Source organism: Propionivibrio sp. (assembly GCF_016790145.1).
GTDB lineage: Bacteria > Pseudomonadota > Gammaproteobacteria > Burkholderiales > Rhodocyclaceae > Propionivibrio.
In genome coordinates this window covers 1-55732 of record NZ_JAEUOI010000175.1, presented here as the reverse complement: position 1 = coordinate 55732, position 55732 = coordinate 1, and the positions used below count along the sequence as shown (strand labels likewise).

The window sequence follows — 55732 nt, the reverse complement described above, 5'->3', positions numbered from 1 at the left end:
CGGCACGCGCGATGAACGCGAGCTCGACTTTGCCGAGTTGAGGGAACTCACGCATCGATTTCTCGAAGTTTATGCGCAAGCGTCAGGCCACCCGTTCCCGCAAGATTGCGGACAGCAGCTTGCGGGGGCGATCGAGGCCGTCTTTGCCTCCTGGCAGTCCGCCAAGGCCTGCGAGTATCGACGCCTGAACAGCATACCCGACATGATCGGGACGGCCGTCACCGTGCAGAGCATGGTATTCGGCAATTCGGGCGGGCAATCCGGCGCCGGCGTCGGTTTCACCCGCAACCCGGCCACCGGTGAGCCAGCCTTGTGGGTGGATTTTCTCTTCAATGCGCAGGGCGAAGACGTGGTGTCGGGGCGGCGCAGTGCCCATGGGCATGACGAACTGGCTGTTGTCCTGCCGGAAGTCTGGCTGGCGTTGCAGGATGCTGCCCGGCGACTCGAAAACACCTTTGCCGACATGCAGGATTTCGAGTTCACCGTCCAGGACGCCCGGCTGTACATGCTCCAGACCCGCGCCGGCAAACGCACGCCCTACGCCGCCGCGCGCATGGCATTTGACATGCTCGACGCAGGCCTGATCGAGGCTGATCTCGCGCGCGAGCGCACTGCCGGGCTGGGCCGGGACGCGCTGGCGCTGCCCCGCATCGTCGCCCGGAATGGTGCGCTACTGGCGCCGCTCGCGCGGGCCGTCAGTGCCAGCAGCGGGGTGGCCTGCGGCGAAGTAGCGCTCGACGAAGCACGTGCCCTCGCTCGCCACGGTGCCGGCGTGCCGGTCATTCTGGTTCGTCGTGACGCCGAGACCAGCGATCTCGGCGCTCTCGAATCGGCCACCGGTCTGCTCACCCAGCGCGGCGCGCGTACCTCCCATGCCGCCGACGTGGCGCGTCAGTTGGGCAAGGTCTGTCTCGTCGGCTGCGCGGAACTGCAAATCGACGAGGACGCACGCACCATCACGCTAGGAGATACGAGGCTGCATGAGGGCGAACTGCTGACGCTCGACGGCAACGAGGGTGCTCTCTACGCAGGAGCCGTACACACCGAAATCGAATACCCGAGTGAACTTCTGGCACGGCTGGAGCTGCTCAGGCTGTGAGTCTGAGGAACTGTACCTAGCAGCGGCTTTTTGCAGATACGAATCAATGTCCGCTGCGCAGCTGATCGAGTCAGAACCAGGCTACCATCCCGTAATCTGACGATTGTTCTTGTCCGCATTGGTATCCTTTATGAGCACCAAAGTCCGGGGCCTGTAAAATTTTCCGCTTCAGCCGGCGGCACTATTGATCTAGTCTGGGTTTCATGGCGCTACTATATTTTGTAGAATGGAAAAACTCGGCCAGGACTACGTTACGAGTGAATCCTTAACCGCCTTGTTTCTCACAACTGAATACACGGTTCTGCATTCCCTTTCCTGTGTCGTAACGGTCGATCATCCTTAACTATGCGAGATCAATGAAAATATACTTTTAAATTCATTGTGCAACGCTCAGGTGAGGGCAACTCATTCGCCAATAGCACTGCTCTTGAAAAAGAAAACGGCCCTCCGATCGGCGGGCCGGTTTAGCGTTCGACAGCCGGTTTAGCGTCTGACGTGGCTGTCGCGACGGCGCACGATGGCGCCGATAAGGCCGAGACCGGCCAGAAAAAGGGCGAAATTTTCGGGTTCTGGAACCGGGGTGATTTCAGCGTAACCGCTCATCGTAGCGACATCGTTACCACCGCTGAGCTTGAACTTGGTTTCGATTTCCCAATAGTTGTAACTGCCGCTGCCGCTGTTATTTGCCGCAAAGGGGCCGTAGGTGTAAGACCCCTTTGCGGTGCCATTGGTCGCCGCAATGCCGACATCGACGCCGGCATTGACGAAAGTAGTGCCGTTGTCGGTGGACAGACGCAGTGTCTGCAACTTGGCATTGACCGGAGTGATCTGGACGTTGGAGCCGGCGACGCCGTTGGTCAGGCTGCCGGCGATATCGGCGTAGACCGTATAGGCACCGGAAATCGTCGGTACGATGGCTTCGCCGATGGCAAAGGTATAGGTCTGGGTGAAGGCCGTGTTGTTCTTTGCTGAAAAGCCGTACGTCATGATTGGATCAACGTTGCCACCGACGGCGTCGAGCATGAACGTCGAGCGCCAAGGGTTGCCTGCGTTTTCGATTGTGTTCTTTGTACCGTCCTGGTGATCCCAGGAGTTCCAGCGCCAGCCTTCCTTGGTGGCGATAATCTTTCCGTCGCCAGGGTTGATGATATTCTGCGTCTTCCAGGCCCAGCCGCCGGAATCGTTGTTCAGATTGACACCATTGTATGTTTTGTCGACGACGCCGATTGCTCCGGTTGTGGAATTGAAGGTCAGCAAGGGGGATAAATCGACGGACCAGTTGAAGGAAGATTTGTCGCCAGTTTCGGTGATAAAGGCACTGGCTTTGAGATTGGGTGTGAGAGTAGTCCCGGCAACTGCCGGAACAGAAGCAAATGCCACAGCCAGGGCCGCAGCAGCACATTTCAGGATTTTCATGGTCGTTTCTCGCTCGTGTTGATGAGTAAATGGTCGGGGCTGCCTACGAACCAGAGTGTCCATCGGGCAACGTGCTTATCATCCTATGGCTTTGTTACACGGTGACGTTCGGCACTGCCATTTATCATGATCCATTCAGATCATTTCCTCCTTTTATTGAGCGTGACTTCAGAAGCCACAATCTGACGAGAGTGGTTCTCTGTCTTCTTAACTTTCATACCATCGGTTTAGCCAATGGCAAAAGATCTTGGCATGGGGGTCCAGATTGTTGCAATACTTTCAAGAGCAACGTTTATTCTTTCCGCGACATCGTTCCCGTATGGGTTACTGACCTTGCAAGCATGCTCCTTCGATGCCGCCAGCAAAGCCGGTTATGAGGAAGCATTCAACGTACCTGCAGGCATGACTTATGCGTACTTCTTTATAATTGGTCGCTGCTATTCGAAGCAAATCCCAAACGTCAATGCAGCCGGGCTGCGTTCTGCGGAGAAGCCATGGCCGGATATGCCCAGATCGGTGCGGCGTCAGCTACAAGCAGTATTGGTGCAGGTGATCGAGCATGTGGAAATACCTGATTACCTGGATTGTGATGTTGGCGGTCTCGCTGGAAATGCTGCCATTCGCCAGTTCGCTTTTGGCAAATACATCGATGAATCTGGCTCCCACCTGATCTATTATACCATTGGCATCTTATGATTGGGCATCGTCATTGGGGTTATATGCGGCGTTATCCGCCAGATTCAGTTCAGAGCGCTTTGCATCGGACTGTTTTTTAATGGCGCTTACTGTTGCCTTCGCGTTTCTATTTTTTCATTATGTTGGCGGCCGTTCATGGTCCAAGCTGCTCGCCAACTACAATCTGCTCGAATGACGTTTCTGGGTTGCCGTGCTGGCCTGGGTCGCCATCGCACCGTATGTGTTCATTCCATTCAGGTATTAGCCGATGAATTTTGACAAGCGATACTTCACTCCTTGATCCACCAACAGGGTGATTGGCACTGATTCGCTACATGCATTGCTGCATGATGCTTTCAGCCTGCCCGAAAGTTTCAGTTCAGTATCATCGAACATGATAATTCATAATCGGCAGTCTGGTCATTGGGCAATTTTTCCGGTCCATGAGATGGAAAACGCGACCTGGACAAAGAGCGCCGGCAAACAGGAAATCCCTCATCATTTACAGGGGCGACTAGTCCATTCGGATCATGATTCTTGCAATGCACGAGGTAATGATTGTCACTTTACCCTCCTAAGCTCGGAATCAGCCTCGCAATTGAAATGCGAGTAGCCAAGGTCCACCATACAACTTAGCCTGGGGAAAACCATGATCCGAAAAACTCTGCTTGCTGTCCTGCTCGCCGCCTCCGGCGTCAGCGCCCACGCTGCACTCAATACCGGCGACATCGCCTTCACTTCTTTCAATGCGGACGAGGATGGTCTGTCTTTCGTTGCTCTCACCAACATCGCAGCCAATACCAACATTTACTTCTCCGACAACGAGTTTGTCAGCGGCGCATTTAATACCGGTGAAAGTTTTAACCAATGGAACAGCGGTTCCAGCGCAATCGCAGCCGGCTCCGTCGTACGCTTCAGTGCGTACGACAAAACCACGCTCAGTTCTTCCGTAGGCACCCTTAGTCGCGTTACCGTGTCCGGAAGCTCCAACTGGGGCATCGCCAACTCCAACGAAACGATTTACGCCTACCTTGGAACTGCTGCAACCACTCCGACTACCTTCCTCTCCGCCATTACCAACGGCAGCTTTACTTCCAATGGTCCACTGGATGGCACCGGCCTGACCGAGGGTGACAACGCAATACGTCTGAATACCTATGCTACCTCAGCCACTCCGGATTACGCCGAGTACAACGGCAGCCGAAACGGTGAGACCAGCTTCGTTAACTACAGGGCTCTGGTGAATAACGCGGCCAACTGGACGGTCGATACCACCGATGGAAGCTATGCGACAAGCGTTCCGAATACCACCGCCTTCACCATAACGGCCGTCCCGGAACCCGAAAGCTACGCCCTTTTCCTGGCCGGTCTTGGGCTGATTGGCGCAATCGCCCGCCGTCGCGTGGTTCGTTAAGTCCTCGCCACTGCCAACGCCTCCGCCCGAACAGCGGGGGCGTTCTTTATTCGCCGGCCTGCGCCTCCGTGTGCGCGGGCCGAATACAACGGAGAATTCCCATGAATAACACCCGGTTTCCCGACGCGCCCGTACCAAGGCGGATTTTCGCTGCCCTTGTGGCTGCCGGCCTGTTCACTTCCTCAGTCGCTTTCGCCGGCCCGGTGGTCATCAGCCAGATTTACGGCGCCGGCGGTAATAGCGGAGCGACGTACAGGAACGATTACGTCGAATTGTTCAACGCCGGCAACAGCACGGTCAGCCTGAACGGCTGGTCCGTGCAGTACGCCAGCGCTACCGGTACTGGCAACTTTGCCGCCAATGCGGTGGTTGCCTTGCCCAGCACTTCGCTGCTGCCTGGGCAGTATTTCCTTGTCCAGCAGGCCAGTGGTGGTACCAACGGCATCGCCCTGATCAGCGCCGACGCCAGTGGTACGCAAAACATGTCGGGAACGGCCGGCAAGGTCGTTCTGGTCAGCTCCGCCACCGGCCTCGGCTGCAACGGCGGCTCCACGCCGTGCTCAACAGCCCAACTCGCCCAGATCGTCGATCTGGTCGGTTTCGGCAACGCCAATTTCGCGGAGGGTTCTGCCGCCACCGCCCCGTCCGCCGCTACGGCTATTTTCCGCAAGGCCGGCGGCTGCATCGACAGCAACACCAACAGCGCTGATTTCGAAACCGGTGCTCCGGCGCCGCGCAACAGCGCCAGCCCCTTGTCCGCTTGTGGTGGAGTCGCAATCAACCAGCCCATCGTCGCTTCCTGCCCCGCCCTTGTCGCAGATCAGGGCATAGGCGGCAGCGTAGCCATCAGCGCCAGCGATGCCGACAGCACGGTCAATGGCATTGTCGCCAACGGCAGCCTGCCGCCCGGTATTACGCTTGATTCGATCACCCCTGCCGCCGGTGAAGGCGGCAGCGCCACAGCCAGCGTCTCGGTCGCCGCCAGTGTGGCGACCGGCAACTACAGCGTGCCGGTGCTGTTTAACAACGACGAGGCGCAGAGCGCCACGTGCACCGTCGCCGTCACGGTCCAGCCGGCCGCGGCCGTCACCCGCATCTACGACATCCAGGGTGACGGTAGCGCCAGCCCGCTCGTTAACCAGACCGTGACCACCGAAGGCATCGTTTCTGCCGTCTTCCCCAATCTGGGCGGCTACTACCTGCAGGATGAAAGCGGCGACGGCAACGTCACCACCTCCGACGGCATCTTCGTCTATGCCCCGGGCAACAGCGTGACGGTCGGCCAGAAACTACGCCTTACCGCGACAGTGGCGGAGTTCAGCACCGTTACCGAACTGACCGGCCCGACCAATGTGCAGGTGCTGGGCAGCAGTTTCACCGTGGCGCCGACCGACATCGTGCTGCCGGAAACCGTCGAAGGCGAGCTGGAACGCTACGAGGGCATGCTGGTGCGCATCGTCACCCCACTGACCGTCTCGCAGAACTATTTCCTGGGCCGCTACGGCCAGGTCACCCTTGCCGCCGATGGCCGCATGGAAATTCCGACCAACCACTTCGCACCCGGCTCGCCGGAAGCCTTCGCCCAGGCCGACGGGAATGCGCGCCGCCGCATCGTCCTCGACGATGGTTCAAGCGCCCAGAACCCCAACCCGATTCCCTACATCGGTGCCGACAACACGCTGCGCGCCGGTGACACGGTGCACGACCTGACCGGCATAATCGACCATGGCCTGATCACCTCCAGCGGCACCGGCCAGCGCGACTACAAACTGCATCCTACGGCGATCCCGGTGTTCAGCCGTGACAATACGCGCACGGCGGCTCCCGCCAGCGTCGGCGGCAGCATCAAGGTGGCCAGCTTCAACGTACTAAACTATTTCACCACCTTTACCGACGGCAAGACGAGCGATGGCCAGAGCGGCCAGGGGTGTACCCTCGGCGGCGCAACGTCAGCCGCCAATTGCCGCGGCGCCGACAATGCTTCCGAGTTCGCCCGCCAGCAAGCCAAGATCGTCGCCGCGATAAAAGCCGTCAATGCCGACGTCGTCGGTCTGATGGAAATCCAGAACAACGGGGTCGTCGCCGTGCAGAATCTGGCCAACGCACTGAATGCGGCCTATGGCAGCAACATCTATGCGGCCATTACGAACCTCAGCGGCAGCACCGGCAGTGATGCCATCCGCGTCGCCATGATCTAAAAGCTGGCAGCGCTCACCCCGGTCGGCCAGGCGTTTTCCGACAACGATCCGATCCACAATCGCCCGCCGTTGGCTCAGACCTTCCAGGCGGGCAACGGCGAGAAGTTCACGTTGATCGTAAACCATTTCAAGTCCAAGGGCTGTGACGGCGCCAGCGGCTCCGACACCGACCAGGGTGACGGCCAGAGCTGCTTCAACGCCCGCCGGGTGCAGCAGGCCAGCGAGCTTCTCACTTTCATCGAGACGGTCAAGAGCCAGTCCGGCGATGGCGACGTGCTGGTGATCGGCGATCTCAACGCCTACGGCATGGAAAATCCGATCACCACGCTGACTGGCGGCGGCCTCACCAATCTCATCGCCCGCTACATTGCCGATCCTTACTCCTACACCTTCGACGGTGAGAGTGGCTATCTCGATCACGCCCTGGCCAGCGCCAGCCTGACCGACCAGGTTACCGGCATCGGCGAATGGCACATCAATGCCGACGAACCATCGGTCATCGACTACAACACCGAGTTCAAGCTACAGGACCTGTATTCGGCGACGCCGTATCGCGCTTCCGATCACGACCCGGTCATCGTCGGCCTGCACTTGATGAAGCGTATCGACGGCAGCGGAAATCGCGACGTGCTGAAAGGAACCACGGCTGACGAGATCATCTACGGCGGCCTGGGTGGCGATGTACTCAGCGGCGGCGCCGGCAAGGACGTGTTCGTCTATCGCAGTCTCAACGAGGGCATCGATACGATCACCGACTTCGCCCCCGGCCAGGATCGTATCGATCTGCGCAGCCTGCTCGCCAGTATCGGTTACCGGGGCAGCAACCCCTTCGCCGACGGTTGGGTACGCGCCATCGCCAGCAATAGCGGTGTTAGCGTTCAGGTCGATGGCGATGGCCCGAATGGCCCGGCGGTTTTCACGCCACTGGTGACCTTGCGCGGCCTGACACCGTCGCAGATCGACGTAAGCCGTGATTTCAGCTACTGATTGATCAAGCACCCGGTAACAACAAAAGGCCTGGAGCTATTCAGTTCCGGGCCTTTTGTTGTCAACCCTGTACAAGGAATTATTGCCACATCAATCGCAGTTCCACGAACCAACGGATCAGCCAAGGCCTGTCATCAGGCTGTAACAGAAAACTGTGAAACTTGTCATTCAATTTCAACAGGGTAATCATGTTAAAACGTGAAGCTGGCCTGGACCATGCCCACGGCAATTCGCCGAGTCCTTTGCCGTACGAAAATTTATCAAAACCGAGTGTTGCCAGGAATGCTTATCTTGATTTCAAGGATATGCAGGTGGCGCCTTCGGTCAGGCAATTGCATCGGATGCTGCCACCCGTTACCCGCTCGGCGCTGTGCTGCGATGTCCTGAATCTGTTCATGCAGGACGCCAGTATTTATGCGATCCCGGTGATCGATGAGGCGAGCGTGCCGCGCGCCCTGATTGAGCGGCACGCCTACATTGAGTACTTCAGTCGCACCTATTCGATTGAGGTTTTCGGCAGGAAGCCCCTCTCGCAAATTGTCGATATTGCGCCGGCGATCAACAACAGGCCGATTGTGGTTGACGCGGCCACCAGCATCGACGACGTGGCGGCGATCATCATCGACGCCGGAATGCAACACATGGTCAGCGGCTTCATCGTCACCGACGAAAAAAAGTATCTTGGTATTGCCAACGGTCATAGTCTGCTCAACAGCATCACCCAGCGCAAACAGGATGAACTCTACTACCTGGCCCACTACGACCAGTTGACCCGGATACCCAATCGCATGCTGATGAACGACCGTCTGCACATGGCCTGTCGTGAAGCAAAACGGAACGGTACGCAGGTCGGCCTGATGTTTGTCGATCTGGATCGATTCAAGCAGATCAACGACACCATGGGGCACGGTTTTGGCGATCTCCTGCTGCAAGCAGTGGCCGAGCGGCTGGAGTCCTGCATCCGCTGCAACGATACGGTGGCTCGACTCGGAGGAGACGAGTTTGCCGTCCTTTTGGTGAATTTGCCCGATGCCCGCGAGGCGGAAATCACTGCCCGACGAATCGTCGATTATTTCCGTTTGCCCTTCAGTATACTCGAGCGAGAAATATTCATTACCGCCAGTCTGGGCATTGCAATATATCCGGTCGACGAGACGGAGAGCAGCAGCCTGCTGGCCAAAGCCGACGCCGCAATGTACGAGGCCAAACAAAGCGGTCGCAATGCATTCCGTTGTTACGCACCGGGGTTGGCCATGGGACTGATGGATCATTCGTCGCTTGAGTCGGACCTCAGACATGCAATTGCCCGCAACGAACTGGTGCTGCACTACCAGCCTCAGGTCAGCGTGGCGAGCGGCAAGACCATCGGTGTCGAGGCCCTGATCCGCTGGCAGCACCCGCAACGAGGCCTGCTCTCGCCTGCAGCCTTCATCAGGATTGCCGAAGAGAGCGGGTTGATCATCGACATCGGCAACTGGGTATTGCGCGAAGCCTGTCGTCAGCAACGGGCCTGGGCCTTGTGCCACAACCCGCCGCTACGCATGGCAATCAATATTTCGGCGGTGCAGTTCCGGCGCAGGAACTTCACCGAAAATGTGCGCCGGATCATTCAGGAAACCGGGATCGATCCGTGCCATATCGAGCTTGAACTGACCGAAAACAATGCCATGCATCATGCCGACGATGTGCTGAACACGCTGCGCGAGCTCAAGCGCATTGGCGTCAAGCTGGCCATTGACGATTTCGGCACCGGCTTCTCCAATCTCAGCTACCTGCAGCGTTTTCCGATCGATCGTCTGAAGATTGACCAGTCATTCATTCGCGGTATCGAAAACGTTCCGGCCAACGAGTCCATTGTCCAGGCCATAGTCTCCCTGGCCAGGAGTCTTTCGCTGGAGACGGTAGCCGAAGGCGTTGAAACGGCAGCCGAATATGAACTGACCAGCGCCTCGGCCTGCGACGAAATTCAGGGCTATTACCACGCCCGGCCGATGCCGGCCGAAGACCTGCTGAACTGGCTGTCCAGCAACCAATAGGGCAGTTTGGCGAAAAAATCATGCTCTTGGCGAATAGTCTGATCGGACTATGCGAAAAGCAATCGGGATACATCAAAGCTTCATTTCAGCGGGCTATGATGCCTTTCATTCTTGCACGAGGCACCCTCCACGGAGCGTGTTTCTCTGGCAAGCACAATTTTTCAGACAAGGAGTTGCAATTGAACCAATCATCAGCTACACGCAGGCATCTGAAACGCTTCATGATCCTGGCCTCGAGCTATCTGGCGATCGCCGCAAACGTCCAGGCCCATGGCATGCAGCCCAATGAAGCAGATAAAGCCGTCAGCGAAGTCCCGGCGGCAATCAGCGCAATTAAAGATGCCGGCCCCGCGCCGGAGGGAATGACCGACCTGAAATTCCGCGAATTCTTCCGCCTGCCGGTCGGCCCGCGCGGCCTCGAACCCACCGAGAAACTGATCTCGCTTGACGGTAAACGTGTGCGCATCGTCGGCTTCATGGCGCACCATGAAACACCCATGGCCGACGCCTTTATCCTGTCGCCCGTGCCCGTCACGCTCGGCGACGAAGACGAAAGCCTGGCCGACGATCTTCCGGCCAGTGTCATATTCGTACATGCCGCTCAACCGGAAGGCCGAACGATTCCATTTTTCCCCGGTCTGTTGCGCTTGACCGGAACCTTGAGTGTCGGCCCGCATGAAGAGGCCGACGGCCACGTCTCGGCAGTACGCATGCAGCTCGACCCGGATCTGACCCGACTGATGCTTGCCGGCCAGCCGCAAAAATAATCCCGCAACGTTTCCCCGCCGCCCCAACCTCACATTTGTCTAGGAGCCGTCAATATGAACACGCCCGCATTTACACGCAACTGCATGCATCTCATGATCAGCGCCGCACTCGCCTCAATGGCCAGCGCGGCCTTTTCCGCCTCCCCCTCCACGCTGACCATCTCCCGCCTGACGCCGCCGTCCAACCCCATCGTTAGCGGCGCCAGCACGCTGGCGCGCTTCCTGCCCGGCCAGCGCTTTGACCTGCAAGCGACGGTGCAGCCGATTGCCGGCCAGGCTATCTCGTCGGTCGAATTCAAGGTTGATGGTGTGAGCGTCGGCACCGTTACTGCCGGTGCGACCTGCAGCGACAAGGTCGCATCAGGCAACAAGGGGATGCTGCCCGCTACGGCCATCACGGCGAGCGTACCGTGTGCCGTTGCTGCCTCGATTCGTGCTTACTCCAACTCCGCTGCCGGAATGCACACCCTGACCGCCAAAGCCACGCAGAGTGACGGCGCTGTCGTCGAGCGCAGCGGCAACTTCGAAGTCGTCGGCATCATTCCCAACAACGGCCGCACGGCCAAGAACATCATCATCATGCTCGGCGACGGCATGGGCGCCGCCCACCGCACAGCCGCCCGCATCATGGTCAAGGGCTATGCCCAGGGCAAGGCCCAGGGACGTTTGGCGATGGACACCTTCCCCGTCACCGGCATGGTGATGACCTCTTCGCTCGACTCCATCGTCACCGACTCGGCGCCCGGCATGGCCAACTACGTCAACGGCAACAAGGCGGCCAACAATCAGGAGGGCGTTTTTCCGGATGACACCAGCGATGCTTTCGATAACCCGCGCGTCGAGTACCTTTCCGAATTCCTGCATCGCACCAAGGGGACTACGCTGGGTATCGTGACCACCGCCGACGTGTTCGATGCCACGCCGGCGGCCAACGCCGTGCACACCTCGAACCGTGGCAACGGTACCGGCATCGTCGACCAGTACCTTGACGACCGCAATCTGACCGGCCTGACCGTTCTCATGGGCGGCGGTCGCAAGTGGTTCCTGAGCAACCCCTCCAACACCACCAGTCCGCAGCCGGTCAATGGTTCGCAGCGCAAAAACTCTTCCGACTACGTTTTGCCAGGTGACATCGTTGCCGGCTGGGGCGCCGCAGCCGGAGCGCTTGACGCGTCACGCGATCTGATCGCCAGTTTCCAGAGCGCAGGTTACACCTATGCCGCCGACAAGACCGCGATGGACTCCGCCGGCGTTCCCGACAAGCTGCTCGGTCTCTTCAGCTTCTCCAACATGAACGTGGCCTTCGACAAAATCAACGCTCGTCGCGGTGCCTCCAGCATCGTGAACGACTACGGCTTCCCCGACCAGCCGATGCTCGACGAGATGACCGACAAGGCACTGCAGGTACTCAACAAGAACAACGCCAACGGCTTCGTGTTGATGGTTGAAGCGGCTTCGATCGACAAGCAGGCCCACCTGATGGACAGTGACCGCTGGATTCTTGAAACCATCGAATTCGACCGGGCCATAAAGAAGGCCCAGGACTTCGCCAGCACCAATCCCGACACCATCGTCATCGTCACCGCCGACCATGAATGTGCCGGAGCAGCCATCATCGGCGCCTACAGCGGTGGCGGTGCGGCGAAGACCAGCGTTCTGACTTATCAGGACGCCAAGTTCCCGAAATACACGATCAACGCCGACGGCTATCCGGCCAGCACCGACGTGAGCGGCAAGATGCTGATCGGTTACGGTGCCAACGCCGACCGTTACGAAACCTGGCAGTCCAACCCGCAGCCAACCCAGGATTCGCAGCAGCCCTTTGTCGGTAGTGCACCGCTGAACACCTATCCGGCCAATCCGAATGTGCGCAATTCAGGCACCGGCTATCTGGTGTCCGGTCAGGTGTCTGGCGAGCAGGCGGTGCATACCGCGACCGATATCCCGCTGTCGGCCTACGGTCGCGGTGCATCGTTATTCACCGGCGTGTTCGACAACACCGACGTGTTCTTCAAGCTTGGCCAGATCGCCGTCGGCGGCGCCAAGTAATCCAACCTGACAAAGGATTTTCTCCATGCGCAAGAATCTTTTCAGTCTGCGTGCCACGATGCTGGCGGCGGCCCTTGTGGTCACCTCGGCAACGGCGTCCGCTGCCAATTTCTCGGCCTCCTTCAACTTCGACAATGTCGCCTCCGGCAGTGTCGCCGATACGGCCCTGGGCTCATACGCCTCACTTATCCATTTCGGCAATGCAGGCACGGTGGACGACGTCGATGCCTGGGGCGATCTGACAGGCACATTCCACTGGATCGACGCGACGACCACTTACGGCAACGTGCTGGCCAAGAACGACGGCAGCGCAGTTTCGCTACCCAATGTGCTGTGGAACGACAACCAACCCATCCTCGTAATGTTCTCCGCACCACAGACCATCGCGTCGTTCTCCATTCAGCAGGACATGTCGAAATTTGGCTATCCGGGCAGCAGTTACATGGCCTTCCTCGACAGCACCGGCCACGAAATCGCCGGAGCGCAGTTTTCGTACACCCAGTACGAAAATCCGGGACTGCTGATCCAGAGTACCGGTACCTGGACGAATGTCAGTGCCGTACTGCTGGCCGGTGGCAAGAGCTATGACAATATGTCGGTCTCTGCCGTACCCGAACCCGATGCCTACGCGCTGATGCTCGCTGGCCTCGGCCTGTTCGGCTTCATGCCCCGTCGCCGCCGTTCGCACTGAAACCTCCTCCCTGCTGTACTTTAACCAGCGCCTGAACTTCACGGCGCTGGGTTTTTTTATGATTCCAATCATGCCACCGACCTTGCCCCGCCGATTCACAACAGCCTGCCTTCTGTTCGCCCTGATTTCGTCTGCCGCTGTCGCCGAGAAACTTCCCGAGAACGAGATTTATGTCTCACAGGACGAAAATGGTATCGAGATTTTCAGCAATATTGCACCGCCGCCGATGCCCCAGGAAAAAAACAAACTGGCGGCTAGGACAAGATCGACCGTCATCGCGCCGGCAGAGTTGGGCGGCAGGTCAAGGATCGGGCAGGAAAATGCCGGCCAACAAGCTGCCGGCCCCGGTGAAATCAGTGATAGCTCCGCTCAGGAAGTTGCCGCACTTTCTGTTGACAACGTCATCCAGGCGCTGCAAGTTGCTGAAGAACCGCAGGACCACTGAGCTCTGTGCGGCAGACAAGGGCTAAGTGTCGCCAAGGCTGATGGATTGCAAATTCACCAATCAAACGGGCAATGCTTGCAATGGCATTGCCCAATCTTCTACTATAGCAAAATGAGATGACGCGTCGTCCCGGCGCACCACAAGGGTATTTGAGCCCTTGGCCCTGACACCTTCGGGGCAATAGCTGTGACCCAGTAACGGGGTACCATTCTGGATACCGGCCTCCGCCGGTGTGACGTGCTCTGAATAATAGCCGGTCGATGTCATTGGTTTGAGATCGCGCCATTAAACTATGCTGGCAAAAATTCGAGCCAGACCGGAAGTGCGGCGGGCGCAACAATGAAAGCCACTCGTCGAACCGGAGGACGAAGAACAACTCCCCGGCGCCCCGCTAGCGAAAGGATGAAAGGGGCAAAGTAGCCCCGCATGCCGGGCTAGTCGTTCAGATAGTGAAGCTGACTATTCGAGCCCAGATGGCCGGCGAGCCGGAGGAACTCGTGACCTTCCTCGCGCTCGTCAGAGTCGCACTCGCCCGCTTCGTCACCCGTCTTGTCTGAATCGATGCCACGCCCTTTCAATTCCCGGCGTAGCTCATCATCCGACCACTTTGCGAACCCGGCAAATCCGTTTTCCAGAATGCCCTGCAACCAGAAGACCTGGCGCAAGTCCACCATTCGCTCTACCGTATCGTTGACCAATACAGCAATCATTTCACTCCTTGACATGGAAACTTCCTTTCAGAAATGCGGAATCAGTATCCGCGGTGCCTGCATCATTCCAGCTAATTCTTTCCGGGTGATGACAGCGAAATGATTCTTTCAGCACTATCGAGCGAATAAAGGCCTGGATTGAGTCCGGCGCCAGCCAGCCTGGTTCCGCGCCACTTGCCGCCTACCAGAAATGCCACTGTCCGGTACGCACCACCCAGACCCCGAGCAGGAGATTGGTCAGGCTGTGAGCCACAATCGGTGGCCACAGGCTGCTGCTGCGCCGGTAGAGCCAGCCGTAGGCCAGCCCGGCGAAGATCCCCGCCAGCCATAGGCCGTGCTCGAAACCGAATACCAGCGAAGTCAGCAGCAGGGCACGCAGGCTGCCTGCAGCCGGCGCCAGCGCCAGAAAATCCTTTTGATCGATCCAGCGCTGCACAAATGAACGCCAGAAAAGCTCCTCCATCACCGGCACCACGGCGGCTGCACCAAAAATGCGGACAAGGACCAGCGGCCAGTCAATTTTGCCAGCATCGTTTGTCGGTACGAAGCCTGACCTGGCCTCGCCGAGCGTCATCCAGCCGCTGTCGAGATTGATCCACATCACAAAAACACCTGCCCCGAGCAACAGGGACAAGCACCAGTCGGCGAAACGCACCGACTTGGGCACCTCCAGCTCAAGGTAGTCGCGACGAAAAATCACCAGTATGCCGAGGACGAGCGTAATCTGCATGGCATAGAGCCAGCGCAGATCGATTGGCAATCCGGACGCCAGCTCACTTTCGGTTTGCAACGTAGGCAGCGATGAAGCCACGACCAGAAAAACAATGTAGCAGGCGAAGGGCAGGCCGCGCGCCAGCACCGGTCGCAAAGGTGGCCGCATTGAAGTGCGGGTCATGACAGGCTTTCGCCAGCGCGTCGCTTCGCCCCGCTGTTGACAGGCGCCAACAGAAGCAAGTGGGTCATTTCCCTCAAGAACAGCTCCTTTCGCACCAGACTTTGGCGCCATGCTCGACGACAAAAGACAAATGCATCATTTTGCCGAACAGGCACTCGACAAGTCCTTCAGCGCGCTGGCGCGGCATTTCGGCTTGTGGCTGACGCAGGTGTTCGTTTTGCGGCCTTGGTCTGTCTGAATCATTTTGCTTCGTTTTTTTCATGGTCATTCCCCTGAGCGTTTTTACCATGACCGGCTTCATCCGCTAAGGGTGCGGATTCAGGCCGAGCCGTTGTAACCGACGATGAGCCTCATCGCCGTGGCTTTGGAAACAGCCTGGGCGCGATTGCGTACCTTGAGCTTGCGCAGGATCTTCTGCACGTGGTTCTTGACGGTGAGCGGGCTGATGTTAAGGAAAGTTGCGATCTCCTGGTTGCTCTTGCCCTCCTGCACCCAGACGAGGATTTCCAGTTCGCGCTCGGTCACTGTCTTGCCCAGGTCGTAAAAACACATGCTGTCGTCAACTCCGAGCGCCACGCGCTCGCTCCGTCCGAGCGTGCGCAGGAAGGCCATGTGAATGTTCGGCATCAGCAATTCGATGAAATAGGCGTGGCGCAGCGTGAGATTGTTAGGCATTTGCGCGAAAAAGAAAAAACTGCTGTTGATACCGCTGCCATCGACGGGCGCACTGCCATGCCCGGCAGCGCTGCCGAAATTGATACCTTCGAGCCGGTGACCAAATCGCTCATAGAGTGCCAGCGGCAAGTGTTTTCCAGGTGCCATCAGGATGGGCGATTCGCCAGCTTCACGCCAGGCGCTCATGGCCTGCATTACCAGTCCATCATCCTTATCACAGACCTCCTCGAAGGTCTGCTCGCTGACGATACATGAGTTGAAGCGATCCATCGCCATCACCTCCTTGCCGTCACGGGTAAACAGGCTGATCAGAATTTTGTGCGGAATGAAGGCCTGCAAGGGGCCTTGCGTCCACAGGTAGAACTGATGGCGCCGCCTGACCTGCAGTGAGGTCTCGATGGCGCGCAGCAGGTTTTCCTGCTCCTCGTCCGTTAGTATGTAAAATGCTGCGTTCATGAATCCCCAAATCGCAAGGTCGAGCGTGCTCCGCTACAGCGGAGATTCTTATGTGTTGTGAGGCAACGATCATGACAGCCCTGTATTTCAATCAGATTTTGTTTTTGTTGCGAGAGACGATTTGATGCTAGCTTTTGCAGGATGTCGCTCGGACGGGACAGCCCGCCAGTTTTTCTTAAGTCGGGTTAGACTGGCAAGAGCACAGGACGAACCCGAACTGCAAAAATGATCGCCTATCAATATCTGTAGTTCACACATCTGTAACGCTCTGTTCATAACATGCTAAGCTTTTGCGATGGATACTGACAATGTTGCACGGATTTAAAGCCTGCCTGAGACGGTGCTCGATTTACCTGCTGCTGGCCATCGTGCTGGCAGGCTGCGCCAACCCCTTTTACAAGCAAGGGCTTGATTCCATGGCCGCCGGCAACCGGGAACAGGGCATCGCCGCGTTGGAAAAAGCGGTTCAGGACGAGCCACGCAATGCGGAAATCAAGGCCGCGCTGATTCGTAACAAGGGCCAGACCATCGATTCCTATCTGAGCGACGCCGAACGCCTGCGCGCCTCCGGACAGCCGGAGGCCGCCGAAGAGGCCTACCGGCGGGTGCTGACGATAGAAGCGAACAATGTCCGGGCCATGCAGGCCATGGAACAGATCGCGGTCGACCGGCGCAACCTCGCGCAGTTACGGCAGGCCGAACAGATGCTCAACAAGGGCGACGTGATGGGGGCCGAACGCATCGTGCGTACCGTTCGCGGGCAGGATCCGCTCAACCCGCTGGCGCGGCGCCTGCAAGAGCAGATCGACCAGAAGCGCGAAAAGGAAAACAGCCCGGCATCAAATCCGGCGGTCAAGGCGGCACTGGCCAAACCGGTCGCGCTGGAGTTTCGCGATGCCACCCTGAAATCGGTCTTTGAGGTTTTGTCCCGCTCGTCCGGGCTTAACTTTGTCTTCGACAAGGACGTCAAGGGCGACAGCAAAGTCACCTTCTTCGTCCGCAACAGCCCGCTCGAGGACATCATCCGGCTGATCCTGACCACCAACCAGCTGGAAAAAAGGCTACTCAACGAAAACAGCTTCCTGATCTACCCGAATACGCCAGCCAAGGCCAAGGAGTATCAGGAACTGGTGGTGCGCAGCTTTTACCTGGCCAATACCGACGTCAAGCAGGCACAGAATCTGATCAAGACGGTAGCCAAAAGCAAGGACGTTTTTGCCGATGAAAAGCTCAACCTGATCATCGTCAAGGATACACCTGATGCCATTCGCCTGATCGAACGCCTGATCGACTCTCTCGATCTGGCCGAACCGGAAGTGATGCTTGAAGTTGAGGTGATGGAAGTCTCGCGCAGCCGTCTCAACGAGCTGGGCGTGAAATGGCCGGATTCGGTAGGCTATGGCTTGCTGCAGGCGCCGCAGACGACGACGGTGCTGGTCAATGGCGTGCCGCAGAGTATCAGCACAACGCCCGGCGGTACGCTGGCGCCTGGCTATATCAACCTGAACAACGCATTTCCGCTGACCAGTTTTGTTGCCAACCCCGCCCTCATGCTCAATATCAAGGGCAATAACGCCGACACCAATCTGCTCGCCAACCCGCGCATCCGCGTCAAGAACCGCGAAAAAGCCAAGATCCACATCGGCGAAAAGCTGCCGGTATTTACTACCACCTCGACCGCCAACGTCGGTGTTTCCGCCTCGGTTAGCTATCTCGACGTTGGCCTCAAGCTCGACGTCGAATGCAATGTCACGCTCGACGACGAGGTGTCGATCAAGGTCGGGCTGGACGTCAGCAACATCGTCAAGGAAGTGCCCGGACCCTCCGGATCGCTTGCCTATCAGTTGGGCACGCGCAGTGCAACGACCGTGCTGCGTCTCAGGAATGGCGAAACCCAGGTACTCGCCGGCCTGATCAGCGACCAGGACAGAAAAAGTACCGCCCACCTGCCCGGTCTTGGCGAGATGCCGATCCTCGGTCGTTTGTTTGGCACCCAGCGCGACGAAAACATCAAGAGCGAGATCATCCTGCTCATCACGCCACGCGTCCTGCGCAATATACATCGCCCGGATTTCGGGCAGCCGGCGCTGCCCTCGGGCACCGAATCGGCCATTGGCTCGGCACCGTTGAAAATCAAGACGCCAGGAGCCAGGTCGCTGGAAATGAGCTCAGGGGGGGCGGGCGGGAGAACCACGCCGATCGCGCAAGATATGGCCGTTCCAGTCGTGGAGCCGATCGCGGCGCCAATCTCGGCACCAGTCGCAGCGCCAGTTGCGACACCATTCGCAGCGCCCGACAACATCGAGCCGCCAACGGCTGCTTTTGGTCAGCAACCCGGTTCCCCGGACGGAGCCGCTCCTGGCAGAGAAAACAATCCCGAAGCGTTTGGCGCTCCGCCGGCAAGCCGGGAGCCCATGCCCGCAGCACAGCCGCATGTGCTGAAACCCAATTAGCCATGATCGGCAAGTCTGGCCGGGGGTTTACCCTGATCGAACTGGTCGTCACCGTGGCCATTGTCGGCATCCTGGCACTGGTTGCCATGCCCATGCTGGAGATGAACGTCAAGCGGCAGAAGGAAACCGAGTTACGCGCCGCGCTGCGCGAGATACGCGGCGGCATCGACGCCTATCGGCGTGCGTTGGACGAGGGAAAACTGGAAAAAAAAGTCGCTGAAAGCGGCTACCCGCATCGACTCGAAGAACTGTACCAGGGGGTCGAGAATATTCAGGATCCGAACAAGCCGAAAATCTTCTTCCTGCGCCGCCTGCCGCGCGACCCGTTCAACACCGATCCCTCGCAGACGGCTGTGCAGACCTGGGGTAAGCGCAGCTATGGCAGCCCGCCCGATGCGCCAACCGAAGGCGCCGATGTCTTCGACGTCTATTCGCTGTCCAGCGGAGTGGGTCTCAACGGTATCCCCTACCGGGAGTGGTGAAACATGAGGTATGCAAGAAAAGGCTTCACGTTGATCGAACTGCTGGTCGTCATGTCGGTAATCGCCACGTTGCTGACGATTGCCGTTCCGCGCTACTTCCAGCATCTCGACCGGGCGCGTGAAGCGGCGCTGCGTGAGTCGCTGGCGGTAATGCGTGACGCCGTTGACAAGTATCACGGTGACACCGGCCGCTACCCTGAAACACTGGAGGATCTGGTCACCCGGCGCTATCTGCGCAAGGTGCCGCCGGACCCGATCACCGAGAGTACGGAAACCTGGGTCATCGTGCCGCCGCCGGACGAGCCAGGCCAGAAAAAGGTCTGGGACATCCGCAGTGGTGCCGAAGGGCAGGGGTTGAACGGTAGCGCCTACAGCTCATGGTGATTCCCACCCATCGACAGCCCGGTCACGGCCTGGATGCGCTTCACCGGCAGGCTGGCATCACCTTCCTCGTCGTGCTGTTTGCAATGGCCATCGCCGGCATCGCGCTGGCCGGTACCGGCGTTCTCTGGCAACTGGAAAGCCGGCGCGAAAAGGAGAAGGAACTGCTTTTCATCGGCGAGGAATACCGCCGCGCCATCGACCGCTACTACGACAAAACACCGGGTGCGGCCAAACAGTACCCGGAGAAACTCGAAGACCTGCTCCAGGACAAACGCTTTCCGGTGCCCGTCCACCACCTGCGACGCCTCTACCGCGATCCGATGACACCTGATGGCGAGTGGGAACTCATCAAGCAGCAGGGACGCATCACCGGCGTCGCCAGCAAGTCGCGTGAAGAACCGATCAAGATCGCTGGCTTCGCCACCGGGCAAGAGGATTTCGAGGGCGCCGAGAGCTATGCCAAATGGCGCTTCATCAGCAACGGCAACAGCCTTCCAAGTGCTCCTGTAGCGGCACCGGGGTAGCTTTAAAGTACGGCCCGAACCGGATATCGCTTTTTCCTCGGCCGGGATGACTTTCAGATGGCCCTCTGTGCTGTAGTCGAGATGCAGGCCATCCGCCGTGACCAGTGCCGCGCCGAGATGGCGTGCCGTAGCGGCAATGATTCGCTCTGCCGGGTCGGGATGAATATTTCCAGGGAGGCGAGTGCCGGCAACAGCGATCTCGGGCGACAGCGCTTCGAGGCGCAGGCCAGGGAGGGGCAGTGCGGCCTGTATCCATTCGCCCACATCCTGTTCCAGGACCCGCCGATCCTTGCTGACCAGGGCGGCAATTTCCCCTGCCGAGATTGCCGACAGATAGAGCGAGTCGGCGTTGGCCGCATCCTGTATCGCTGTACGGGCCTTGACGCCCTGACGCTCGTTGCCGCCCAATAACCAGATTGGCGACTCGGAATCTGTAAATTCTGTAGGTCGGGTTAGGCTGCAAGGACGTAACCCGACGTAATGAAGCTCAGTTTCCTGAAGCGTCGGGTCACCAACGTAAAACAAGTGCAAGCATGGCCGGCACACTTCTTCAGCCCGGCAACGCCACCATCAGTCAACTCACTCCAAGATTTGCTACCCCCACGAGGCACTGAATCCAGTGCCGATTTCAACCTGACATAATTCCGCAACAGCCCTGTAACCAAAAAAGTTTAGATTCCTGCTTTCAGTCGGCTCAATCCGCAACCCACCCTCCCGATGAACCTCAAAACCCTTTGCGCCCTGCTGCTGTTCAGCTCGGGCAGCAGCATAATACATTCGGCATATGCCTTTGAGGAGTCCCCGGCGTTGCCGGAGCGCTCAAGTCCCGGCGGCCAGGGTCGCCAGCGAGCCTTGCCCGAGCATTTCAAAGCCATTTCCGCACCGGCATGGGCCTTTGGCGTAGGCGTTACGCCTGACAGTTCCAGCGAACTGATCGCCGCCAGTCAGGTCGGTCAGATCGATATGGTCAAGGCCCTGCTGGCCGGCGGCGCGCTGCCCAACGCGGCCGATGATCTCGGACAACGCCCCTTGCTGGTGGCTGTCGCCGCCGGCCATGCCGAAATCGTCCGCCTGCTGCTGCAGTCTGGCGCCAGCCCCAATGTCAAAGGCCCGCAGGGGCGCACGCCGCTTGGGCTGGCCTCCGCCGCCGGCAATCCCGGCATCGTCCGTCTGCTGTTGCGCGCCGGCGCCGATGTTGACGCGCGCAGCGACAACCGGGCCACGGCGTTGCACGAAGCGGTGCGTTTCGATCACCCCGAGATCGTCCGCATCCTGATCGCTGCCGCACCGGACTCCGAACGCTATGACCGCGAAGGCCTGCATCCGCTCGCCCTGGCGGCGGCCCAGGGCCGTCTGGCCTGCCTGCAAGCCCTTCTCGATTCCGGCATCGCCCCCGATCTGCCTGACCGCACCGGTCTCACCGCGCTTTACTGGGCGCGCCGCTACAACCAGGATCTGGCAGAGAGTCTGCTCATCGCGCAAGGCGCCAGCCGCGAAGCCTGGCCGATCCCGGAAAGGTAATCAAAGCCGCCCATGGAAACGCCGGACACGCTGGTCACCCTGAGCACCGTTGAAATGGAACGGCTGCTGATCACCCTCGAATCGGCGCAGCAGGTACAGCGGCGCCATCAGTTTTTTCTGTGGTCGCAAGGCGCCTTGCAGAGCTTTCTGCCGCATGAGGTGCTGATTTTCGGGCATGGTGAATACGGCGGCCCCGGTTTCAGTTGCGAGGTGCTGGCGCGTGCCAACACCTGGCAGGATCAGGCGCTGCACAGGGAACTTGACAGCCTGGTCGAACTGATGGTCGATCACTGGCGGCACAAGGGTTCTTTTCCCCGGCTCTACCCGAACGCTGGTGAAGAGGATAGCGCCAGCGTCTGTGCCATCAGCCGGACACTGCGCCGCCTTGACCTTGGCCACGCGCTGGCGCATGGCGCCAAGGAGTTTCCCGGCGAAAGTTCCGGCTTCTTCGTCTTTCTGCGCATGCCAGTAGCGCCGGACGCTCGCCATGTCTACTTCGCCGACATGCTGATGCCCTATCTGCATACCAGCCTGCACCGCATGCTGGTCGCCGAGAAAAATTTCCCGGAGCGTCGCCGCAGCCACGGCATCAAGCTCAGCAGACGCGAAACCGAAGTCATCACCATGGTGCGCGACGGCAAAACCAACCAGCAGATCGCCGAGAACCTCGAACTCAGCCCGCATACCGTCAAGAACCACATCCAGCACATCCTGCGCAAGCTGAAGGTGGGCAACCGCGCCGAAGCCGTCGGCAAAGCCGTCAAAAGCCGTCTGATCGGCTACGAGGCGAATAGCTGAACCTCTTCCGGCGGGTTGTGGGGTGTTCACGTGGCAGATTGCCGTGGATAACCGGCATGATCGCCATGACGGGTGATTTTCTGATTAGCCGCTGGGCACAAAACATGAGTCGAACGGACTATTGGAATGGTCTGTTCGGCGGATAAAAAAAACACTTCAGTCCCATCACCCCGTCATCTCCCTTCCTTAAAGTGCCCTCACGACATGGCAGTGCCGGTTTGTTGTCGGGTGAGAAGGAAGACTTCCGAGGTTTTTGTGAGCGGACACCCGGATACAGTCAGCCGGACGGGCATGTCGGAACTTCGTCACCTACCTGCTTCGACGATCACTTACGCATTTCTTGAAAGGACTTATCCAATGAAATTTTCTCTCAAAACCCTCGCTGCGGCTGTCGCCATGGCTTCGGCTGCTGGCGGCGCCAGTGCCGCTATCGATAACGGTGCCGGCGGCAATGGCGAACTGTTTTTCAACATCTGGGACGCCAACGGCTCCTACAGCCGCGACCTTAACATTTCGATCGACAGCTTTGAGTCTCTCATTGCCGCTCCAGGTGATTTCCATCTGACCTTTAACGCTGACACCTTGCTGGGCAACTTTTTCACTGGCTCATCCGCAGCCGGCACTCGTACCGGTGCATTCAAGTTCAACCTTGTTGCCAACGACAACTCCGGCGCCCGTCGCTTGCTCAGCAGCTTTACTGAACCGGCGCCCCTGACGACAAATACAAGCACCACTATTCGCACAGGAACAAGTGCCACATCAACGCACATTGGGTTCATCAACAGTGCAATGGGCGCGAACGATTCAGTTGCAGTCAATAATTCCAGTAGTGCCTGGACTGGCAAGGCAGCCTTCAAGGATACCGTCGGTGGCGCCATCAATTTCAGCAACGCTGGTGGCGTAACCAACAACACTTTTGCCAGCGGTCTCAGCTTCATGCGTATCGACGCTGCCTCAACAGGCTCCTCGGCTTCGATCTACAACCAGTACCTCGACATCGGTGCCTTCGGCAACTCGGAAGTTCACGTCTACTTCGACGCCAACAAGGCCCTTCACATCCAGTCGATTGCTGTCGTTCCGGAACCCGAGTCCTACGCCATGCTGCTCGCCGGTCTCGGCATGCTCGGCTTCATGGCCCGTCGCCGTCTCAACAACCGCGTCTGAGCCTGTACCTGTATTTGCATAAGCCCCCGGATACTCCGGGGGGCTATTTAATCTGAAAAGGAAACCATCATGCACCTCAAGAAAATTGCAGCGCTCGTCGCTGTCGCCTGCGCCGGTCTCTCGGGGCAGGCCAGTGCCGCACTCAGTGATTCCGCTGCCAATACGGCGGTGATCTCTTCTGCCGTTACCGGCGGACGGGTCTTCTTCATCTCCGGCGCCTCGGCCACGCAAAAGGGCCTCGCCGGTATCGCCACCACGCTGTTCAGTTCCTCGTTCCGCCTGGCCAACACCTCTGCGTCATCGCGGGACTTCGAGGCCGTCGCCGGCACCATGCAGGTCGGCCCGTGGTCCGGCCAGACGGCGATCATCATCGATCGCGTCAAGGGCGGTTCGGTCTTCGGTGTCAATTCGGTTGCGCGCGACACCAACGGTGATGGCATTTCGCCGAACGAAGGCGAAGCGATCGAGAGTCTGTCGGTCAATACAACCGACTGTACTACGGGTAGCGGCACCGTTGCCGATCCCTACATCTGTCTGACGACCAACGGTGGCACGCGTCCGCACAGGATTCCCGATGCCGGCATCTCCGACGTCGCGCCGGACAAGTTTGTCAGCCCGGTCAACACCGAGGGCGAGACCGCCGCCCCCACGCTGAGTGAACAGGAACTCGCCGACCTCACCGTCCAACCGATTTACACGCTGGCCTTTGGTGTTCCGGTCACCAACAACGTCAACCCGAAGCTGACGCGCGCCACCGTTGCCGGCGTCATGACCGGCAACATCACCAACTGGAATGAGGTCGATCCGGCCGAGCCATCAGCCGACATCATCATCTGCCGCCGCGTCCAGGGTTCGGGCTCGCAGGCCGTCGATAACCTGTACTTCGGCAACTATCCGTGCAGCGCCAACCTGGTCAATGAGCCGGCCAATCGTGAGTCGACCACGGCCTGGAACAACGCTGCGAATACCTACACGATCAATGCCGCCAGCGGCTTCCAGGTCATCGAGAACTCGACTTCGGGCGACGTTCGCAACTGCCTGACCAACGCCGCCGCAGCGACGACTACCGACAAGTCCTACGCGACCAAGGACAGAGACGGAGCCCCAGTCACCGTGACCTTCAAAGCCAAAGCCGGAGGCCACAAGGCGATCGGCGTTCTGTCGATGGACAGCATCGCGTCGTCGAATGCCGCCACCGCACCGCTCGGCTGGTCCTTCCGCTCGCTTGGCGGCAAGGGCACGGTCTCGTGCACCGGCACCTGCCCGGCGACGACCGCACCGGTCGAGGCCGGCACCGGCATCTTCCCGAACGAGGCCAACCTCGCCGACGGGACGTGGGACTTGCAGGGCTGGGTGAGCTGGAACGTTCCGGCACGCACCGTCGCCGACGCAACCAAGCTCGGCGTCGCCGATGCCTTCCGTGATGCCGCGCAGGATCCGGCAGTGCTCAACGGCGTACCGGATACCAACTGGGTCGCGCTGGCGCTGCCGGCACCGTACAGCAGCTACTCGGGCGCTGGCGTGCAGAAAGTCCAGTACGTCCTTGGTAACCAGTGCGGTCCGCTGTATCGCTAGACGCAATACCCTGAACGCCTGCTGGTCGCGCTTCGGCGCGGTCGGCGGCCTCAACGCGGCGAGCGGGCAACCGTCTGCCGCGTTTTTTATACGCCGGCCTGATCAGCCGCCAGGGTCAGTTAACCCGTGTTTCTGACGATTGAAAGTCCTGAAACTCCGCATACCCTTTCTACCGGCCGGGCTATTCACGATAGTCCGTTCGGACTATTTTTCCTGCTCGTGGCGTACACGTTTTGTAACGCAAACTGCCGATAATCGACCGGTTATGCCAATGCTCAAATACCTCCTTGCCGCCGGTCTGCTGGTCACCGCCTCTCTGTCGGCTGTCGCGCAGGCCAACGCCGCTTTCGACGTGTTCGAATACACCGTCGAAGGCAATACCGTTCTCGCCGAGATCGAGATCGAGCGCGCCGTCTATCCGTGGCTGGGGCCGGGCAAGAGCGTCGAGGATGTAGAAAAGGCGCGCGCCGCGCTCGAAGCGGCGTATCAACAGAGTGGCTATCTTTCGGTCTCAGTAGCGCTGCCCGAGCAGTCAGTGGCCGATGGCGTCATCCGCCTGCAGGTCATCGAGGGCCAGATCGAGCGCCTCAAGGTCAGCGGCAACCGTTATACCTCGCGCAACGAACTGCGCGCCGAAGTGCCCGAACTGACACCGGGTAAAGTTCCGCATTTCCCGAGCATGCAGGCCGAACTGGCGCAGGCCGGCCGCTCGCCCGACCGCCGCGTGACGCCGCTGCTGCGCCCCGGCGCCCGCCCCGGAACCATGGAAGTGGAACTCGCCGTCGAGGACCAACTGCCGCTGCACGGCAACATCGAACTGAATAACCGGCAAAGCCCGGATACCTCGCCGCTGCGCCTGGAGGCCGGCATCCGCTACGCCAACCTGTTCCAGAAACAGCACACCATCGGCCTCAATTACGTGGTCTCGCCGCAGGAACCGAGCGAAGTCGGCGTGCTCGCCGGTTTTTACAACGCGCCGCTCAACGCGACGCAGTCGCTGTCGGCCTTTTTCCAGTATTCGAACAGCAACATCGTCTCGGCGCTGGGCAGCAATGTGCTGGGCAAGGGCAGCACCCTTGGCCTGCGCTTTTCGCAGACCCTGCCGTCACCGCCGGGCATCGCCAATTATTTCCATTCGCTTTCGATCGGGGTCGATTTCAAGGATCTGCAACAGACCCAGCGCGCGCTCGGCTCGGACCTCAAGCAAACGCCCCTGCTCTACATGCCTCTGGTGGCGCAGTACACCTTCAGCCACTTTGGCGACTACGGCGAGCTTGGCGGCAACGTCGGGCTGGCAGTCAATCTGGGTACGAAGTACCGGACGGTCGATTGCCAGGGGATCGAAATCGACCAGTTCGAGTGTGCGCGTTTCGGTGCGCGCCCCGGATTTTCCATCCTGCGCGGCGATCTGGCCTATTCAAAACGGCTGCTCGGCTGGGAAGCGCTGGCCAGACTGAATTTCCAGTTCAGTGGGCAGCCGCTGGTTTCGTCGGAGCAGTTTCTGGCCGGCGGCATGGATAGCGTGCGCGCCTACTACGAGGGCGAGGTGGCGGGAGATTACGGCTGGCGTCTGGGCGCCCAGGTCAATACGCCGAGCCTGCTCGAAGTGGGCGGTGCCGGTTTGCGCGCGCTGGGTTTTGTCGAGGGCGCGCAAGCCTGGCTGAACAGCCCGCTGCCCCGCCAGATCAGTGAATTCACGCTGGCCAGTGTCGGCGTCGGCCTGCTAATGAAAGACAGCACCGGCGGGCCGCTGCTTGCCGCCTATCTCGGTCGTGCGCTGAAGTCCGGACCGACGACCGAGCGCGGAGACTACCGCGTGAATTTCCGCCTCGGTTATGAATTCTGAGATGAGCGAGCAATGATCTACATTTCGGCGGTTTCGGGCTTGATTTTAAACCCCCCCAGCCCCCCTTGTCAGGGGGGAGCCCGGTGGCGCGGAGCGGTCTGCTCCTCACCTGAAAAGGGGAGGCCGGGAGGGGTTTCACAGCGGAATATTCCAGCAACGGAGCTGGAGCACTGCGCCACTCCCCTGAGTTCGAACAGAGAACACTCATGAACCGCAACTGCTATCGACTGGTCTTCAACCGTCAACGCAATGCCTGGCTTGCCGTCGCCGAGACGGTGCGCGGCAGCAGCAAGAGAAATGCCCGCCGTTCGTCAGCACCAGCCGCCGCCGTGGTGCTCGGGTTGGTCATGGCGCTGGCGGGTAGCGCGCTGGCCGGGCCGACGATACCGCCGGCCAATGCCCTGCCGGTGCCCTCAAGTGGTGCCCGGCCTTTCGTATTCGCCGGCAGCGTCAATGGCGGTCAGCCTTCGGTGACCGGCAGTGCGATGACGATCACGACGCCGAGCCGCGCCCTTGGCCTCAACTGGGCCAGCTTCAATATCGGCAGCGACGCCTCGCTGACTTTCAATCAGCCCGACGCCACGTCGCGCGTGTTGAACCGCATCTGGAGTGCGGACCCGAGCGTGATCATGGGGCGCCTGAATGCCAACGGCGAAGTCTATCTGATCAACCAGAACGGCATCCTGTTCGGCAACGGCGCGCAGGTGAATGTCGGCGGGCTGATCGCTTCTGCTTTGAATCTGTCCGACAGCATGGTCAGCCAGTTGCTCAACAGCGGCTTGCCCTCGGTCAAGGGCGATCGCCTCGAATTCGCCTGGGACGGCAGCGCCGCCGGGTTCAATGCCGGCTTCATTACGCTCGATACCGGGGCGAGGATCAGTACGCCGTCCGGCGGCCGAGTACTGCTGATCGCACCGAAGACTGTAGAGAACCTGGGCCTGATCGAGGGCGGCGGCGGTGCCGAAGCCATCCTCGGCGCCGGTGGCAAGGTAATCCTGACGGCGCCGGACGACCCCAACCTGCGCGGTCTCCTGGTCGAGACGAAATCCTTCACTGGCAAGGACAGCCTCGGCAACAATGTCAGCCTGGACGGCAGCGTAACTAATAAAGGAACGATTGACAGCGGCAGCGGCGGGGTGGTGACGCTGGCGGCACTGGCGGTCAACCAGAAGGGCATCGTCAACGCGTCCAAAGCAGTCAACCTCAACGGCACGACGATGCTGGTTTCCGGGTCGACCGAAACAAACCGCCTGACCGTCAACCAGCGTGGCGACAGGGCCGAGATCGACTGGGTCAGCGGTTTCAACGTCGGTGCCGGCAAGAGGGTCGAGTTCGTCCAGCCAGCGAGCGGTGCGGTGGTCTACAACCATGTTTACGATCCAGACCGGACGGCAGCCGACGGCTCGGTGCTAAATGTCGCCGGGCGCTCCAGTATCGACGGCACGCTCAAGGCCAACGGCCAGTTGCTGCTGATCAACGAAAAGGGCATAGACTTCGGCGCCGACGCGCGCGTGTCGGCAAGCAATTTCGTCGCCTCGGCGCTGGGCATCAACCCGGATGTGGCCGCCAGCGGCCTGCTGCTGCAGGACGGCGTCAGCGCCCGTGCCTTTTACCTGAACAAGACCCCCAGCGCCGACAGTCCGGTGGCACGACTGGCGGCGCTCGAAGCTTTCCGCCAGTCGACGGTCGAGGTCAAGGCTGGCGCCAGCATCGAAAGCGCCAGCAACGGTTACGTGATTCTGGCTGGCGGCAAGGTGAAGCAGGACGGAACGATCACTACCCCGCAGGGCCAGACACTGCTCGCCGCCGGCGCCGATCTGTACCTGAAGCCGGCTTATGCCCAGGCGGTGCGCGGTTTCAGCGCCGAAGTCAACCCGCTCTATGTGATCGGTGCCGATACAGCCGGCATCGTCAATCCCTGGATCGCGCTGTCGCGAGGGAGCGATGCCAATGCGGTGAGCAATAGCGGCCGCATCACGGCGGCTCTCGGCAACATCAGCCTGGCAGGTCACGAAATCACGCAGGCCGGAACGCTGCTCGCCAGCACTTCGGTAACGACCAACGGTTCGATCAACCTGCTCGCCCGCGACCAGGTGAACGACCGCGGAGCGGGCGCGCCGATCGCCATCAAAAGCCAGCGCAAACTGGACGGCAACGGCATCGCTGCCGTTCAGACCAACGAAACCTACAACAGCAGTGACAAGGCCAACGAGCCGGAATTTACCAGCGGCAAGGTCGGCGGTACACTGACCCTGGCCGCCGGCAGCTCGACAAAAGTTGTGCTCGACGGCAGCGACGGCAAGACCCTGGGCTCCGACCAGCCCTTTATTTCCTCATTGATCGATAGCGCAGCGAAACAGATCGTCGTGGCAGACGCGAGCGGCACGGCGGCCGGCGCCCTGGTCGAAGCGAAGGGCGGTCGCATCGGCTTGCGTTCCAGCGAGTCCTTCGATCCCTCCTTCTCGGCCTTCGCTGTCGATCCGGTGAGCGTCGATCAGGCGAGCAGCGCAATGGGCGGGGTAGGTATCTTTATCGGTACGGGCTCCCGCATCGATGCTTCGGGTGTCGTTGCGCAGAAGTCGGTTGCCGACCTGTTCATCAAGGTAGAACTGCGCGGCGACGAGTTTGCCGGCAACCCGGTGCAGCGCAACGGCACGCTGCGCGGCAAAACGGCCTGGGTCGATATTCGCGATGATGTCAAGATTGCCGATCTCTCGGGCTGGTTCGCCAGGGTCGGGCAAAGTCTCGAGGAAAAAGCCACGAGCGGCGGCAGCATCTCGCTGCGCAGTGCCGGCAGCGTCATCGTCAAGCCGGATGCCGAGCTCGATGTTTCTGGCGGCGGCATCGCCTATGCGGGCGGCAGGGTGACCGAGAGCCGTGTGCTTTCGGTTGGCGGCAAGGCATTTCGCCTCAACGATGCGCCGACGTCGGCCAAGTATTACGGCATGCGGGAGCGCAATAGAACTCTGGCTGACTACTACGAGGGGCGAAGCGCGGGGACGCTGGAATTGATTGCTCACAGTCTGGCCGTCGACGGAAAATTGCTTGCCAATACCACGCGTGGACCCAGGCAGCGCAACGTTGGCGGTTCGGCAAACATTCATTACGCGGTGCCACTGGGCGGCAAGCTGATCATTCGCGACGCCGGCCATCATTTTCCGGTAGCGGACCGCTATGCTGCCGATGAAGAAGAGAAAATGCGGGAGTATACCGAGGCCCAGATCGCTTTCGTCAAGGGTGCGGCCAATGCCTCGGCGGGTCTGCAGGTCGGGGATTCGGCGGGGCGCCGACTGGAACTGTCGCAGACCCTGGTCGATGCCGGTTTCTCTCGCTTTGACATCAGGAGCGACGGGCGCATCGACGTTGGCGCCGATGTAGCCCTGAAACTGGCGCCCGGCGGCGAGATTACTCTGGCAGGCCGCCAGGTATATGTCGCCGGCGATATCGGCGCCCCCAATGGCAAGATCAGCCTGACATCGAGGGACATGAGCACGGCTGCGGGTTTGTTCCCGACCGAGAGCGATGCGAAGTATTCGACGCTGGTCGTCGACCAGGGTGCTTTGCTGTCCACCGCCGGCCAGTGGGTTAACGACTACCTCGATCGCCAGGAAAGCAGCCGCAAGCCGAAGGCGATCAGCGGTGGCAGTATCAGCCTTGTCTCGGCCCATGACATCGATCTGCGCGCCGGTAGCCAGCTCAACGTTTCCGGAGGCGCGCTGGTCAATAGCAAAGGCAAGCTGGAGGCTGGCAATGCCGGAAGCATCGTCCTGACCAGTGGCGGCGTGGGCAAGAGCAGCGGTGCGGGCTACAATTTCCTGAGCGATGGAGATCGCCGTGATGCCAGCCTTTTCCTTGACGGCACGCTGGCGGCTTATGCCCTGGGCAGTGGCGGTACGCTCGAGCTCAACACCTCCGCGGTGCAGCTTGGCGACCGTTTTGTTGCTGACAGTCGGGATTGGTCGCGTAGCAAACGTCTGAGCGAAAACCAGGTGGGTGTGGCGCTGACCCCGGATTTCTTCAATGCCAGCGGTTTTTATGACTTCAAGCTCGTCGGGCGCGACGGCGTGACGGTGCAGGACGGAACGCGTATCGCCGCCCAGCCGCTAAACTGGTCGCTGGCGGGCTTGCCGGGTTATCGGCGCAAGTCGAGCGGCAGCGATCTGGGCAGTTTCGCCGCTTCGCTCGTTCTGCATCCTGACCTGCGCAGTTCGGCGACCGATCTGACGCTGGCGACGCGCAGCCTGAATTTTGGCGATCTGCTCGTCGGCGACGACGCCTATCTCGAGGTGGCGCCTAAAGGCAGCATCAATCTTGAGTCGCGCGGCCAGTTGAGCGTTCTCGGCACACTCGAAGCGCCTGCCGGCAACATCAAACTGAGCCGTCCGGCCAACCGCACCAGCGATCCCTACAACGTTGAACTGATCGCCTACTCGGAGGCCAAGCAATCCGAATCGATTTACCTCGGTGCGGACAGCCGTCTGCTGGCCGCCGGTACCAGCGTGCTCGGCGCGCCAACTCGACTGGCGCTCGAGGCGGGGGTGTCGGCCGACGCGTTACGTGCACTGCGCCGCTACAAGGGGGAAATATTGCCCGGCGGCACAGTCGATATCGATGCCGGGCTGGGTTACCTGATCGCCCGCAGCGGATCGCTGATCGACGTCCAGGGCGCTAGCGGAACGCTGAACAGCGCAACCTCCCTGACCAGGGGCATCAGCTACCTGGAGCAAACCCTGGGCAGCGCCGGCGGTAGCATCAGTCTTGCCGCACGCGACGGACTGTTCCTTGATGGCAGTTACCGTGCTGCCGGCGGCCGCAATGCCCTTGGCGGTACCTTCTCGCTGCGCCATGCCGACGCACAAGGCAAGTCCGATCCCTGGGATGCAACACCGCCAGCGCAAACCCCGGTTTCTCCTGAGGTGGTTGCCGTTCTCGGCAAACGCGAACTGGCGCTTTACCAATCAGGCGGCCTGCATAACGCTTTGTGGCCGTCGGCAATCGCAACTTCCGACTATCTTGCCGGCAGTGCGACGCTCGATCCGGTGCAATTCAACGGCAAGGCTGCACTTGACCTGGCACTGCTGCAGTCGGCCGGCTTCGGTTCGTGGTATCTCGCCAGCCAGGACGCGATGCGCTTTTCGGGCAGCATTGCGGCGACGGTGAATAACCAGTTGCGGCTCGACGCGCCCCGCCTGTCCGCAAGTAACGACGCCAGTCGCCTCGCACTTAAAGCGACCGCCGTGCAGATCGGCACTTACACCAGCAGTGGCACACCTGCTGTCGCAACAATTGGCAACGCGCAGGCGAGCATCGAAGCCCTGGATATCGGCCTGGTCGGCGCCTTCACCTGGGACGGATTCGGCAGCACTCGCCTGGTCAGCCACGGCGAGATCCATTTTGACAGCGTCAATCAGTCTGCACCACTGCGCAGTGGCGCTCGTCTCTTCGCCGGCCAGATCAACACGACGGGCAATCTCGAGTTGTCTGCCGCCCGCCTGAGCCCGTCGACGTACAGCGACTTCCGCGTCGACCTGCTGTCCGACCCAGCAGGTCGCATCGCCATCACCCGGCCTGCCGGTGCGAGTGCCGATGTTTCTCTTTCGCCAGCCGGGCGTCTGGAGTTTGCGGCCGCCAGTATCGATCACCAGGGGACGGTGACGGCGCCTCTCGGCGAAATCGTATTCAATGCGCCCGCTGGCTCGGTGACGCTCGGTGCCAGCAGCCTGACCTCGGTTGCTGCAGATCGAGATCTGCTGCTCGGCAACACCATCGAGTCCGGCAGCAAATGGAATTATCAGGGGGTGAGCTGGCAGCCCAACGGCAGTATCCCCGTCGCCGGATCAAGTCAGGACAACATACGTGCGCCAGGGAAATCCATTCGCATCGATGCCGCGCAAAGCACGATTGCCAGCGGCGCCAGGCTCGACCTCTCCGCCGGCGGCGATGCCGTGGCCTGGGAATTCACCGCCGGGCCGGGCGGCAAAACGGATATTCTGCGGGGGTCGCCCACCGAGTTTGCCATCGTGCCGAACTGGAACGGCTTCTCGGCAACCGACAGCCAGTTGCAGCAATTCTACAATGTCAGTGCCACCGGAAGTTCATCCGGTTCCACCTATTCGCAGGTGCCTTCGTTGAAGGCCGGCGACCGCATCGCCCTGGCGACCAACCCGGCCGGCATCAGCGGACCGTACGTCCTGCTACCAGCACGCTACGCCCTGTTGCCCGGCGCCTACCTGGTGACGGTCAAGACGACCAGCGACGATGTACTGCGCGCTACGAAGACACAGGCCGACGGATCCTGGCTGGTTGCCGGCACACGTCTTGCCGTCAATGCCGATGGCAGCGCAACACCCTATTCCCAGCGCGCTTTGACACTGGAACTGGCGAGCAGTAGCGTGACGGCCAAACGTGCCAGGTACCTCACCACCACCGCCAGTGAATTTTTCTATGACCAGGCCGGCGCCAGGCTGCCGGGCGATGCCGGACAACTGACGGTCATTGGCCGCAGCAGCCTGGCTTTCGATCCGTCCATCGTAGCCATGCGCCAGGCTGAAATCAGCGCCGCCGACGGCCGCAAGCGCGCCGGGCAGGGCCTTGAAGTCGACCTCGCCGCACCCAGACTGCTGATTACGGATGCCGGCACTGCGCCTGATGCGTCATGGTCATTAATCGATCAGAACAAACTGAATGCCCTCGGTGCGGCCAGCCTGCTGCTCGGCGGCGTGCGCACCATTGACGGTGCCACGACCCGCATCGAGACCATCGCCAGTCAGGTGCACGTGCACAACAACGGTGTCGCCAATGCGCAACAGGCACTGCGCGGGCCGGAATTGATGCTGTCCGCGACCAATGAAGTAAAGCTTGCTGCGGGTAGCCGTATCGAGGCCAGTGGCGATGCCATTGAGCGCAGCGTAACGCTTGATGGTGATGGCGCTTTCCTGCGCGCCGCTGCCGGCAACCAGGCCATGGTGACCCGCGCAGGTACCGTGAGCAGGACCCAGGGCAATCTGCTGCTGACCAGTGGTGCATCCGTCGCCGGCCGCTCGCTGGTTTTCGACGCGACGAACAGCACTATTCTTTCCGGAACCGTGGCCCTCGGTACCCTGCAGGCCGATTCCAGCCGCAGCGGTGGCTATCTCGCTCTCGGCGCCGGGCGCATCAATATTGTCGGCGACTCGACCATACCCGCCGACGGCCTCAGCCTCGACAGCACCGCTCTGGTCCGGTTCGCGCTGGCCGATCAGTTGCGCCTGACCAGTTATACCACGCTTGACCTCTATGGCAATGCATTGCTGGGTACGGCTGAGCTCAAGGAACTGGTGATCGGCGCGGCGGGCATTGCCGGCCACGGGAGTGGTACAGCAAAAATCGCAGCGCAGAACGTCGTCTTCGATAACCCGAATCCAGGCGCGTCGATCTTTAGCGCAGGCGCTCCGCTGGGCAGCGGCGCGCTGCAGGTCGTGGCGGAAACCATCCGTTTCGGCAGCAACGCCACGGCGCCAATGCGTGGCGCCGAAACCAGCGGCTTTGACCTGCGCGGTTTTGCTGCGGTTAATCTGGCCGCTGCCGGTGACCTGCTTTTCTCAGGCCGCGGCGTCTCTGCCGTCAACAACATTGGCGGCAGCGGCGCAGCCGCCGCGCTGGCTGTCTCGGCCGCACGCATCGCCACGATCGACACCGCCGACCACCTGCTGGTGGCCAGCGGCAATGCCAGCGTCACCGCCAGTGGCCGCAGCAGCACTGAGCCCACGGGTCTTGGCGGTGTGCTGGAATTACGGGCCAGAGCCATCGACGTTTCGGGCCGCATCGAAACCCCGGCGGGCAAACTCACGCTGGCCGCCGCCGGCACTGCGGCTGCCGACAACGTGAGCATTCAAAATGGGGCTGTGCTTGCTGCTGACGGAGTCAAAGTGGCGTTCGCCGACACTGCCGCCTATGCGCCGGGCGGGCAGATCGTACTGCGCGCCGCCAGGGGTAATGTCGATGTACGGAACGGCGCCGTGGTTTCGGTTTCTGCTGCGCCGGAAGGCGGCGATGCCGGCCGGCTCAGGCTCGAAGCGAAGGACGGAACGGTCTCGGCGGCTGCCGGTTCGCTGCGGGCGTCCGCCAATAGCGCGGACAGCGCAACGCGGGGGGGGGAATTGACGGTCGATGCCAATGCCGTGGCTCTCGATACGCTCACCGCCGCGGTAGAGCAAACCACGGCGGACGGCCCGGTGACGCACTTCACCGGCGCCTGGGATGTTCGTCGTCGCAACGGCGATTTGAACTTGTCGCGGAGCATCAAGTCCGCCGACGTGACGATTGCCGCCGACAATGGCAGCGTAAGCGTGGGAGCCAGCGGCAAGATCGACGCCTCCGGCGCCAAGGGCGGGAACATCCAGCTTTTCTCACGCAACGGCGATGTCCATCTGGCAGGCCAATTGCTGGCCAGGGCGACGGACAGGATCGACAACGCGTCGAACGCCGGTACGCGCGGTCAGGGCGGTTCGGTTCTGCTCGCCGCCGACGGTAGCGGCAAGGTGTTCACCGCAACCGGCAGCGGCATCGACGTCGGCGTTGCGGATGGCAGCCTGGCGAGCGGCGGCAAGGTGAACTTGCGCGCCGGCGCATCGGCCTCAATCGTCAACGCTGCGGATCTCAATGTCCAACTGGCCGGTACGATCAATGGTGCCAGTGATGTCGGTGCGGAGATTGTCAGCAAATATATCGGAAGCTCGTTGATCGCAGGTACCACCAGCGGCACGACGCTCGGCCTGACATCGATCAGGTCCGCGCTGAACAGCCTGTACTCGGCAGGCAACATGGCCACCCTGCGCGGCCATCTGGGTTTCGGCTCACCGCTCTACCACGTTCGCGCCGGCGTCGACATCGGCAGCGCGACGACGGCCGATTTCAACCTCGGCGCCAGCGCCGCCGATCTCGACTTCAGCAGCCTGCGCTTTGCCGGTGAGGCCGGGGTACTGACCGTTCGTGCACAGGGCAATCTGAACATCAATGGCACGCTCAGCGACGGCTTCGCCAATGCCACGCGCGACGCTGCGCTGACCACCAGCGGCCCGTCCTGGTCCTATCGCCTGGTGGCGGGCGCCGATCCCGCCGCTGCCTCACCGCTGGCAACGAAAGCGACAGCTCCAACGGGCAGCATTGTGCTGGCGACCAACAAACTGGTACGTACCGGCACGGGCACCATCGATCTGGCCGCGCGCCGCGATATCAAACTGCTGGACCGCGCTGCGATATACACCGCCGGCGTCGCCGCCAGCACCCACCCAACGGGTTTTACACCCTCCACCGCGACCACGGCCGGCACCCTTGCGCTGTTTCCGGACGGCGGCGGCGACCTTAGCCTGACAGCGGGCGAACGTATCGTGATGACCAAAGCCACGACGGCAGTCGCCGCGGAAACCGCACCTGATCCGCGCCACATCAACCAATGGCTGCTGCGCACCGACCCGACTTCCGATCTGCAATGGTGGCCGCGCATCCCATCCTTCCAGCAGGGAGTCGCCGCCTTCGGTGGCGGTGATATCGCGCTTGCGGCCGGCACCGAGATCAGGAACTTCACGACGGTCATCCCCAGCAACGCTCGTGTGCCGACCATCGGCGGCGAGCGCCAGCCCGACCTCGCGGTAGTGCAGGGCGGCGGCGATCTGACAGTCGGTGCTGACGGGATGGTGACCGGCGGCCTGTTCTATGCCGAAACCGGCCGCCTGCGGATCGATGCCGCCGCGCTGGCATCGAACGTCAACATTGCGTTGGGCAACACGTCGGCGCGGGTGGTTGCGGCTGGCAATGTGGCGCTGGGCGGCATTTTCAATCCCATGTGGGCGCCACAGCGAGCCGTCGCCAGTTCCGGCAGCTTTGCAAGCGGGAAAAACACGCTCCTTGGCATGCGTATTGGCACTTACGGGCCGGAGTCCTCGTTCAATGTCGTATCGGTGGCGGGAAACCTTGCGCTCAACGGCGGTAACACCGTCCTTAACGTCACGGATAAAACCCATTCCCTGGCGCCATCACAGTTCAAGGCGGTCGCCTTAAACGGGAACATCACGGGCGGCGTTATCCAGGCACCGGGCGCGAAGGGCCAGCTCGACCTGTTGGCGGCTGGTTCGATCAACTTCAACAACCAGGTCGCCAAGCAACTCGACGTTCCCGCCGCCGCGCTGCCCAGCGTGCGCAATCCGATCGAGGCGCTGAATTTCGACCTGGCGGGGGTCCTGGACTTCACCGGCGGCACACCGATCGAAAAACACAGTTCAACTGGTTGGCATGCCGACGACAGCGAACCCAGCCGACTTGTCGCACTGCGCGGCGACATCAGCGGCGATCCCTCTGCCAGGTTGAGCTTCGCCGATTTCAACGAAGCGGTGCGCATCGAAGCCAGGGGCACTATTTCCAACCTGAGAGTAGTCGCGCAGCATAACCACAGCAAAGACGTCAGCGTGGTGGCGGCAGGTGGTGGCATCAGCTACAAGGTCGATGGAGGCTCGTTGCCGCCTCCGGCCATCGAACTCAGCGGTCCCGGTCGCCTCGAGGTCAGCGCCGGCGGCAGCATCGAACTCAGCGACACCACGGGCATCGTCACGCGTGGCAACCTGAACAACCCGTATCTCCCCGAAAGCGGCGCCAGCATTTTTGCCCTGGCTGGAGGTACGCCGGATTACAGCGCATTCCGCGATTACCTTAAGGTTGGCAGCGAAGTCAGCGAAGCGGATCTGCGCCAGCGCTTTTACGTCTTGTTGCGCGATTTTGGCCGCGCGGCCGAAGCGGGGGGCGGTGAGGCCAGCTACGAGAAAGGCCGGGTTGCGATCCGCGCCCTGTTCCCGCAAAAGAACATCAATGGCGGTGACATCAACCTGTTTGCCAGCCAGATCAAGACCGAACAGGGTGGCGGCATTGACTTGCTGGCCCCCGGCGGCAGCGTCGTGGTCGGTGTTGCCGATCCTTCCATCAAGAAGCGATCTGCGTTACAGGGCTTGTTCACCTTGCGCGACGGCGACATCCGAGCTTACGTGAAGAACAACTTCCTGGTGAACCAGTCGCGGGTGTTCACACTGGACGGCGGCAACATCCTGGTCTGGGCCGATACCGGCAGCATTGATGCCGGTAGCGGGGCAAAGACCGTCAGCTCGACGCCGCCGCCGGCATTGGTCATCCGCAACGGACAGATCGTCCTCGATACGTCCAACTCGGTTTCCGGATCCGGCATCGGCGCTCTGGCCTCGCGTGACGATACGCCGGCCAGCGACATAGACCTGTTCGCACCGAAAGGCGCCATCGATGCCGGCGATGCCGGGCTGCGCAGTACCGGCAACATCACCCTGGGCGCACAAACGATCCTCAACGCCAGCAATATCCAGGCCGCCGGTACCGTCAGCGGTGCCCCGGCGCCTGCGGCCAGCGCGGTGCCGGTCGCCATTCCCGCTTCACCGGCAACTACCGAAAAGGGCGATGCGCAGGCGGCCAGTGCGCTGGCCAGTAATCGTGAGTCGCCACTGGGTATTCTCACCGTTGAAGTGCTTGAGAGCGGCGAGGCCGCCGCAGAGCCCGCATCGGAGAAAGACGAGGAGAAGAAAAAGAAGCGCTGATTCCTTGTTCTGGCGGCATCGGTTTAGCACGCCTGTAACAAAAGAATTCGATAATCGATCAACCCAACAACAATCTGGACATGATGAGAAACCTTGCACACCGGATGCTTGCGCTGGCAAGCCTGCTGGCCCTGGCCGCCCACGCGGCGGATGGCTTCAATGCCGATGACTGGAAGCACAAGCAGAAAACGCTGATCGATACCACCGCCGAGGGCGTTGAACTCAAGCAGGGTGCCAGCCAGTTGCCGCTCGCGCTGCGCCTGCACACCGGTAACTTTCCCTTTGCCGAGGCGAAGCCTGATGGAAGCGATCTGCGCGTGACGGCCGCAGACGGCAAGACGCCCTTGCGTTTCCATATCGAAAAATACGATTCGGCAAACGAGCTGGGCGTGGTCTGGGTGCAACAACCCAAACTGTCGCCTGCGGCGAAGACCGATGCGCTCAACCTGCTGTGGGGTAATGAAAAGGCGAGCGCAGCCAGCGATGCCAGGGGCAGCTACGATACGCCGCAGAACCTGGTGCTGCATTTCTCCGAAAATGGCCCGCTGCGCGATTCGACAGGCAACGGCAACCACCCGCGCGAGATCAGTGTGAAGGTCGTGCCCGGGCCGCTGGGCGACGCGGCCAGCCTCGATGGCAGCACGGTGCTGACCATACCGGCCTCGTCCTCCTTGAAGCTGGTTGCCGCCAACGGGCTGACCTTTACTGCCTGGATCAAGCCGGCGGTCAATTTGAGCGCGACGTTGTTTCAGCAAAGCGAAAAAGGCCAGGGGCTGGCGCTGGCGCTCAAGGGCGGCAAGCTGGTGGCCGTGGTTAACGGCAAGGAAATTGCCTCGAAGGCTAGCGTGCTGGCCGACATCTGGCAGCATGTGGCTCTGACCGTCATCGGTGGCAAGCTGACCTTCTATCATGAAGGTGCCGAGGCCGGTACGGCCGAGGTAGCGATTGCCGACAGCGGCGGCGACATCGCGATCGGCGCTGGTTTTCGCGGCGAACTCGATGAAGTGACGCTCGCCGCAGCGGCACGTTCGGCTGACTATATCAAAGCGCTGCATGGCAGTCAGCAGCCGGATAGCCCGATGTTCTCCGCCGAGGAAGAATCGGCTGGTGAGAGTGCGTCGTATATCGGCATCCTGCTTGGTGCGCTAACGGTCGACGGCTGGGTTGTTATTGCCATCCTGGCCGTCATGGGTGTCGTCAGTGTTGCCGTGATGATCGGCAAGACGCTGTTTCTCGGACGCGCCAACAAGGCCAACGATACCTTCATCAACCATTTCCGCGACAACTCGCGCAAGCTGCTGCGACCGGATTCGCTGGACACCAAGGCGATAACTGCTGACGCTGCATTGCGTCATTCGACCATTTTCCGTCTCTACAGGATCGGTATCGAGGAGATGCGACACCGTTTTGAGGCGCAAAGCGCAAGCGGGAAGGAGAACAGCCTGTCGGGGGCGGCGCTAAATGCTATCCGGGCGTCCATGGACGCGGCGATGGTGCGTGAAAATCAGCGCCTGAACAGTCAGATCGTTCTGCTGACAATTGCCATCTCGGGCGGCCCCTTCCTTGGTCTGCTCGGCACGGTGGTCGGCGTGATGATCACCTTCGCAGCGATCGCCGCCGCCGGCGACGTCAATGTGAATTCGATCGCACCGGGAATCGCAGCGGCGCTGGTGGCCACCGTAGCGGGCCTGGCGGTGGCGATTCCGGCGTTGTTTGGATACAACTGGCTGGCGATCCAGATCAAGAACGTTTCTGCCGACACACAGGTGTTCGCCGATCAGTTTCTGACCGAAGCGGCCGAGCTGTACTCGACCTGATGCAGAAGCGCTGACCATGCACGTTCAGCAAGACAACCAGCCCTATGACGAGATCAATGTCACGCCGATGCTCGACCTCGCCTACGTATTGCTGGTCATCTTCATCATCATGACCACGGCTTCGGTGCAGGGGGTCAAGGTCGACCTGCCGAAAACCCAGGCCACCGCCAGCCTGGCAAAGCCCGGGACCAAGGCGGTAACCATCAACCAGCGCGGCGACGTGTTTCTCGACGCCTATCCGGTGACCATGGAGCAACTCGACCTTCGTCTGGCACAGTACCGCTCGGCAAACCCGGCGCTGTCGATCGTCATCAAGGGCGATGCGCATGTCCAGTACGCCAGGGTCATGGAGGTGATGGAGTTGCTCAAACGCAACGAAATTACCAGCCTCGGTCTGGCCACGACGCGCGCCGCGCCGAGGTAAGACCATGCAGGTTCAGGCCGAAACCAAACCCTACGACAGTATCAATGTGACGCCGATGCTCGATCTTGCCTACGTGCTGCTGGTTATCTTCATCCTGATGACTACGGCATCGGTGCAGGGGCTGTCGATCAACCTGCCGAAGCCGTCGACCAAGCCGAGCACCGAAAAGCACGAGATCAGGATCATCCAGATCCGGCCGGACGGCTCATTGCACCTGAATGGCGTTGGCGTCAGCGTGCGCGAACTCGAGGTACAGCTCAAGGCCACACTGGCGCGCGACCCGCAGGCCTCGGTCGTGCTCAAGGGCGATCCGGCCGTCAATTTCGCGCGGGTGGTTGAAGTACTCGACCTCACCGGTGCCATGGGCATCGGTTCGGTGGGTCTGATCACGTCGAAAATTGGAAACTAGGCGCCATGGAGACCGCCAATCCGCCACCTCGCCGCTGGCTGAAAAACCTTGTCATTGCGCTCGCTGGCCTGGCCTTGCTCGGCCTGATCGGCCTCGGCGTCAAGAGCCTGATGGGCAGCAAAACGGGCAAGCCGCGCAAGCCGCCGACGGTGACGCTGATGCCGGACAAGCCGCCACCGCCACCGCCCAAGGAGGAAAAGAAACCGGAGCCGCCGAAGGAAGACAAGAAGGAAGTCAAAGTCGTCCAGCCCACCGAGCAGGCGCCTCAACCCGCGCAAAACGAGCCGCTGAAGATGGAGGGCGTGGCCGGCGAGGGTGGCGGGCCCTTCGGTGCCGGCACGGTCGGGCGCGAATACAGCGGCGGGTCGATCGGCGGCATCGGTGGTGCAGGTACCTTTGCCGGTCGCCTGCAACGGCATTTTCAGGAGCAACTGAGCCGCACGCGAAAGCTGCGTGAGTCGGACTATACGGTCACCGTGAAAATCTGGCTGCGCCGCGACGGCTCGATCGAAAGGGCGGAACTGGCCGGTACGACAGGTTTTGAAAAGCTGGATCAGTTGCTGCGTGAATCCTTGCAGCAGATTCCGCCGATGCGTGAGGCGATGCCCGAGAAACTGGTGCAACCGATCAGGATTCGCGTCACCAACCGGGGTGCGGTCTGATCAGAGAAAACGTAGCGAAGGATATTTGCAGGTCGGGCAAACCCAGAGGGCGTAACCCGACAGAGGCGGTTGCGGACGTTGAAAAGGACGTTCGGGTTGCGCCATCTGGGCTTACCGACCTACTGGACTGAGCTTTTCAGGATGAAACAAACTGAGAGAACGAGATGAAATCCAATTCAAAACACGCCTGTCGGGTAATCGTCGGGTTGCTATTCACTTCGCTGGTCATCGGACAACCGGTACGTGCGGATGATCGCGAGTCTCTTGAGGCGCTACGCGAAACGACGCTGAACCTGATCGACGCACTCGTCGAGCAGAAGGTATTCAGCCGCGAACAGGCCGAAGCAATGGTCAAGGCCGCTCAGGTCAAGGCAGCAAAAACTGTGGCGGCAGAGAAACCCAAGGCCGGTGCGCCGGTTCGTGTGCAATACGTTCCGGAAACGGTAAAGAACGAAATTCGCGACCAGCTCAAGCAGGAAGTTTTGGCGCAGGCCAAAGCCGAGCGCTGGGCCGAACCCAATGCCGTTCCCTCTTGGCTCGACCGAATCATGTGGGAGGGCGATCTTCGCTTGCGCTATCAGATGAACCAGTTCGACCCGAACAACGCGCCGCCCATCGACTATATTTTTGCTGCGGATAGTGGTACCACCCGTGCAGCCAATTTCCTGACAGGTACCTTGCAGACAGGGCCGACCGCCAATACCACCAATGACCAGGATCTCTATCGCCTGCGCGCGCGCCTTGGCATGCTGGCCAGGATTTCCGACGACTGGAGCGCGGGTGTCCGTCTGACGACTGGCAATGATACCGATCGAGTGTCGACCAACCAGACCCTCGGTACGAATTTCAACAAGTACACCCTTTACGTGGATCGTGCCTACATCAGGTACCAGCCTGCCGATTGGCTAACGATCATCGGCGGGCGAATTCCGAATCCCTTCTTCTCCACCGACCTGGTGTGGGATGAGGATCTGAATTTCGATGGTATCGCGGCGACCTTCAAACCGGCAATTGGCGATGGTAGCATTAAGCCATTCCTGACCATCGGCGCCTTCCCGATTACAGCCGACAATCCACCCAATTCAAGTACCCGCTGGTTGAGTGCGGTGCAGGCGGGCGCCAAGTGGGACATGACGCACAAGTCCAGCCTGACCGTCGGTGCCGCCTTGTACGACTACAACAATATGGGAGGTCAACCGGACGGTGACCCAGGAATCGATCTGGTCCCGGGTTTCGGTCAATATGGATATGGAAATAGTTTGCGGCAGAAAGGCAACACGCTGTTTCTCACGGATTTTGATCGCACCGATGGAGAGGCACCCCAGTATTGGGGTCTGGCTTCAAAGTTCCGTCCGCTCAATCTGACGGCCATGGTCGACCTGGCTCATTTTGATCCGGTGCACGTTATCCTGACCGCCGATTACGTCAAGAACACGGCATACAGCCGCAGCGAAATCAAGCGCCGTACCGGAATCGCGCTGACCGACGGCAAGGATTACGGCTATCTTTACAAGGTAGCCGTCGGCATGCCGAAGCTGGAGAAGCGTCATGACTGGCAGGCGACTTTTTCTTACCGCTTCCTCGGATCCGATGCGACGATCGACGGCTTTACGGATTCCGATTTCGGTCTGGGCGGCACCAACATGAAAGGTTATACGCTGGGTCTGAGCTACGCTGTCGACCAGAATGCCTGGCTGAACCTGCGCTGGTTGTCGGCGGAGTCGATTGATTCCTTCTCGCTTGTTCCATCACAGCGTTATGCGGTGGATGTCCTCCAGGCGGATGTCAATGTACGCTTCTAAGACATCGGTCGCAGCGCTGCTACTGCTGATGTCGGCATTGGCCGTTTCACCGGCGTTGGCCGCTGATAAAAAAGCCGACCCGAACAAGGAGCAGGTGCGTCGAATGCAGCAGGCGCAGCGCAAGCTGGAGCAGGAAAAAGCCCAGTTGGCGGCGCAGAAGGCCGCCGTGGAGAGCGAACTTGACGAGGAAAAAAAGAGGGCAGAAAGCGAGGCGCTTCGCGCCAGCGCGCTGAAGCGCGATGTGAACGGCCTGCGCTCGGCGCGCGACGCGGTGGCGGCCAAACTGGCCGAAACCGAGGCCGAACTGCGCAAGACCCAGGAGGCCCAGCGTGCGGCCGAAGCTGAGGGCAAGCGCTTGCAGTCGGCACTGTCTGCAGAAAGGCAGCAGCATGCCACCTGCGTCGAACGTGGCAACGAACTGCGCAAGGTCAGTGGCGAGGTGCTGGAACTCTACGAGAAAAAAACGTGCCTCGACAGCGCGCTGCAGAGCGAACCGTTCACCGGCCTGAAGCGGGTCGAGATCGAGAACGCCGTCGAGGACCTGCGCGACAAGCTCGATGGCCTGCGATCGGGATCGTGAATGGAGACTTCGGGTGCAGTCTGGCGACCTGAACCGACCTGCATTTTCTGACTAAATCACCTGAACGAAAACATGCGTATCATATTTTCGTAATCTGGCTGGGTTATCTTCCAGTGAATTCCGTGTTTCATCCTGAGATATAAAATGCCTGCAAGAATTCTTGTGGTTGAAGATGATCCTGCAATAACAGCGCTAATCGCGACGACTTTGGCCCATGCCGGATACTCCGTTGAAAAATCAGTGGACGCCGAGTCGGCCTGGAAAAGGCTTGTTTCGTCTTCTCCTGATGCTGTTCTCCTTGACTGGATGCTTCCGGGTATGTCCGGTTTTCAATTACTGCGCCGTTTGCGTGCCGATATGCGTATGCGCGATCTGCCCGTTGTCATGCTTACGGCACGGGTGGACGAGGTAGATAAAATCGCTGCGCTTGAAGCAGGGGTCGATGATTATGTGACCAAACCCTTTTCTCCCCGTGAGCTGGTGGCACGTGTCAAGGCGGTCTTGCGTCGGCATGAAATGCAAACGGATGAAGATATCGTCGAGTCTGGAGAGATATGCCTGAGTTCAGTCGCTCGAAAAGCCACGGTTCGTGGCATTGGGGTGGAACTTGGGCCAGTGGAATTCCGCTTGTTGCATTTTTTGATGAGCCACTCCGAACGGGTGTATAGCCGCCGTCAGTTGATTGTCAGTGTCTGGGGAGAGTGTTCCAGCGTCGAGGAGCGAACCATTGATGTACATATCAGGCGATTGCGCTCAGCGCTTGAGCCACATGACTGCGATTCGATGGTGCAAACGGTGCGCGGTTCAGGCTATCGCTTTTCCAAGCTGGTTGCGGGTGATTCGCTTCAATTCGGCAATCTCGGTTTCAGATCATTGGGTGGTTAGCGGTATTCCTCGTTATCAGACATTTCCTGCATCGCAGGAACCATTTCGGGCTTCGCCATACAGCACGTACCCTTGTGCGGCCTGATGGCCTGACCCGACTGGCACATTGCAAACGTGACAGGATTAAGCCGAGTGACTTAATCGTACTTCGCACGTCACGTTCCTGTAACGCTCGAAGCCTAGTATCATCGTTGTTCTCAACCAAACTTTGGCGATCCCATGCTCGGCAATCTGCTTCCTTTCCTCCCCGGCAGCATTTCCAGGGTCTCCTTGCTGCGTCAGCAGGGCTTCACCCTGCTCGAACTGCTCGTCGTCATGGTCATTATCGGCCTGCTCGCCGGCTATGTCGGACCGAAGTATTTCGCACAGATCGGCAAATCCGAAATCAAGGCGACGCGCGCCCAGATCGACGCGCTGGAGAAGGCGCTCGATCAGTATCGTCTCGATGTCGGCCATTATCCGAGCACCGAGCAGGGGCTGAGCGCGCTGATGAAGCAACCGGCCGGCGAAGCCCGCTGGCAGGGGCCGTATCTCAGGAAGGATGTTCCGCTCGACCCCTGGGGCACGGCCTACCAGTACCGCCAGCCTGGCGAACACGGCGAGTTCGACCTTTTCTCCTTCGGCAAGGACGGCAAGGCCGGGGGTGATGGCGAGGCGGCCGACATCACCAACTGGTGAGCGTCGGAGCGATCATGGATTACGAGGTGATGGCCGTGTTTCCTGGCAGGGGTGTATCCCGGTTGCGCGTCGTGGCCGAATCGCCCGATCTGGCGGCGGTCGCCCCGGCCTTGCAGGGCGGCGTCGTTGTATCGCTACGCCCACTCGGGCAAAACAAGTCGCGTGCTCGTCGCGGCAAGTTTCCGCTGCCGCTGTTCACACGTCAGATGCTTTCGCTGCTCAAGGCCGGGCTGACCGTGGTCGAAGGGCTCGAAACATTGTCTGCGCAGGATCAGGGTTCGCTCACCGCCGACGTGCTGGGCAGCCTGCTCGCCCACCTGCGTGAGGGCCAGTCGCTGTCGGCAGCACTGCAGCTCCATCCCGAGGCCTTTCCCGATCTTTACGTGGCGACGGTGAAGGCCAGCGAGCGCACCGGTGATATGCCCGAGGCATTGCAGCGCTATATCGTTTTCCACGAAAAGCTGGCCGACCTGAAAAAGAAGATTGTCAGTGCCGCCATCTACCCGGTATTGCTGATGTCGGTCGGCGCGCTGGTCACGCTCTTTCTGCTCGGCTTCGTCGTGCCACGCTTCAGCCTCGTCTTTGCCGACAGCGGACGTGACCCGCAAGGACTCTCCAGCCTGCTCTTTGCCTGGGGCGGCTTCATCAACAATCACGCTGGCGCGCTGGCGATTGGCGCTTTGTTTGCCGTCGCCGGACTGGCCGGACTGTTTTCATTGCCTGCTGTCCGTGCCGCCCTGGCACATTCCGCATGGCGCGTTCCGGCGCTGGGCGAGCGCATTCGCCTCGTCTATCTGGCCCGTTTCTACCGCACCACCGGCATGCTGTTGCGCGCCGGCATCCCGCTCAAGACTACGCTCGCGATGGTCGCCGACATCCTTCCAGTGGCCTTGCGCGCAGGTTTGCAGCAGGCAGTGGCCGACATCGAGCAAGGGCAGCCGTTTTCAAAAGCGGCCGAGCGTGGTGGCCTGTCGACTCCGGTCGCCTTGCGCATGATTGCCGTCGGCGAGCGCAGTGGCCAGCTCGGTGACATGATGGAAGCGGTCGCCACCTTTTACGACGAGGAGATCAACGATCTGGTGGATACCTTCACCCGTCTGTTCGAACCTTTGTTGATGACCGTCATCGGCGGTGTCATCGGCGGCATCGTGCTGTTGTTGTACATGCCGATTTTCGAGTTGGCCGGTAATTTTCAGTAGGTGCGGCGATGAATTCATCTGCGGAAGATCGCCTGCTGATCAACAGCCTGGATAGGGAGGCGTTGCTCGCCGAGGCGCGGAAACTGGCAGCGGCCGGCGGTGGCCTGCCGGCGGTGATGGCCGGCTTGCAGACTGAATTTGGCCAGAGCGAAGAAGCGGCTGGTGAGCTGGCGGCGGCGGCCTTCGGTCTTTCCGCGATCAGCCTGACCGCACTCAGCGAACACTCGCTGGCGCTGACGCTGGCCCCCTTTGCCGAATTCATCCGCCGTCAGGTGCTGGTTCTGGAGGTGGGCGAGGGGTATCTGGTTGCGACGCCCAACCCCTTCGACGTGGCCCTGCGCGACTGGCTCGAAGGGTTGGTACCCCTGGGCAAACCGCTGCACTGGCGGCTGGCGCCGGCCGCGGTGCTGAGCGCCTATCTGGCCCGTGAAGAGTCGCGGGTGCGTGCGCTCGATGGTAGCCTGAGCGGAGATGTCGGGCAGATCGCCATTGGTGCGGTCGCTGAAGACCTTTCATTGCAACGTATTTCGGAAGACGGCAGCACCGTCGTCCGCCTGCTGCGTTCTACCCTGCATGACGGTCTGAAAGCCGGTGCCAGCGACATCCACATCGAGGCCAATAATCGCGGCCTGGCGATCAAGTACCGCATCGACGGTGTGCTCAACTACGCCGGTTCGCTTGACGGCAGCGAAACCGCCGAGCAGATGGTTTCACGCATCAAGGTACTTTCCGAGCTCGATATTTCCGAGCGCCGGGTTCCGCAGGACGGTCGCTTCAAGGTCAGTTGGCAGGGCCGCGAAATCGACATCCGCGTCTCGATCATGCCCAGCATCTGGGGCGAGGATGCGGTGTTGCGCGTGCTCGACAAGCAGGCGCTTACTGACCACCTGCAGGGCTTGCGCCTCGACGCCATGGGTTTCGATGTCGATATCATTGCGCACATTCGCCGTCTTTCCAGCGAACCCTACGGCATGGTGCTGGTCACCGGCCCGACCGGCAGCGGCAAGACCACTACCCTGTATGCCGCGCTCAGCGAGATCAACCGCGGCGAAGACAAGATCGTCACCATCGAGGATCCTGTCGAGTACCAGCTCTCCGGCGTGCTGCAGATTCCGGTCAATGAGAAAAAAGGCCTGACTTTCGCTCGTGGCCTGCGCTCCATCCTGCGCCACGATCCGGACAAGATCATGGTCGGCGAGATCCGCGACGCCGAAACCGCACAGATCGCCGTCCAGGCCGCGCTTACCGGCCACCTGGTTTTTACCACGGTGCACGCCAACAACGTGTTCGACGTCATCGGCCGCTTCCTGCACATGGAGGTGGATCCTTACAACCTGGTTTCAGCGCTCAACGGCGTTGTTGCCCAGCGCTTGATACGCACGCTGTGCCCGGCCTGTACGAAGCCGGTGACGCCTTCGGAGGACGAATTGTCCAGTGCCGACATTGACCCGATCGCCAGTACCGGCTGGACCTTTCGTCAGGCCGTCGGGTGTGGTGCCTGCCGGGGTACCGGCTATCGTGGGCGGCGGGCCATTGCCGAACTACTGGTACTCAACGATGAAATCCGCGAACTGATCATTGCTCGCGCACCGATCCGCCAGCTCAAGGAAGCGGCCCGCCGTGGCGGGACACGTTCGCTTCGCGAAAGCGCCGTCGATCTGGTGCGTGATGGTACTACCAGCCTGGAGGAAGCCAACCGTGTTACTTTCGTGGCTTGATCGTCTGACCCTCTTCGTACACCCGCACCGGGTACTCCTTGATCGGCAGCCCTGGCGGGGAACGGCCAGCCGACAACAGGCCGACGTCGACCTGCCGGCGGCTGGCGAATCCGACTGGCAGCCGGCGCTTACTGCCGCCGGAGCACTGCTCAAAGCCCACGGCCGGCGGGGCGCTGCGCTGCGTATCGTCATCGCCGATCATTTTGTGCGTTATGCGTTGCTGCCGTGGAGCGAAGACATTATCGGCAACAAGGCACGGCTGGCGCTGGCGCTGGCGTTGCTGAAAAATTCAATGGGCGACAGGGTCAAGGCGCTGGAAATAGCGCTCGACCGGCCGGCCTTCGGAAAGAACGGCATCGCAGCCGGCGTTGATCGCCAGTTGCTGGCCGGTCTGCGTGCCAGTGCTCAGGAGCATCGACTGCGACTGGACAGCTTGCAAGTGCGCTTGATTGCCGAACTGGCGGCCAGGCACAAGCAAATGGAAGATGGCTGGTTTGCCTGTATCGACCGCGAATGGCTGACACTTGTTGGACTGCGCCGCGGCGAAATCGGCTGCCTGCACAACCACCGCGCCAGTACCGGCGACGCGGCCCTGCTGGTCGTCGAACTGGCCGGGCTGCTAGCCGCTGAAAGGGCGGCGGTCGAGGGCAGGAATCTGTTCATTTCAAGCCGCGATGTCGCCATCCCGTCGCTCGTCGGCGACTGGGAGACGACACGCTGGCCGGCCTCCGTCGGCGCCGACCTCCATGCGTGAAATCATGCTTGACTTTCAGCCTCGCCGACCGGGCTTGCTGGCGCTCGTACTGTTGTTCGCCGGTGTGCTGCTGTGTGCCGATGCCTGGCTGGAAGACACGACGCTGCGCGAACGGCTGAACGACGTTGAATCCCGTCTTGCCCAGGCCCGGCAACGCGCCGACCGGCTCGCGGCCGGTCGCCGTGACAGCCGCCCGGAGAACGTTTTCTCGGCAGAAGAAAACAGTGCTCTGCGCCAGGCCATTGGGGCCATCCGGATTGACTGGGATAAGCTCTACCGGAGCATCGACAGGGCGGTCAGCGAGGAGGTCAGCCTGCTTGCCATTCGCCCCAATGCTGCCGGCAAATCGCTGCAGATTTCCGGTGAGGCGCGCGACATGGCGGCAGCGCTGGCCTTTGTCGAAGCGCTGCGCCGCGAACCGCTGGCCCACGTCGCGCTGCTCTCGCACCAGATCAAGCAGAACGACCCGCAACACCCAATCGTTTTCGAGATTTCCGCGACATGGCTGAGCGGTTCCTGAGCGCCTCGCTGGCCCGCCTGCGCTTTGCGCTCGCCAACCTGCAGGTGCTGCCGCTGATCGCCTTGCTGCTGGTCGTTGCCGCCGCGCTGACCCAGCTTTTCCTGCTGCCCGCCCGCGAAGCCGCCATTGAGGAGGCCGAGCATCGCCTGGCCAGCCTGGAACGCAGCACACGCCACGCCCTGATCGAACGCCGGAGTGATCGCGTTTCGCCTGAAGCTACCCGCCAGCGGCTGCTCGACCGCTTTCCGAGCGAAGACCAGCTCAACTCGGAGCTTGGTCGCCTGATCGAGTTGGCCACCCAGCAGGGCTTGCAGGTGCCGAGCGGCGATTATCGGCTGATACCAGGCAAAGATGGGCTTTTTGATCGTTATGTGCTCAATCTGCCGGTCAAGGGCAGCTACCAGGCGATTCGTCGCTTTGTGACGGCAGTACGCAGCGAGTTTCCCGACCTGGCGGTCGAGGACATCACACTGCGTCGCGAAAACATTGGCAGCGCCGAGGTCGAAGCGCAGTTTCGCTTCGTCCTCTTTGGCCGCAGGAAGAACGCATGAAGCCGAAGCAACGCTGGATGCTCATCGGCGGCCTGCTGCTGGCCACGCTTGTTGCCGGATATCTGGTAGACGACGAACCGGTAGCTGAAAAGAGCCCACGCAGGAAGGCTGCTTCGGCCAGCACGGTGGCGGCGAGCGGCGCCACCAAGGAGAATCGCCGTACCAGCATCAACGATAAAATGCCCGAAACCAACGCCGCACCACTCAGCTTTCCCGAGCCGGCGGATGCTGGAGAAAGTGAGCCGGAGGGCGAGAAGGAAGAAGAGAAGGAGATCATCGATCCCTTCCGCAACAAGAGCTGGTACGTTGCCCCGCCGCCACTGCCACCACCCAAACCAGTCGCCCCGCCGCTGCCTTTCCAGTACCTCGGCAAACTCAGCGAAGACGGCCAGATCAGCGTATTCCTGAACCACCAGGGCAGGTACCTGATCGCCAGGAAAGGCGACGTGATTGACGGTATCTACCGAGTAGAGGAAATCGCCGGCAGCCGGATGACCTTGCTCTATCAGCCGCTGAAGGAAAGACAGGTGCTCTCGATCGGCAGCGAGAAGTAACAAAGCCGGCAAGGTGCACGACCGGGTGCATTAATCGTAGCGCATTGCAGCATCGGTGATTGGCACAATTCGTGCGTTCCATGATCTCTGGCAAATCAGCTCTTTGGTGACGGGTTACGGCCTTAAAGGCTAGCCTGAGATGCCAGATGCTTAACCCGTATCCTGTGAATTCACGCCTTTGTCACAGACTTAGGTTAGGCTACACACCTTCCACCGAGGTCTAGAACATGTTTGCTAACCTACAACGACAACAGAAACTGATGAGTGCGAAGATCTCATTGCTGTCGCTGGGCAATGCATTCCTCGATCCGCTGTTGATCATTTTTTCCCTGCTGGTGGCGGTCGCCTGGGCCGATGAAAGCTTCGATCGCAGCTATGTCATCCTTTCACTTATCGCGTTTTCGATTTCATTCCCCGGCGAGTCGAGGCATGACAAATCATTGCGTGCTGCTACGCTGGATATCGCCATCGGCTGGGCGGGAATCGTGGCCCTCCTGGTTATCTTTGGCTATGCCAGCGACTATCTGAAAACCTTTCCGCGCGACATGCTCCTGGTCTGGGTGGCGCTGACCCCCTTGATGATGTTTCTCGGTCAGCTTGTGCTCAGGCTTTCGATGCGCCAGTCATTGCTTGCCGGCATTAACCGCAAGAAATCCGTCATCATCGGCATGGGGGAACTCGGTATCCGGCTGGCACGCGAGATCCAGGCCAGCCCCTATCTCGGGATCGATGTTCACGGCTTTTTTGATGACCGAAATCCTGTCCGACTGGGCAGCCTCGATGCGCCTTTGCTGCTGCTCGGAAGAATCGACAGCCTGACAGGCTATGCCAGCGAAACAGGGGTCGATATCATCTACATCACACTGCCGATGACGACCCAGCCGCGCATCCTCAAACTGCTTGACGATTTGCGCGATACCACGGTTTCGATCAACTTCGTTCCGGATATTTTCATCACCGATCTGATTCAGGGGCACGTCGACAGCATCAATGGCATTCCCCTTGTCGGTGTCTGCGATACGCCGTTCCATGGCGTAAACGGCATTGTCAAGCGAGGCAGCGACATTGTGTTGTCGATCCTCATCCTGCTGCTGATTTCGCCACTCATGCTGGCTATCGCACTGTGCATAAAACTGAGTTCGCCCGGTCCGGTGCTTTTCGTGCAACGCCGATATGGACTTGACGGAAAGGATATTCTGGTCTACAAGTTCCGTTCGATGACCGTCTGTGAGGATGGCGAACAAATCAGGCAGGCGACGCGCAACGATGAAAGGATTACCCGGCTCGGTGCTTTCCTGCGCAAGACTTCGCTGGATGAATTGCCACAGTTTATCAACGTTCTGCAGGGGCGCATGAGCATCGTCGGGCCACGACCGCACGCGGTCGCCCACAACGAGACTTACCGCAAGCTGATTAAGGGTTACATGGTTCGGCACAAGGTCAAACCGGGGATTACCGGCTGGGCTCAGGTGAATGGACATCGCGGTGAAACCGAACAACTGGAAAAAATGGAGGCCCGCATTGAATTCGACCTGGACTATCTGCGCAATTGGTCACTCAAACTCGACCTGGCGATTATCGCCAGAACCGTTCTCGTGGTTGTGAACGACAAACAGGCTTATTGAGAAGGCTATGCGAAACTGTTTGCGCTATCTGCTCGTTGCCGCTGGCCTGCTGGCCAGTCCTGCGTTGTTGGCCGCAGCGGAAGGCAATGTCTGGTCCTATGAAGACAGTGACGGCGTTACACATTTCTCCAATGTTCCGGACAATGCGCGGTATCGCCTGTATCTCAAAACCCCTGGAAGTTACCGCCTGAAACCCGAGTTCAATTCAGGTGTTGCCGCTTCCCGGACCAGCCCATCGCGAGCTTTGACCATCGGCCAGGACAAACTCCCGTTTGCCGCCATGGTCGCTGCCGCAGCCACCGAACAGCAACTTGACCCGGCGCTGTTGCACGCCATCATTCACGTCGAGTCACGGCACAATCCGGAGGCCGTCTCGCCGAAAGGGGCGATCGGCCTGATGCAGGTCCTGCCGGAAACGGCCCGGCGGATGGGCGTCGATAGCATCAGCACCCCGGCAGCCAACATCAATGCCGGTGCTCGTTATATGCGCTTCCTGCTCGATATTTTCGGGAAGGACGTCCAGCTTGCGCTGGCAGCCTACAACGCTGGTGAAAACGCGGTGATTCGGCATGGCAATCAGATACCGCCGTACCCTGAAACGCTGGCCTACGTCCCCGCCGTCATCACGGCCTATCACCAACTGCGCAAGCAGAAACCGTAGCGCCCACGCATCAACCGGATGTTACTCAATCCACCTACATGTATGCTAGGACAAGAAGTGCAGTACCGTGATCAGCGGTGCCGAGAGAAGGTTGTCGACCGATAAGAAGGTCATCGAGCGTGACGGTTTCCTTGCCGACACGTCGAAAAAGCAGATCAGCTTCGTCCAGCGCATCAGGCCGTTGTTCAGACCGCACGGCTGGAAGACGGTAGGACGATCCCCCGCAAGCGGCTATACCAATGCGATATGCCAACGCTGTTCCGTTTGCCGATGGCATCTGCGCCAGGCGACGTGGTCGCTTGAGAACCCCGACGGGCACTGGCGGTCTTATGACTGGGATGAGTTGATCGTGCGTGACAGGGTGAGCGTCGACATCAGGCCGCGCTCGAGAATCTCAGCTCGAGCATCTCAGATTGATCGACGGCGACAGGACGGATAATATTGCCGGTAATGACCGCTGGCAGAACCAGTTGAAAGCCTATGCTATGGAAGCAAAAAAAGTACTTCAGATTGTCCGCGCGCTCGACTTCGCCGCTTGGGCGCATTCGGCGCAGCGGCGCAAGGGCGGTGCGCGCGAGCCCTACATCAATCACCTGACCGAGGTGGCACGGCTGGTGGCGCAGGCTACCGGCGGCAATGACGAGAAGCTGATCATTGCCGCGCTGTTGCACGACGTGCTGGAAGATCAATCGATGCATGTCAATTACGAAATGCTGGTCGAGAACTTCGGCAAACGGGTAGCGAATATCGTGCGCGAGGTGACTGATGACAAGTCGTTGCCGAAAGACGAACGCAAGCGCTTACAGGTGGTCCATGCGCCGCATCTGTCGCGGCGCGCGAAGATTCTCAAGATCGCCGACAAGTCGGCCAACCTCAATTCGATTCTGCAAACACCGCCGCACGATTGGTCGGCGACCAGGAAACGCAAGTATTTTGCCTGGGCCGCCGAAGTGGTGAGCGGCTGTCGTGGCGTTAACGCCTGGATCGAAGCCGTATTCGACGAACGTCTGAGTCTGGGCAGGTTCTGATCGGTACTTTGTCGGGAGTGAGCCTTGTCTGCCGAATACGCGCGCTGCGCTGAACTCATCGCTCACGCCGACGGGCTGCTGATTACTGCCGGTGCCGGCATGGGCGTTGATTCCGGACTGCCTGATTTTCGGGGAACACAAGGGTTCTGGGGCGCGTATCCGGCGCTGGGCCGGGCGAGGATTGCCTTTGAGCGGATCGCCAATCCCGCCGCTTTCGAGAGCAATCCGAGGCTGGCCTGGGGCTTCTACGGACATCGTCTGAACCTTTACCGGGCGACCATTCCGCATGCGGGCTTTCGTATCCTGAGGCAGATCGGCGAGCAGATGCCAGCGGGCTGCTTCGTCTTTACCAGCAATGTCGATGGCCAGTTCCTGAAAGCCGGGTTTGACAGAAGCCGCATCAACGAGTGTCACGGTTCGATCCATCACCTGCAATGCCTGGCTGGGTGTGCCGGGGAGATCTGGGCTGCGGATGACTACCTCCCCGAAATTGACGATGAAAACTGCCTGCTGACCTCGGACTTCCCCGCGTGCCCGCGCTGCCAGGGCATGGCGCGGCCGAACATCCTGATGTTCGGCGACTGGGGCTGGCTGGAGCAGCGCACTGCCGAGCAGAACCGGCGCATGAGTGCGTGGTTGCACCAGGTAGAACGCCTGCTGGTGATCGAGATCGGTGCCGGTACCCATATTCCGACAGTTCGTCTTATGGGTGAATCGCTGCCCGGTCAACTGATCCGCATCAACCCGAGCGAGCCGGACTTGGGCGAGGGGAATGGGGTTACGATAGCAGTTGGCGGGCTGGAGGCCTTGTGCGGCATCGAATCGGCCTTGAGTCGGTTGTAGTAGCGTAACTTGGTTCTGAGCCACAAGATTTACTTCAAGGTACATTCTGGTTGGCCAGAAAAGACTACAAAAAGAACCTGACTCAATTTGGATGAGCCATGCAACAGTTGGGCAACGCGATCGTAGCCGCCTTGTCTTCCGAGTCTCGGGGGGGTGATGAGAACGCGCCATTGG

The 55732-nt window shown here is 60.3% G+C and carries 44 protein-coding genes and 1 pseudogene; 39 read left to right on the top strand and 6 right to left on the bottom strand.

Features of this window, described 5'->3' with window-relative positions:
- The coding region (locus JNM42_RS14530; protein ID WP_294271552.1) for a PEP/pyruvate-binding domain-containing protein at positions 1–1099 on the top strand (1099 nt) is incomplete at its 5' end.
- 483 nt (positions 1100–1582) lie between these two features.
- Here the strand turns inward: JNM42_RS14530 and JNM42_RS14525 are convergent.
- The gene (locus tag JNM42_RS14525; protein WP_294271547.1) at positions 1583–2515 is read right to left on the bottom strand and encodes a PEP-CTERM sorting domain-containing protein; all 933 of its coding nucleotides are present in this window, start codon (positions 2513–2515) and stop codon (positions 1583–1585) included.
- Between the two features lie 234 nt (positions 2516–2749).
- Here JNM42_RS14525 and JNM42_RS14520 point away from each other — a divergent pair, with 234 nt between their 5' ends.
- The 9 genes from JNM42_RS14520 (at position 2750) to JNM42_RS14480 (ending at position 13777) form a co-directional block, all read left to right on the top strand.
- Positions 2750–3211, top strand: coding sequence for a hypothetical protein (locus JNM42_RS14520; protein ID WP_294271544.1), 462 nt, complete (start codon positions 2750–2752; stop codon positions 3209–3211).
- A 628-nt stretch (positions 3212–3839) separates the two neighbouring features.
- Positions 3840–4604, top strand: coding sequence for a PEP-CTERM sorting domain-containing protein (locus JNM42_RS14515; RefSeq protein WP_294271541.1), 765 nt, complete (start codon positions 3840–3842; stop codon positions 4602–4604).
- Between the two features lie 101 nt (positions 4605–4705).
- On the top strand, positions 4706–6802 hold the full coding sequence (locus JNM42_RS14510) for an ExeM/NucH family extracellular endonuclease (protein WP_294271536.1): 2097 nt from the start codon (positions 4706–4708) through the stop codon (positions 6800–6802).
- A gap of 69 nt (positions 6803–6871) precedes the next feature.
- Positions 6872–7789 (top strand): type I secretion C-terminal target domain-containing protein, encoded by a 918-nt coding sequence (locus JNM42_RS14505; RefSeq protein WP_294271533.1) that lies wholly within the window; start codon positions 6872–6874, stop codon positions 7787–7789.
- Positions 7790–7977: 188 nt separating this feature from the next.
- Positions 7978–9825 (top strand): EAL domain-containing protein, encoded by a 1848-nt coding sequence (locus JNM42_RS14500; protein ID WP_294271530.1) that lies wholly within the window; start codon positions 7978–7980, stop codon positions 9823–9825.
- Between the two features lie 179 nt (positions 9826–10004).
- On the top strand, positions 10005–10592 hold the full coding sequence (locus tag JNM42_RS14495) for a hypothetical protein (RefSeq protein WP_294271527.1): 588 nt from the start codon (positions 10005–10007) through the stop codon (positions 10590–10592).
- A gap of 54 nt (positions 10593–10646) precedes the next feature.
- Entirely contained in the window at positions 10647–12641 is a 1995-nt protein-coding gene (locus JNM42_RS14490) for an alkaline phosphatase (protein WP_294271525.1), read from the top strand.
- 25 nt (positions 12642–12666) lie between these two features.
- A complete protein-coding gene (locus JNM42_RS14485) occupies positions 12667–13332 on the top strand; it encodes a PEP-CTERM sorting domain-containing protein (protein WP_294271522.1) in 666 nt (221 codons plus the stop codon).
- Between the two features lie 70 nt (positions 13333–13402).
- Positions 13403–13777 (top strand): hypothetical protein, encoded by a 375-nt coding sequence (locus tag JNM42_RS14480; RefSeq protein ID WP_294271519.1) that lies wholly within the window; start codon positions 13403–13405, stop codon positions 13775–13777.
- A 434-nt stretch (positions 13778–14211) separates the two neighbouring features.
- On the opposite strand, the gene JNM42_RS14475 is transcribed toward JNM42_RS14480, so the two are convergent.
- Together JNM42_RS14475 and JNM42_RS14470 are read right to left on the bottom strand one after the other, a co-directional pair.
- Positions 14212–14487, bottom strand: a complete 276-nt coding sequence (locus JNM42_RS14475; protein ID WP_294271517.1) for a hypothetical protein — start codon at positions 14485–14487, stop codon at positions 14212–14214.
- 181 nt (positions 14488–14668) lie between these two features.
- Positions 14669–15382 (bottom strand): CAAX prenyl protease-related protein, encoded by a 714-nt coding sequence (locus JNM42_RS14470; protein WP_294271514.1) that lies wholly within the window; start codon positions 15380–15382, stop codon positions 14669–14671.
- 109 nt (positions 15383–15491) lie between these two features.
- Between JNM42_RS14470 and JNM42_RS14465 the strand changes: the two genes are divergently transcribed.
- Positions 15492–15620 (top strand): hypothetical protein, encoded by a 129-nt coding sequence (locus JNM42_RS14465; protein ID WP_294271509.1) that lies wholly within the window; start codon positions 15492–15494, stop codon positions 15618–15620.
- Positions 15621–15700: 80 nt separating this feature from the next.
- Here the strand turns inward: JNM42_RS14465 and epsA (JNM42_RS14460) are convergent, their stop codons facing one another.
- Positions 15701–16513: an XrtB/PEP-CTERM-associated transcriptional regulator EpsA gene (epsA, locus tag JNM42_RS14460; RefSeq protein ID WP_294271507.1), complete on the bottom strand. Its 813-nt coding sequence runs from the start codon at positions 16511–16513 to the stop codon at positions 15701–15703.
- Positions 16514–16821: 308 nt separating this feature from the next.
- Between epsA (JNM42_RS14460) and JNM42_RS14455 the strand changes: the two genes are divergently transcribed.
- Genes JNM42_RS14455 through JNM42_RS14440 form a run of 4 tightly spaced genes read left to right on the top strand, consistent with a single transcriptional unit; the run spans position 16822 to position 20356 of the window.
- Complete coding sequence (locus JNM42_RS14455) at positions 16822–18966, top strand: secretin N-terminal domain-containing protein (RefSeq protein WP_294271504.1); 2145 nt, start codon at positions 16822–16824, stop codon at positions 18964–18966.
- A 2-nt stretch (positions 18967–18968) separates the two neighbouring features.
- A complete protein-coding gene (locus tag JNM42_RS14450) occupies positions 18969–19448 on the top strand; it encodes a type II secretion system protein (protein ID WP_294271499.1) in 480 nt (159 codons plus the stop codon).
- A 3-nt stretch (positions 19449–19451) separates the two neighbouring features.
- The gene (locus JNM42_RS14445; RefSeq protein ID WP_294271497.1) at positions 19452–19832 is read left to right on the top strand and encodes a type II secretion system protein; all 381 of its coding nucleotides are present in this window, start codon (positions 19452–19454) and stop codon (positions 19830–19832) included.
- Positions 19826–20356 (top strand): type II secretion system protein, encoded by a 531-nt coding sequence (locus tag JNM42_RS14440; RefSeq protein WP_294271495.1) that lies wholly within the window; start codon positions 19826–19828, stop codon positions 20354–20356. The genes JNM42_RS14445 and JNM42_RS14440 overlap by 7 nt, the downstream gene beginning before the upstream one ends.
- Positions 20357–20506: 150 nt before the next feature.
- Here the strand turns inward: JNM42_RS14440 and JNM42_RS19505 are convergent.
- Positions 20507–20902: pseudogene (locus tag JNM42_RS19505) on the bottom strand (hypothetical protein); the annotation flags it as partial.
- A 171-nt stretch (positions 20903–21073) separates the two neighbouring features.
- On the opposite strand from JNM42_RS19505, the gene JNM42_RS14430 reads away from it, so the two are divergent.
- The 22 genes from JNM42_RS14430 to JNM42_RS14325 all read left to right on the top strand — a co-directional run bounded on the left by JNM42_RS14430 (position 21074) and on the right by JNM42_RS14325 (position 53687).
- Entirely contained in the window at positions 21074–21877 is an 804-nt protein-coding gene (locus JNM42_RS14430) for an ankyrin repeat domain-containing protein (RefSeq protein ID WP_294271487.1), read from the top strand.
- Positions 21878–21889: 12 nt separating this feature from the next.
- Entirely contained in the window at positions 21890–22675 is a 786-nt protein-coding gene (gene epsA / locus JNM42_RS14425) for an XrtB/PEP-CTERM-associated transcriptional regulator EpsA (RefSeq protein ID WP_294271485.1), read from the top strand.
- 357 nt (positions 22676–23032) lie between these two features.
- A complete protein-coding gene (locus tag JNM42_RS14420; RefSeq protein WP_294271482.1) occupies positions 23033–23839 on the top strand; it encodes a PEP-CTERM sorting domain-containing protein in 807 nt (268 codons plus the stop codon).
- A gap of 69 nt (positions 23840–23908) precedes the next feature.
- Positions 23909–25414, top strand: coding sequence for a substrate-binding domain-containing protein (locus JNM42_RS14415; RefSeq protein WP_294271480.1), 1506 nt, complete (start codon positions 23909–23911; stop codon positions 25412–25414).
- A gap of 271 nt (positions 25415–25685) precedes the next feature.
- Entirely contained in the window at positions 25686–27260 is a 1575-nt protein-coding gene (locus JNM42_RS14410) for a POTRA domain-containing protein (RefSeq protein ID WP_294271477.1), read from the top strand.
- A 206-nt stretch (positions 27261–27466) separates the two neighbouring features.
- Entirely contained in the window at positions 27467–38848 is an 11382-nt protein-coding gene (locus JNM42_RS14405; protein ID WP_294271474.1) for a filamentous hemagglutinin N-terminal domain-containing protein, read from the top strand.
- An 80-nt stretch (positions 38849–38928) separates the two neighbouring features.
- On the top strand, positions 38929–40665 hold the full coding sequence (locus tag JNM42_RS14400) for a DUF2341 domain-containing protein (RefSeq protein ID WP_294271471.1): 1737 nt from the start codon (positions 38929–38931) through the stop codon (positions 40663–40665).
- A gap of 16 nt (positions 40666–40681) precedes the next feature.
- A complete protein-coding gene (locus tag JNM42_RS14395) occupies positions 40682–41089 on the top strand; it encodes a biopolymer transporter ExbD (RefSeq protein ID WP_294271466.1) in 408 nt (135 codons plus the stop codon).
- A 4-nt stretch (positions 41090–41093) separates the two neighbouring features.
- Entirely contained in the window at positions 41094–41498 is a 405-nt protein-coding gene (locus JNM42_RS14390; protein ID WP_294271455.1) for a biopolymer transporter ExbD, read from the top strand.
- Positions 41499–41503: 5 nt separating this feature from the next.
- On the top strand, positions 41504–42160 hold the full coding sequence (locus JNM42_RS14385; protein ID WP_294271451.1) for an energy transducer TonB: 657 nt from the start codon (positions 41504–41506) through the stop codon (positions 42158–42160).
- Between the two features lie 164 nt (positions 42161–42324).
- On the top strand, positions 42325–43962 hold the full coding sequence (locus JNM42_RS14380) for a putative porin (protein WP_294271448.1): 1638 nt from the start codon (positions 42325–42327) through the stop codon (positions 43960–43962).
- Positions 43949–44542: a hypothetical protein gene (locus JNM42_RS14375; RefSeq protein WP_294271443.1), complete on the top strand. Its 594-nt coding sequence runs from the start codon at positions 43949–43951 to the stop codon at positions 44540–44542. Before JNM42_RS14380 ends, JNM42_RS14375 begins: the two co-directional genes overlap by 14 nt.
- Before the next feature lie 144 nt (positions 44543–44686).
- A complete protein-coding gene (phoB, locus tag JNM42_RS14370) occupies positions 44687–45427 on the top strand; it encodes a phosphate regulon transcriptional regulator PhoB (RefSeq protein WP_294271441.1) in 741 nt (246 codons plus the stop codon).
- Positions 45428–45646: 219 nt separating this feature from the next.
- Positions 45647–46105 carry a type II secretion system major pseudopilin GspG gene (gene gspG / locus JNM42_RS14365; protein ID WP_294271438.1) on the top strand — a complete coding sequence of 153 codons (459 nt, stop codon included), beginning with the start codon at positions 45647–45649 and terminating at the stop codon, positions 46103–46105.
- 14 nt (positions 46106–46119) lie between these two features.
- Positions 46120–47304, top strand: a complete 1185-nt coding sequence (locus JNM42_RS14360) for a type II secretion system F family protein (RefSeq protein WP_294271432.1) — start codon at positions 46120–46122, stop codon at positions 47302–47304.
- An 8-nt stretch (positions 47305–47312) separates the two neighbouring features.
- Positions 47313–49022: a GspE/PulE family protein gene (locus tag JNM42_RS14355; RefSeq protein ID WP_294271429.1), complete on the top strand. Its 1710-nt coding sequence runs from the start codon at positions 47313–47315 to the stop codon at positions 49020–49022.
- Positions 49003–49776: a hypothetical protein gene (locus JNM42_RS14350; protein WP_294271426.1), complete on the top strand. Its 774-nt coding sequence runs from the start codon at positions 49003–49005 to the stop codon at positions 49774–49776. The genes JNM42_RS14355 and JNM42_RS14350 overlap by 20 nt, the downstream gene beginning before the upstream one ends.
- Positions 49769–50296 carry a hypothetical protein gene (locus tag JNM42_RS14345; RefSeq protein ID WP_294271423.1) on the top strand — a complete coding sequence of 176 codons (528 nt, stop codon included), beginning with the start codon at positions 49769–49771 and terminating at the stop codon, positions 50294–50296. The genes JNM42_RS14350 and JNM42_RS14345 overlap by 8 nt, the downstream gene beginning before the upstream one ends.
- Positions 50278–50847, top strand: coding sequence for a hypothetical protein (locus JNM42_RS14340; protein ID WP_294271419.1), 570 nt, complete (start codon positions 50278–50280; stop codon positions 50845–50847). Before JNM42_RS14345 ends, JNM42_RS14340 begins: the two co-directional genes overlap by 19 nt.
- A complete protein-coding gene (locus tag JNM42_RS14335) occupies positions 50844–51401 on the top strand; it encodes a hypothetical protein (RefSeq protein ID WP_294271411.1) in 558 nt (185 codons plus the stop codon). The genes JNM42_RS14340 and JNM42_RS14335 overlap by 4 nt, the downstream gene beginning before the upstream one ends.
- Positions 51402–51661: 260 nt before the next feature.
- Entirely contained in the window at positions 51662–53026 is a 1365-nt protein-coding gene (locus JNM42_RS14330; RefSeq protein WP_294271408.1) for an undecaprenyl-phosphate glucose phosphotransferase, read from the top strand.
- A gap of 7 nt (positions 53027–53033) precedes the next feature.
- A complete protein-coding gene (locus JNM42_RS14325; protein ID WP_294271406.1) occupies positions 53034–53687 on the top strand; it encodes a lytic transglycosylase domain-containing protein in 654 nt (217 codons plus the stop codon).
- A gap of 45 nt (positions 53688–53732) precedes the next feature.
- Here the strand turns inward: JNM42_RS14325 and JNM42_RS14320 are convergent, their stop codons facing one another.
- Complete coding sequence (locus JNM42_RS14320; protein ID WP_294271403.1) at positions 53733–53861, bottom strand: hypothetical protein; 129 nt, start codon at positions 53859–53861, stop codon at positions 53733–53735.
- Between the two features lie 239 nt (positions 53862–54100).
- Here JNM42_RS14320 and JNM42_RS14315 point away from each other — a divergent pair, with 239 nt between their 5' ends.
- Together JNM42_RS14315 and JNM42_RS14310 are read left to right on the top strand one after the other, a co-directional pair.
- Positions 54101–54715, top strand: a complete 615-nt coding sequence (locus JNM42_RS14315) for an HD domain-containing protein (RefSeq protein WP_294271399.1) — start codon at positions 54101–54103, stop codon at positions 54713–54715.
- Between the two features lie 24 nt (positions 54716–54739).
- On the top strand, positions 54740–55558 hold the full coding sequence (locus tag JNM42_RS14310) for a Sir2 family NAD-dependent protein deacetylase (RefSeq protein WP_294271397.1): 819 nt from the start codon (positions 54740–54742) through the stop codon (positions 55556–55558).
- Positions 55559–55732: the final 174 nt, after the last annotated feature.

Bases quoted from the DNA above. Each gene is read 5' to 3' on its own strand.
- JNM42_RS14525 (WP_294271547.1), bottom strand. From the start codon at position 2,515: ATGAAAATCCTGAAATGTGCTGCTGCGGCCCTGGCTGTGGCATTTGCT.
- JNM42_RS14520 (WP_294271544.1), top strand. From the start codon at position 2,750: ATGGCAAAAGATCTTGGCATGGGGGTCCAGATTGTTGCAATACTTTCA.
- JNM42_RS14515 (WP_294271541.1), top strand. From the start codon at position 3,840: ATGATCCGAAAAACTCTGCTTGCTGTCCTGCTCGCCGCCTCCGGCGTC.
- JNM42_RS14510 (WP_294271536.1), top strand. From the start codon at position 4,706: ATGAATAACACCCGGTTTCCCGACGCGCCCGTACCAAGGCGGATTTTC.
- JNM42_RS14500 (WP_294271530.1), top strand. From the start codon at position 7,978: ATGTTAAAACGTGAAGCTGGCCTGGACCATGCCCACGGCAATTCGCCG.
- JNM42_RS14490 (WP_294271525.1), top strand. From the start codon at position 10,647: ATGAACACGCCCGCATTTACACGCAACTGCATGCATCTCATGATCAGC.
- JNM42_RS14485 (WP_294271522.1), top strand. From the start codon at position 12,667: ATGCGCAAGAATCTTTTCAGTCTGCGTGCCACGATGCTGGCGGCGGCC.
- JNM42_RS14480 (WP_294271519.1), top strand. From the start codon at position 13,403: ATGCCACCGACCTTGCCCCGCCGATTCACAACAGCCTGCCTTCTGTTC.
- JNM42_RS14475 (WP_294271517.1), bottom strand. From the start codon at position 14,487: ATGATTGCTGTATTGGTCAACGATACGGTAGAGCGAATGGTGGACTTG.
- JNM42_RS14470 (WP_294271514.1), bottom strand. From the start codon at position 15,382: ATGACCCGCACTTCAATGCGGCCACCTTTGCGACCGGTGCTGGCGCGC.
- JNM42_RS14465 (WP_294271509.1), top strand. From the start codon at position 15,492: ATGCTCGACGACAAAAGACAAATGCATCATTTTGCCGAACAGGCACTC.
- epsA (WP_294271507.1), bottom strand. From the start codon at position 16,513: ATGAACGCAGCATTTTACATACTAACGGACGAGGAGCAGGAAAACCTG.
- JNM42_RS14455 (WP_294271504.1), top strand. From the start codon at position 16,822: ATGTTGCACGGATTTAAAGCCTGCCTGAGACGGTGCTCGATTTACCTG.
- JNM42_RS14450 (WP_294271499.1), top strand. From the start codon at position 18,969: ATGATCGGCAAGTCTGGCCGGGGGTTTACCCTGATCGAACTGGTCGTC.
- JNM42_RS14445 (WP_294271497.1), top strand. From the start codon at position 19,452: ATGAGGTATGCAAGAAAAGGCTTCACGTTGATCGAACTGCTGGTCGTC.
- JNM42_RS14440 (WP_294271495.1), top strand. From the start codon at position 19,826: ATGGTGATTCCCACCCATCGACAGCCCGGTCACGGCCTGGATGCGCTT.
- JNM42_RS14430 (WP_294271487.1), top strand. From the start codon at position 21,074: ATGAACCTCAAAACCCTTTGCGCCCTGCTGCTGTTCAGCTCGGGCAGC.
- epsA (WP_294271485.1), top strand. From the start codon at position 21,890: ATGGAAACGCCGGACACGCTGGTCACCCTGAGCACCGTTGAAATGGAA.
- JNM42_RS14420 (WP_294271482.1), top strand. From the start codon at position 23,033: ATGAAATTTTCTCTCAAAACCCTCGCTGCGGCTGTCGCCATGGCTTCG.
- JNM42_RS14415 (WP_294271480.1), top strand. From the start codon at position 23,909: ATGCACCTCAAGAAAATTGCAGCGCTCGTCGCTGTCGCCTGCGCCGGT.
- JNM42_RS14410 (WP_294271477.1), top strand. From the start codon at position 25,686: ATGCTCAAATACCTCCTTGCCGCCGGTCTGCTGGTCACCGCCTCTCTG.
- JNM42_RS14405 (WP_294271474.1), top strand. From the start codon at position 27,467: ATGAACCGCAACTGCTATCGACTGGTCTTCAACCGTCAACGCAATGCC.
- JNM42_RS14400 (WP_294271471.1), top strand. From the start codon at position 38,929: ATGATGAGAAACCTTGCACACCGGATGCTTGCGCTGGCAAGCCTGCTG.
- JNM42_RS14395 (WP_294271466.1), top strand. From the start codon at position 40,682: ATGCACGTTCAGCAAGACAACCAGCCCTATGACGAGATCAATGTCACG.
- JNM42_RS14390 (WP_294271455.1), top strand. From the start codon at position 41,094: ATGCAGGTTCAGGCCGAAACCAAACCCTACGACAGTATCAATGTGACG.
- JNM42_RS14385 (WP_294271451.1), top strand. From the start codon at position 41,504: ATGGAGACCGCCAATCCGCCACCTCGCCGCTGGCTGAAAAACCTTGTC.
- JNM42_RS14380 (WP_294271448.1), top strand. From the start codon at position 42,325: ATGAAATCCAATTCAAAACACGCCTGTCGGGTAATCGTCGGGTTGCTA.
- JNM42_RS14375 (WP_294271443.1), top strand. From the start codon at position 43,949: ATGTACGCTTCTAAGACATCGGTCGCAGCGCTGCTACTGCTGATGTCG.
- phoB (WP_294271441.1), top strand. From the start codon at position 44,687: ATGCCTGCAAGAATTCTTGTGGTTGAAGATGATCCTGCAATAACAGCG.
- gspG (WP_294271438.1), top strand. From the start codon at position 45,647: ATGCTCGGCAATCTGCTTCCTTTCCTCCCCGGCAGCATTTCCAGGGTC.
- JNM42_RS14360 (WP_294271432.1), top strand. From the start codon at position 46,120: ATGGATTACGAGGTGATGGCCGTGTTTCCTGGCAGGGGTGTATCCCGG.
- JNM42_RS14355 (WP_294271429.1), top strand. From the start codon at position 47,313: ATGAATTCATCTGCGGAAGATCGCCTGCTGATCAACAGCCTGGATAGG.
- JNM42_RS14345 (WP_294271423.1), top strand. From the start codon at position 49,769: ATGCGTGAAATCATGCTTGACTTTCAGCCTCGCCGACCGGGCTTGCTG.
- JNM42_RS14340 (WP_294271419.1), top strand. From the start codon at position 50,278: ATGGCTGAGCGGTTCCTGAGCGCCTCGCTGGCCCGCCTGCGCTTTGCG.
- JNM42_RS14335 (WP_294271411.1), top strand. From the start codon at position 50,844: ATGAAGCCGAAGCAACGCTGGATGCTCATCGGCGGCCTGCTGCTGGCC.
- JNM42_RS14330 (WP_294271408.1), top strand. From the start codon at position 51,662: ATGAGTGCGAAGATCTCATTGCTGTCGCTGGGCAATGCATTCCTCGAT.
- JNM42_RS14325 (WP_294271406.1), top strand. From the start codon at position 53,034: ATGCGAAACTGTTTGCGCTATCTGCTCGTTGCCGCTGGCCTGCTGGCC.
- JNM42_RS14320 (WP_294271403.1), bottom strand. From the start codon at position 53,861: ATGCGCTGGACGAAGCTGATCTGCTTTTTCGACGTGTCGGCAAGGAAA.